Genomic DNA, 57,671 nt, shown 5'->3' with positions numbered 1-57,671 from the left:
CCAATATCGTTGCGACAATCCACCAAGCAAACGACAGTGTGAAAATGTAATTCGCATCAGCGGTAAGCTGGCCTGATGATTGCCATAAAGATTCGATGGGCCAATGAAGATGAAGCGCACCAAGAATAAGAGCGACTAAAGTCGTGTAGCCAAATCGTGCACGCTTTGCCGATAATCCCATGAACGCAGACCATTCCCATGCACCTAGAAGAACAATGAGACCTGCAATAAAACTAAATTGCGCAAGAGGTGTATAAAACACCAACAGTAAAGCCAGCGGTGCAAGCACTGCTGACGTCAAAATACGTTGTTTTAACAAATTCTATACCTTCAACTCGGTTTGCTTTGAAGCGAGTAATTCTTTTATTTGTTCGCCAGTACAGCCAAAGCGTCGTTCACGCGACACATAGCAGGCAATCGCTTCTGCAAAGGCAGCCTCATCAAAATCAGGCCACAATGTTTGAGTAAAATACAATTCGGCGTAAGCCGCTTGCCACAACAAAAAGTTGCTAATTCGCAAATCACCACCGGTACGAATAAGCAGATCCAGCTCAGGCTGTTCCGCCATCGATAGGCGAGAGGTAATTGCGTCTTCTGTGATATCAGATGGTTGCAGCTTACCGCTTGCAACATCACTTGCCAATTGTTGCGCAGCTTTCGTGATGTCCCAACGTCCACCGTAATTGGCCGCTATATTCAACTGTAACCCAGTATTATCTTGGGTCAATGTTTCACTGTCGACCACTTTCTGTTGCAAGTTTTCTGGAAATTTAGACAAATCACCGATGATAGTCAGCTTGACATTATTTTTATGGAGTTTCCTTACTTCCTTTGTCAACACGAACAAAAAAAGCTCCATTAATGTACTCACTTCATCTTCAGGACGGCGCCAGTTTTCACTACTAAATGCAAATAGAGTTAGTGACTTTACTCCTAATTTTGAACAAAACTGAACAGCACTACGGACAGCATCAACGCCTTTTTTGTGGCCAAAAACTCGAGGACGATGACGCGCTTGCGCCCAGCGTCCATTACCATCCATGATAATCGCGATGTGCTTAGGTAATGACTGTTGTGAAATTGTTTCCGCGTTCAGAGCCATACTATTTCGTGAGTAAAAAAAAACGCCGCCTAGTATACCCTAGGTGGCGTTTCTAACCTAATAAATTTAGGATGCAGAAAAATCTGCGAAGCGTATTTGCTTAGAATTCCATCAACTCTGCTTCTTTTGCAGCCAGTTGTGTATCCATCTCTTTGATGAACTTGTCCGTTAGCTTTTGAACGTCTTCTTCGCCTTGACGCGCTTCATCTTCAGAAATTGACTTATCTTTAAGCAATGACTTAATGTCGCCATTTGCGTCACGACGAATATTACGCACTGCCACACGGCCAGCTTCAACTTCACCACGTACAACTTTGATAAGGTCTTTACGACGCTCTTCCGTTAAGGGAGGAAGTGGAACACGGATAATTGCACCCGCTGACATTGGGTTCAAACCTAAGTCTGACGCCATGATCGCTTTTTCAACAGCTTGAGCTAAAGAGCGGTCAAATACGCTGATTGCCAACGTACGCGCGTCTTCAACAGAAACGTTTGCAACTTGGTTAAGCGGCGTGTCAGCACCGTAGTAAGACACTGAAATGCCATCTAATAACGCAGGGTGCGCACGGCCTGTGCGGATTTTAGAAAGTTGGCTTGCAAGCGCAGCCACACTTTTTTGCATACGCTCTTGGGCGTCTTTTTTAATATCGTTAATCACAATGCTATCCTAGTCTGTATTTTATTCAGAGGCTTGTGAAGAAATAAGCGTGCCTTCTTCTTCACCCATAATCACGCGTTTTAGCGCACCCGGTTGATTCATATTGAATACACTGATTGGCATATCGTGATCACGCGCAAGCGTAAACGCCGCCAAGTCCATCACTTTCAATTCTTGATCAATAACTTCATTATAGGTCAAATGACGGTAAAGTGTTGCTTCTGGGTTTTTCACCGGATCATCACTGTAAACACCATCAACCTTAGTCGCTTTGATTACTGTGTCAGCTTCAATTTCGATACCACGTAAACAAGCGGCTGAATCTGTTGTAAAGAACGGGTTACCTGTACCTGCAGCAAAAATAACAACTCGGCCAGATTTAAGAAGACTGATTGCTTCTGCCCAATTGTATGCATCACACACGCCATTAAGCGGAATTGCAGACATCAAGCGAGCATTCACGTATGCACGGTGCAGTGCATCACGCATCGCCAGACCGTTCATTACCGTTGCTAACATCCCCATGTGGTCACCCACTACGCGGTTCATACCAGCTTGTGCCAATGAACCACCGCGTAAGAAGTTACCACCGCCGATAACCAAACCCACTTCTACGTCGAGTTCTACTAGTTCTTTGATTTCTTGAGCCATGCGATCCAAAATTTTCGGATCGATACCAAAGCCTTCGTCTCCCATTAAAGCTTCACCACTTAATTTGAGAAGAACGCGTCTAAAAACAGGTTTTCGATTGATAGTCATAAAATCCGGGCCAATTAAAAGTGAGGTAAAAAATAACCGCGCTTATGTTCACACACAAGCGCGGCTATTTTAAAGAATTTTCGCGTTTGACGCAAAGTAAAGTGTGGTGGTCCCACCTGCAAAACAATGCGTCAAGCTAAGCGATTATTCGCCTTTTGCAGCAGCTACTTGTGCAGCAACTTCAGCAGCGAAGTCATCTACTTTCTTCTCGATGCCTTCACCTACTTCTAGGCGAACGAATGCGCTAACTGTAGCGCCGCTTTCTTTAAGGAATTCACCAACTGATTTCTTAGGCTCCATGATGAAAGCTTGACCAGTAAGAGAAACTTCACCAGTGAATTTCTTCATACGGCCTTCAACCATCTTCTCAGCGATTTCAGCAGGCTTGCCTTCGTTCATAGCGATGTCGATTTGAACTTCACGCTCTTTAGCAACAACTTCAGCTGGAACGTCTTCTGGGTTCACGTACTCTGGACGTGACGCAGCAACGTGCATTGCAACTTGCTTAAGCACTTCTTCGTTAGCAGAACCAGCAACAACTACACCGATACGGTCGCCGTGACGGTATGCAGAAAGTGTTTCGCCTTGGATGTACTGTACGCGACGAACGTTGATGTTTTCGCCGATTTTAGCAACTAGAGCAACACGCTTCTCTTCGAATTGTGCTTGTAGCTCTTCAACTGTTGTAGGAGACGCGATTGCAGCATCTGCAACTTCGTTAGCGAACGCTAGGAAGTTTGCATCTTTAGCAACGAAGTCTGTTTGACAGTTAACTTCAACTAGTGCAGCAACACCAGCAGCTTGCTTGATAAGGATTGTACCTTCAGCAGCAATGTTACCAGCTTTCTTTGCAGCTTTAGCAGCACCGCTCTTACGCATATTTTCAATCGCAAGCTCGATATCACCGTTAGTTTCAGTTAGCGCTTTTTTACAATCCATCATGCCAGCGCCAGTACGGTCGCGTAGCTCTTTAACTAGGGCAGCAGTTACAGCCATTTGAATATCCTCAAATCTGAATTCGGTTTTCTGTAAGCGGTTATCCGCTTTTTAAAGAATATCAAGTCTTCACCTATTTTAGATGAAGACTTGATGACAGCTTATTACTCAGCTTCTACGAAGTCGTCTTTCTCAGCTTGAACAACGATGTTGCGCTCACGACCTTCAGTAACTGCTTGAGCTACTGCGCCAGTGTATAGCTGGATAGCACGGATAGCGTCGTCGTTACCAGGAACAACAAAGTCAACGCCATCTGGGTTTGAGTTAGTATCAACGATAGATACTACTGGAATACCTAGGTTGTTAGCTTCGCGGATAGCGATGTGCTCGTGGTCTGCGTCGATAACGAAGATAGCGTCTGGAAGACCGCCCATATCTTTGATACCGCCAAGGCTTTTCTCAAGCTTTTCCATTTCACGAGTAAGCATTAACGCTTCTTTCTTAGTTAACTTCTCGAAAGTACCGTCTTGGCTTTGGATCTCAAGATCTTTTAGACGTTTGATTGATTGACGAACTGTTTTCCAGTTAGTCAACATACCACCTAACCAACGGTGGTTAACGTAGAATTGATCACAACCTTGAGCTGCTTCTTTCACTGCTTCGCTTGCTGCACGCTTAGTACCAACGAAAAGAATTTTACCTTTGTTTGATGCAACGTTCGTAAGGAACTTAAGTGCATCGTTGAACATTGGAACTGTTTTCTCTAGGTTGATGATGTGAACGCGGTTACGAGCACCGAAGATGAACGGCTTCATCTTAGGGTTCCAGTAACGAGCTTGGTGACCAAAGTGAACACCAGCTTGAAGCATATCGCGCATTGAAACGTTTGCCATTTGTATTTTCCTCAATTAAGGGTTAGGCCTCCACATATCCCATAGCACCAACACGTTACTTTTCAGTAATCATGCACCCAAGTGTATGTGTCGATATGTGTGTGTGTTAATATTTAAGTTAAGTGTCTTGCAAACAAAAAACACAAAGTCGATTTCGACCGAGAATTTATTTGTAAAAAGACGGCGCGCTTTATACCATATAAATCGCGTCGACTCAATGATACGTATAAAATTTATACCACGAAAACTGTAAACAAAAATGGGAGCTTGAATGAGCGCAGTGATTAAAACCCCTGATGAAATTGAAAAAATGCGCGTTGCGGGACGTCTTGCAGCAGAAGTGTTGGAAATGATCGAGCCGTATGTCAAAGCTGGGGTAACAACTGACGAGCTGAACACGATTTGTCATGACTATATTGTCGATGTACAAAAAGCGATCCCTGCTCCTCTTAATTACCATGGTTTTCCAAAATCAATTTGTACATCGGTAAACCACGTTATTTGTCATGGGATTCCTAATGACAAACCGCTGAAAGACGGCGACATCATTAATATTGATATCACCGTTATTAAAGATGGTTACCATGGTGATACGTCAAAAATGTTCTATGTTGGCTCGCCTACAATTCAAGGCAAACGTTTGACGGAAGTGACGCAAGAAAGCCTTTATCTTGCCATTCGTATGGTTAAACCAGGCGTTCGCTTAGGTGATATCGGCGCCGCGATTCAAAAGTACGCAGAAGGGTTTAGCTACTCTATCGTTCGTGAATACTGTGGTCATGGCATTGGTGCGCAATTTCATGAAGAACCTCAGGTTATGCACTATGGCAAAGCGGGCACGGGGGATGTGCTAAAAGCGGGTATGTGCTTAACGATTGAGCCTATGGTCAATGCGGGTAAACGTCATTGTAAACTATTGAAAGACGACTGGACTGTTGTCACGAAAGACCGTAGTCTATCAGCTCAATGGGAGCATACATTATTGGTCACTGACAATGGCGTGGAAATCCTTACTCACCGTAAAGATGACACCATTGAGAGGATCATCGAACACTAGGAATTTATCCGTTGGCCTTGCCGAATAAATTAAAACAGCTGCTCGATTCTGCCGAGCAGCTTCAAGAATACAAAGATTGTTCAGCTTACTTCTACAAATGGTTGCATAACGAGTTTACCAAGCAGCCAGTCAGAAACCTTATCAATGCTCGCGCCGAGTTTGTCGACCGTCTACTCATAAAATTGTTCAATCAATGTGGACTTGCTTTGCAAGCGGATATGGCATTAATTGCAATCGGCGGCTATGGCCGTGGCGAATTGCACCCCTACTCCGATATCGACTTTTTATTATTGGTCAACGATAAACCAAGCGACACGGTTATCCAGCAGTTGGAGCAGTTCGTGACGTTCCTTTGGGACCTCAATCTCGATATCGGCCACAGTGTTCGTACTCATCAAGAAGTGCTTGAACAAAAACAGCATGATGTCCACTTTACCACCAGCCTGCTTGAGAGCCGCCTAATTTGTGGTAACCACATCGCGTACGAACGGTTGAAACGCCATATTCAAGACAGTCCTCTTTGGCGTTCGGATGATTTCTTTATTGCGAAAGTCAATGAGCAAAACCTTCGACATAAGAAGTGCCACGGTACTGCCTACAACCTCGAACCAAACATCAAAGAAAATCCAGGTGGACTTCGCGATATTCAAACCATTCTTTGGGTTGCGAAAAAGCACTTCCAAGCTGAAACGCTTGAAGAGTTAATAGACCACGGTTATTTAACTCACGAAGAGTCGCAGGAATTACTCGAGTGTCTAGAAAACTTGTGGAACATCCGTTTCGCACTTCACCTCGCGGCTGGACGCTCAGAAAACCGATTATTGTTTGACCATCAACCTCATGCCGCAGAACTTCTTGGTTTCGGTGCTGAAGGCAAAGCGTCCGTTGAACGCATGATGAAGCGCCTATTTAGGATCATGAGTCGCATTCGCGAAATGAATGAAATGCTGCTTGCCTATTTTGAAGAAAGCATCGTTCCTGAAGAACATCAGCATGTTCCTGTCCCGCTTGATCGTAACTTTGAGAAAGTTGGCAACAAAATTAGGGTAAAAGACCCATCGGTGTTTTTCCGTCGTGAACAACTTTTCGTGTTGTTTGAGCACATTGCCGAAAACCCTAGCATTACCCAAATTGAACCCAACACTATTCGAACCATGCGCCAAGTGCGTCGCCGCTTACTTGGTGATCTACAGGATTATGCAGCGTGCCGCGATGCCTTACTGCGGTTGATTAAACACCCCAATGGAATGGGGCGTGCGTTCACACTCATGCACAAACATGGCATTATTGCGGCATATTTACCGCAGTGGCGCAATATTTTCGGTCAAATGCAATTCGACCTTTTCCATGCCTACACAGTAGACGAACACACCCATAAGCTCATCAACAATATTTACCAATATTTTGATAGAGCACAGCAAACTCTTTTTCCACTGTGTTCCGAAATTGTGACGCGTATGGACAAACCAGAACTCCTTTATCTTGCCGCTATTTTCCACGATATTGCGAAAGGAAGAGGAGGTGATCACTCCGAACTCGGTGCGGTTGATGCGCTTGCCTTTTGTAAAATGCACGGCTTCACCTCTTCAGATTCAAAACTAGTAGCATGGCTGGTTGAAAACCACTTATTGATGTCGGTTACAGCACAACGAAAAGACATCAATGATCCCGATGTTATCGCTGAATTTGCCTCAAAAATTAAGAACGAGCGTCAACTTGATTACTTGTACTGCTTGACGGTGGCAGACATACGCGCAACCAACGATAACCTGTGGAACGACTGGAAAAATACGCTGTTGAGAGAGCTGTATCTCCATACGCAGCGCGCCCTGCGACTTGGCCTTGAAAACCCGATGGACATGCGTGACCAAATCCGTGATAAAAAGCAGCAAGCAAAGCAGCGCTTGGTCTTAAAAGGCTTCCGAGATGATTTAGTCGATTTAATTTGGACACGCTTTAAAGCGAATTACTTTACCGCGTTCAGTGAAGAGCAAATTTCTTGGCATACTCGACACCTATTGGAATCTAAAGATTTAAGTCAACCTAGCGTGACAGTGTCTTCGAAGCCTCTCCATGGTGGTACGCAAGTATTTGTTTATAGTCCTTACGAATCGAGCTTGTTCGTAAAATTAGTCAGCGTCATTGGTTCCAAAAAGGCTCAAATTCAGCATGCTCAAGTGATGACGACTAAAGATGGCTATGTGGTCTACAATTTCGTTATTTTGGAAACCAACGGCGATGCGATTTCCAGTAGTCGAGTCTCAATCCATTCACAAAGGGATTGAACAAATGCTGGCCGACCCGAAAAAGAAAGTTCGGATTAAGAAAAATCGTTCACAGCGTTTCAAAGACTTTAATATTAAACCGCAAGTCATCGTGCGCCCTCATGCACGTGAAGACCGGAACCTAATTGAAATTCAAGCAATCGATATTCAAGGTTTATTGACGAAAATCGCAGAAGTATTTGAAGATTTAGAATTACACATTCACGCCGCTCGAATTACGACGGTTGGCGAACGAGCGGAAGACTTTTTCGTCGTATCAAATAAAGCTTACTTGTCACTTTCTGATGAAGAGCAAGTGAAAGTTCATCGTGCATTACTTAAAAAATTAAATGCCGAATCGGAATAAGAGGAAACTATGTCTGATTTAAAAACCATCATTGAAACAGCTTGGGATAACCGAGACAGTATTAGCCCAAGCACTGTTGCACCAGATGTTGCATCTGCAATTAACCAAGCACTTTCACTTTTGGACTCAGGCGCTGCACGCGTGGCTGAAAAGATTAGCGGTGAGTGGGTTGTACATCAGTGGCTGAAAAAAGCAGTATTGCTGTCATTCCGTATTCGAGACAACCAACCCATGCACGACGGTGTTAATCAGTATTTCGATAAAGTCCCACTGAAGTTCTCTGATTACACTCCGGAACAGTTTAAACAAGAAGGTATGCGCGTTGTACCTAACGCTGTAGCACGCCAAGGAAGTTATGTGGGGAAAAACGTCGTATTGATGCCCTCCTATGTCAATATTGGCGCTTATGTTGATGATGGTACAATGGTCGATACATGGGCCACAGTGGAACCATGCGCACAAATTGGTAAGAATGTTCACCTATCAGGTGGCGTTGGCATAGGCGGCGTTCTAGAGTCCCTTCAAGCGAATCCTACCATTATCGAAGACAATTGTTTCATCGGTGCTCGTTCTGAGATCGTCGAAGGCGTCATCGTTGAAGAAGGTGCGGTTATTTCAATGGGTGTGTATATTTCACAAAGTACCCGTATTTATGATCGTGAGACGGGTGAAATTCACTATGGCAGAGTGCCAGCAGGTGCAGTCGTTGTGCCAGGTTCACTTCCGAGCAAAGATGGTTCTCACAGCCTATATGCAGCCATCATCGTGAAAAAAGTAGACAAGCAAACTCGCGAAAAAGTGGGTATTAACGCCCTACTTCGTTCGGTTGAATAAAAAAAGCGCCTAGTGCGCTTTTTTTAACGTTAAATGTATGAGTATCAACTTTTAAATTTCTGAACGAATTAAATCGCTTCTTCGTCTTCTTCGCCTGTACGGATACGAATAACCCGTTCAACTTCCGTGACAAAGATTTTACCGTCGCCAATCTTTCCGGTTTGCGCCGTTTTAAGTATCACTTCGATAGCACGGTCTACGTCTTCATCAGCAAGCACAATGTCGAGCTTCACTTTAGGTAAGAAATCCACCATGTATTCCGCGCCACGATAGAGCTCAGTATGGCCTTTTTGGCGTCCAAACCCTTTCACTTCGCACACAGTCATACCCGTAATGCCAATGTCAGAGAGCGCTTCTCGAACATCATCTAGCTTAAAGGGCTTAATAATTGCTTCGATCTTTTTCATCTTTTGAGCTTTATTTTCTATTAGTTGCGTCGATTTTAGACAATCTCGAGAGTGTTCGCAAACAAACTCATTGAACCTAATACAAAAATCGCGTCATAATGAATTATATTCAGCTTCTAGGAAGTAAGTATGAAAAAGTCGGCCAGTGGTTTTACGCTTATGGAAGTGATTATTGCTATCGCAATTTTGGCGATTATTGCAAGTTTTGCTCTCATCAGTAATAAAACCTTGTTAGAGACAAACAGAGCAGAAAGTTTTTTGCTCGAGCTGAAACGCAATTTTATGTTTGCACGCGCGAAATCAACCGCTTCAGATGAAATTATCGTACTGTGTGCAGCGCCACCGGCAAACATCAGCGCACGGTCATCCTTTACTTGTCAGGGAAATTGGCAGGCTAATCAGGTTGTTGTATTCGTAGACTACGATGAAGATTATAACTTTGATAGCGGTACAGATGTGCTTTTAAGAACGATGGAGTTAATTCCAACGCACGATAACTTGAAAATGAGCGTCACGCGTTTCAAATACGATTCAAGTGGCCGTTTGGCGGATGGGCAAGCAACCACAATTGTTTATTGCCCCAATACCGACAATGAAAATAACCAACAATTAACCGTCTCGCAAGGCGGTACAGCTTTGTTTAATGGCGATACAACATCGAGTTGCGGTTAGCAAAATAATTTCGACGTTACATAGCTGGTGTCATTTTGCTTGTTCACAACAATCACCAGCTTGATCTTTTCTCAAGCTTCTTGCAAACCACCTATTCTCGACTAGATTTTCTTCCACCATTTTAGCTTCTTATCGTTCGGCTACTCGCGGCTTTAAGAATAAACAGCTTAGTATCTTAGTAATTTCAGAAACGGTAAGTCCACGCCAAAAAAGTAACTTATACGATTTTTCAGCTGCCTGACGCTACAACAGCGCACTGTGAAGTTCAGAAAATACACCTCTATCAAAACAAGGATTGTTTATGATGCATTTTTCCAAACAAGGCGGTTTCACGCTCCTTGAAACCATCGTGAGCATGGCTATTTTGGTTATATTAACCTGTATCGGCCTGCCTAATATCCATGATTTACTGCTTAAGTATCGCATGCAAAACGATATGTTGATCTACAAACACTATGTACATTTAACGCGTCATCATGCTATCACTCACACCGCCCTCGTAACATTTTGCCCACTTGTTGAAAAACGCTGTAAACTAACCGATTGGGGTCAGAGTCCCACTATATTTGTCGATAGCAATGGTAATAGCGAACTTGATCAAGATGAAAAAGTCATACACATCGGTGAATCTCTACATGAGTACGTAGAATTTGAATATCCTAGAAAAGCCATTACTTTCAGACCTGATGGCACGCCTAGGGGGCTTCACAACGGAACATTTACGTATTGCATAAAATTATTGAATGGGGAAAAAGTAGGACAATCACTGTCACTAAACCATTCCGGAAGAACAAAGCTTCGAGATGAATTAAAATGTGAAGAGTGATTTACAGACTAGCAAGTCAAAGATAGCTGTAAATTAGGCTACCTTTGACCTGCGTCGCCATAATGAGTCGATTAACGCTCCCAACAGGTGTTAGCACCACCTGATCCTGTTGCACCTTTCACCCCTATTTCATTGATAGTTAGCGTCGAACAAATTGAATCTCCACGCACAGGTCCCGCTATGGGCGTTGCTGTGATAGTAAATTCATTACCCACCACGTTGACTGCAAGAGAATAAAAACCGTTTTCCGTCGTTGTTTTCAAGCCTAAATTCGCTAGGTCTGTCGCATAGACGCGGTTATCAACAAAGTATTGTTCTTGCTTGTTTGCGGCATCAAGTAAGCTCGTCATGGCTTCTGAACGAGCCGAACGGATAACATAATGTTGATACGAGGGCACCGCAACAGAGGCGAGGATCCCAACAATAGCAATCGTAATCATGAGGCTCCATTAAGGAGAATCCGTAGCTACTTTTATTATTTCTTCTCATCATGTTCTTCTTTCTTATAGATATACATTTGGATTGTTCTTAAGCCAAAGCCAATTGGCGCATTATCATTTGTTAACTTAGCTTTACCATCAATAAAGACAGGTTCAGGCCCTAAGACTTCCACAGGTGCCCAAGGAGTGCCGCCTTGTGAGCTCGCTTTTTGACTGCCATCATCAGTCGTCACTTTCTTTATTGCAGGTCCTACCATGCGAACTGTCGCCGTGCATGCTTCGCTACCCGAATTTTTTTCACAGCTAAAAAATAATTTGGGTGTATCTGGCACATCATAGCTCGTTTCATATTTCAGCTGCTCGTATACCTGTGTTCCATAGTGCATATGAAACGCATAAAGCTGCCCTTTACCACCTGAAAGTGAACACTGGTTAGTATTAAGGTCTGCAGGTGTAAAGCTTGTGAAATACGCAATCCCCCCAGCAACCGACAGCTGCGGCTAGTGATTTTTCACCAACACCCAGACTGTATTTCCAGCCTTTGAACGAGGCTAGAGTCACTTCAATGTTGACAAAGCCATTGTAATCATCGACTTGTCCTTTGAATGGATCGCTCGTTATATCCATCAGATCATTTATCGTGACGGCTGCAGGAATATTTGACGTAAAGGACTGTGTAACTGTGTTTTCATCTCGAATCGCAAAAAGCATGTCATTTGCAGAGGTCTCATTTGGATGAGAGCGGTTACCGGATCCCAGTAATATTGCCTCATACGGCGTATCTCTACGTGTTTTGAACACTTTCCCATCAATGACTTTGTTTGTCACTTTACTAAATACAGTTCGTGCAACCATTGGGCGATAGAAGAATTTTCGGTCGCCCGCAGAATTGGACCCTGCAAGATCCGCTAGTTGAAAATGCGTCCAAGGTGTTTTCGAATCCGTTGGATTTTCTCCTGGTAAATCAACCCGCCAGACCCCACCACCGAGATCCGAAGCATATATTCTATCCGTAAAACCGTCGTAATCAGAATCAAGTAGTGCAACATCCGCAGCCATACTGTGTTTACCTTTAAAGCCGGTTGATGGTGTTAATGCCCAAACAAGTTTACCTGTTAACGCCTCTACGATGTATATCCCACGACCTTTAGTATCATTTGACTTAGTTACATTATCTTTGTTTGTATCAAAGCCAGCGGCAAAGATTGCCACAGGGGTTTTCCCCAATTTTTTGATGTAAGTAAACTTTGCAGAAGACCATGTTTGTGCAAGCTCTTGGAAATCACCTGCACCACCTTTGATGGTCCATTTGAGAAAAGGTTGATCAGGTTTTGTAATGTCAATCGCGTAATAGCTCGTGCCACCCCGACGCATACCAGCGATAACAACAACCGAATCGCCTGAATCCACAACACCATTTTGGTTTTTATCATCAAAATGAACCGAAAGAGGACCGTCCATACCGTAATACTTCTTACTTGCCTCTTTATCCATTGTCGGTTTAAGAATAGGTAAAAGCTCGCCTGGTATAAACGCCCATGATTCAGAAGCCGTTTCGTCGTTATCTTTAAACATGTGCACAAAACCTGCGTTTGTGCCAACGATCACTCGGATATCATTATTTCCGTAATCCATCGTTACGGGCTTGGAATGCAATGGGTCACCAAAAATGTCTTCTCGTCTGTCGGTATAACTCTTATCACCGTCTTCATCATTAACATCAATACCTCTAGCCCACGAAATAATGTTGGCTACATCCCCAGCATTCGCATTGAACGCAGTACCTAACTTTGATGTTGTTCCGTAAGTATTTAATGCCGTCGTGTAATCGAAACTTTTGAGACTAGAGCCATTGTAATTCGAGTAGACAGTGCGAGATGTCTGTTTAGCGAGCACTTCAGCAACCCCACCTTGGCGCACTTGGTTACCATCTTGAGACTGCGGCGTAGACCAAAAAGTGGTGGTCTTTTGGTCAATAAGTCCTGCGTCGTTAAGTGCCTGTTGACCGCTCAAATCAACAATTTGCGCATTTTGAACTTTCAGCTTTTTAAGGTTTCCACCCCATCTCGCATGCGTTTCAGGATAAAACATCGTGAAATAGAGAGAATCTCGACTTTGAGTTTGATCCGAGCTACTCACAGCAACTGCCGGTGAGCTAAAACTGTCGTTAACTTTCCGAATGTTGTTGATTTGCTTTTCTAGCGCTTCAACTAATTCCGACGCTGTATTGGCGTGAAGATACTGTCCGCCGCCATCTTTTGCAGTTTGCTCAAGCAGCGTTTTGCCTCCCGATGACATACCAGTACCGAAGCCGATGGTGTAAACACGTGAAAAATCTTTGGTTGTCGACGTTGCAGGATAAAGATCGACAATTTGGTCTGAAGAACCATATAAAATTTTTGCTAACGAATTGAGATAACTACCAGATGTTGAGCTTGGATACGAGCCAAAATAATCGTGATATTTATAGTAAATATTGTAGTTTTGCTCCGAATCATTAGTCGGATCACCATCGGTCATTAGAATCATATTGACCGAATTATCGCAACGAGTCAGTGTCGTATTTGAAAAAGGGGAAATATACCGACTACTACTTTCGACGTTCTTATCTCTATCACTGTGGCTTGACGCATAGTAGGTATTTTGGCCAGTCATATAAAGATACGCTTCCCACAACGTTTCCGATATGGGTGTCGAGCCATCGGCAGGTAAGTTGGCAATTTGATTAACTAAACTCGATTGCGACGCCCCCAGTCCATTCAGAATATAACCCCCCTTATCGCTATATAAACGCATTAAACCAAAATCAATGTCGCTATTTTCTTGAACAAGTTTAGTTATAGCGCTTTGCGCAACAGACAAGCGGCTTGGACCACAAGTTGTTGAATAATAATAGCGACCTCTTGAGTTGTATTTATAGCAGGTGGTACTAGTTTTAGTACTATCAAAACAATAAACGCCATAGTAATAGCGGTTTCTTCTGTCATAGAGATAACACGCCTCACCATCATTTACATCCCACGCCATACTCCCTGATGTATCGAACAAGATCATTACTCGCGGACGTTCTTTTGTGCTCGAGTTGTGCGTCACGTATAGCTCAATGTCTTCTGCAAAAGAAGGGCTGGACACAATTGAAAGCAACATCAATAAAACAACAAGCTTACGAAACATATTAATTTACCTCCGACGTACTCAACATTTCTTGAGCAATCCCCGACACAACCGTAACCCGATGCCTGCTCTTCGAGCCATATTCGACCGAAGTTTCTAATTGTGTCATGTTACAAACCACTCCTTCGGTATAGCCATAACTCCGAGGGCAACGTAACGCTAGAGGGCCATTGTTCAAATTGGTTAAAACGTTGTTTGTTTTTCCTTCGGTAAACTCTATTTTCCCGCCAGGCATTTGTGGCTGAGTACGCATGAAAACACTCAAGTTACCTTTCATGTCTTGTTGTTCAGAAATGATTTCTTGCACCGCACCATACAGTTGATTTTCGGCCATTTCACGTTCTTGAGCCGCATTGGTTATTTTTAAATCGATACTACTGCTACTCATGAGCGATACTGCCACGGTGGTCACGGCTACAATCATGACCATCGCCATAACTAACACGATACCTTTTTGACGTCTCATTACATGCGCCATAAATTTGCCCCCATATTACTCAGCTTTATAGTGGTACTAAAGACCGTCCGGCGGTATTTATCTGTGAACGTATGAACACGTTTGTTCGGATCGTGGCCGAGTGTATACGTTTGGTTTTTAAGGGATAAGTCTGCATCAGGTTCCAAACTCCGAACTAAGATAAATAATTGAACCGTTAAAATAGCATCTTCATTTTCCCAATCAGACGCGGTCATTGCGCTTGTCGCTTTATATTGGTTTACACGACCATCCGCGGTGGTATCAAGACCGAATAACAAACGGATGTCTTCGACCCCTTCCATAATCGCTTCATCTGTGATGCCGCCATTCACCGTTAATCTTTTGCGGCGCAGCACCGGCACCGAGAGTGACCTGCCACTTAGAATTAAGGTCTCGTTGGCGATGTAATAAACATGATGGCTATAAGGCCAAAGCGTGGCGTTCACATTTAGAATCGCGGCTTGTAAATTAGCCCCTGTCATAAACTGCGATTGCTCTAATTCCGCAACAAAATAATATTTATTTATCAGTGCGCTACCCTGATTCGCAAGCGGACTCCCCTCTAGAAATTTGAGTTGAATGGCTTCTGTGCCCTGCTTCCCATTGGTTATACAGCTAAGTGCAGTAGTGCCTGTTATTACGTCCGCGTATATTGGACGAAAATTTGTCGGTTCTGTGTCGGGAAAACTTCCGTTATTCAACCCACCAAAACAATCGCCAGCAGGATTACCTGGGGATGAATTATTTTGATTGGTAAACCCATCTTCATAAAATGTGCCCCAGAAACCAATTTGTTCGATGTCTCGCTGCATTATCGTCATTGCAAGACGCCCAGTTTCTTGCAGCTCACCTATCGTCATGGTGTCTCGAGTGGTGGATTTCATACTGAGGTAAGTGAACATCACCCCCCCTAAAATTAATCCCCCAATGAACAAAGAGATCATCAATTCGATCAGTGTGAAGCCCCGTACTTTATTCATGTTTTACACTCGCACTAATAAGAAGCTTGTCATTTGGACCACTCTTCGTTTATTGGAAGCAGTGCCACAACTAATTGCATTTGTGGCATCTGTTCCTTCTAATTTTTGTCTGCCTTCCCAACTGACTACTACTTCAATATTGTAACGGTTGCCTTTACCTCCCGCCGCCTTTGTTGGCGTGATACACACGGTGGTGTTTTCGAGTGCCCCTGTATTCTCTCGAGCGCGGATCGCGAGTTTCCACTGCTCAATATCTAGGTTTGCTATTTGCTGTGATGTGCAAGAATTTGAAAAGCAACTATTTGACTGAGAAAGTGCCGTCTGACTAGTAAAGGTGACTTTATAGAGGTTTGATAACGTGCTGAAATCATTGACTCGAATACGCTGCATAATGTCGTTTGCTAATGCTACCGCCGCCGCGCGTTGCATCGAATCAAAACTGGCTTGTTTGGCTTTAGCTTGAAGCGCTACGGCACCGAGTAAACCAAAACTCAGCACAAAAAATGCAATCAACACTTCAATTAAGGTAAATCCGCGATTTGATCTCATAATTAAACTCAAACTTTTCGACACGGTAACCATAATCTAGCTAAATCTAAACACCAACAAGTATCGGATGGAAGGTTCTTCCTTCGGATAAACGGTCGTTGTCGAACGAATTTGCATTCCGTTTTGCTCTTTGTCTATTTGCTATTAAAAATTTGAACGACGTACGATTTACAATGACAAGCGTCTAACGCGCTAGAATGGTCTTTAACTCTTGATACGCCCTGCGACTTATCACTAAAGGTTCGGCAATGCCTTTCACGCACGCGAAATGAGATTGCTCGACTGTCTTAATCCCAGTTAAAAATGCTCGATTCACTATTGTGTTGCGATGAATCTGAATAAATACATCACTGTATTTTGCAACAAATTGCTTTAATGGTATGTCAACGTAATACACACCTTCCTGATGAACGAGCTTGGTTAATTTATCTTCCGAGAAGGCAGCTATGATACCGTTGATAGTGACCCAACTTGTCACATTGCCAAGTTGGACGGTTATTTTATCTGGGTGCTGAGACCGACCCGCAGGGAACTGTCCAACAAGTTGCTCAAGTTTTTTTGGGTCAATTGGTTTTAGCAAATAACCTTTAGCGAAGACCTCAAACGCATCCAATGCGTGTTCTGGGTAGGCAGTCACAAAAACAAGATTCAGCGTTGGCAGCGACGCACTTAGTTTTTTTGCCAGTTCAAGACCACTTTCTTCTGGCATATTGATATCCAAAAACACGGTCGAGGGAGAAGTACTTTGGATGACTTCAAACGCCTGTTTAGCATTTTGAGCTTCACCTACACATTGCCAATTAAACTCACTCAGCAATCGTTTCAGCCTTTCACGCGCCAACATTTCATCATCAACGACGACGTACTTCATTGTCGAGAATCCCTCGGTATAGTGAGACTCAACTCTAAATATGCTATCACTTTCGTGGATCTGTAAACTTGCTTTCATGTTGTAAAACAACGCAAGCCTTGCGCGAAGATTATCAAGCGCGATGCCACTGCCTTTTTGGCTTGTCGGTTGTTTCGCACTCGGATTACTCACCGAGATTGTTACTAGCGTATTGCTAGATGTCACCACCACATCGACAAAGCCACCTGCGCACGAGGTTTGAATACCATGCTTAATCGCATTTTCGATGAGTGGTTGCAGAATGAGGCAAGGAACAACGACGGAATTAGTTTTAGTATCGATGTCCCAATTTACCTGCAAGCGTTCACCAATCCGCCATTTTTCAATATTCACAAACGCATGAGCCACTTCAATTTCTTCTTCTAAAGTGGTGTGACTTCGTTCCATTAGCGCATTTCGTGACAACTTAGCTAAGTCGAGTAACATATTTTCAGCCGCTTGTGCGTTGATATGAGTCAATTCGGCGGCTGCATTTAAACTATTGAACAGAAAATGGGGATGCATTCTGGCTTGTAATGCCTGTAATTTAGCTTCAGCAAGCAATTCAACTTTATGAATGTTTTCAGCGTAAAACGACAACACAAACAGCATCAACACGACAACAAGCATACTCACAAACACGGCGCTCAGAACAAATGTTGACGAATCTTGTGTCACTAAACTTGGCTCGAACGTGACTAGCCCCAAACTGAACGAAACCGTTGTGAAGATGACACTTATCGTGATTGCTACACATTGCAGTATGGATCTCAAAACGCATAACGAAGCGTTGACTAAAATACAAAAGTGTCAGCGAAATAAGCAAAACACATTGGGAAAATAACGTTACGGTCCCAAGGGCTATCCATGGTTCTGCTTCGTTTAAAGGTGAAAATGCGAGTATAAAATTGAGGAGTTGGATGAGGACTATTGCGCCTAACACACCTCGAGAGCTGAACAAAGCGGGCAAGAGGTGTAGCTCAAGTTGAGTGACTGAGCGCATTTCTCTTGCCCTACAATACTAACGAAGTTCCACTGGCACGGCGAACACGATGTTCTCTTTCTCGCCAGGGTTTTCAAATACTGTTTGACCACCGAATTCTTTCAAACGGGTGATAACATTTTGTACCAACACTTCTGGTGCGGATGCGCCGGCGGTAACACCAACTTTCTGTACACCATCAAACCACTGACGGTCTAAGCAGCTGGCATCGTCAATTAGGTGCGCTTTTGTGCCCATTTTTTCAGCCAGTTCGCGTAAACGGTTTGAGTTTGAGCTGTTTTTAGCACCTACAACTAGTATTAGTTCTACTTTTTCAGCTAAATCACGTACAGCGTCTTGACGATTTTGTGTTGCATAACAAATATCGTCTTTACGCGGTCCATGGATATTTGGATATTTAGCACGCAATGCATCTATCACTTCTGAAGTATCATCGACCGATAACGTGGTTTGACTACAGTAAAACAAGTTATCTGCGTCTTTTACTTCAAGTTTCGCAACGTCGTCTGGCGTTTCAACGAGGTATATTCCCCCTTTCGGGTTGTCATATTGCCCCATTGTGCCTTCAACCTCAGGATGACCATGGTGCCCGATAAGCACGCATTCCGTCCCTTTACGGCTGGCTCGTGTCACTTCCATATGGACTTTTGTGACAAGCGGACAGGTCGCATCGAACACTTTCAACTCACGACGTTTTGCTTCACTTCGTACTGCCTGAGACACGCCGTGCGCACTGAAGATAACGATACTATCATCTGGTACTTGGTGTAACTCTTCGACGAAAACCGCTCCACGATTGCGAAGGCCTTCAACAACGTATTTGTTATGAACCACTTCATGTCTTACGTAGATTGGTTTTTCAAACAAATCTAATGCACGTTCTACGATGCTGATTGCACGATCGACGCCAGCGCAAAAACCACGAGGGTTGGCCAACAAAATATCCATTAATTTTTGACCTCTAAAATGTCGACTTCAAAAGTCACGACTTGGCCTGCAAGCGGGTGGTTAAAGTCAACCGTTACAGAGTCACCAGCAACATCACGAACAATACCCGGTAAATCAGTGCCATCAGGCTGAGTAAAAGCAATGATAGCTCCGACTTTTGGTTCAACTTCAACGCTAAATTTACTGCGGTCAACGTAGTAAATATTGTCTGGATTTGGCATGCCAAACGCGTCTTGAGGCTGAAGTTCGAATGACTTATTGTCACCTTGTTTTAAACCGAGTAAACACTTTTCAAAGTTTGCGGTTAAGCTGCCGTCCCCCATGACCAACTTAGCAGGCTTATCATGGACTTTGGTAGAATCCGCGGCCGAACCGTCCGATAGTTTAACTGAGAAATGAAATACAACTTCCGAGTTTGCGCCGATCACTTGCTCACTCATGCATTAGTCTCCTGCTTATCGTTGTTGCTTCGAAAAGCATCAAGAATTAACAATCCTGCACCACAAACTATGGCGATGTCAGCAATATTGAATGCTGGGTAGTGCCATTGTTGATAATAAAAGTGGATGAAATCGACAACATAGCCATGAATTAAACGGTCTAATAAATTGCCAATCGCGCCACCTAATACCATGGCATACGCGACTGCACAACTGCCATTGGTCTGCACGTAACTTTTTAAGCCAATAAGTTAGCAACACACTCACCGTCACGGCGATAATGCTTAAGAACCAACGTTGCCAGCCACCAGCTTCACTCAAAAAGCTAAAGGCCGCTCCATAGTTATGCATATAGGTAAAATTAAATACTGGAAGAATCTCGATTGATTCGCCCAATTGCATCGAGTTCATTACGACGTATTTAGTCAGCATGTCTGCTGCAAGTAGCAGCAGACTAAACCATAACCAAATTAAGCCGCTTTTTTTCAATGGTGTATCGCTCACCAGCTACTCCTAAGCGAATTGGCGGACTTCGCCATCTCCATCTACGTTGCTAACACAACGTCCACAGATTGTTTCATGACCTGCATGTGCACCAACATCATCACAGTAGTGCCAGCAACGCTCACATTTCTGCGCATCCGTTGCAGCAACCGCAATAAACAGACCATCGATTTCAGAGTCCACGGCATGGTCTGGCTTATTTTGTACCACTTCGACAGAAGCTTTCGATGTTAGTAGCACAAAGCGCAACTCGTCGCCCAGCGAAGCAAGCTGCTCAGCAAGCTCACCGCCTGTGTACAAGGTGACTTCCGCTTGAAGTGCAGAACCGATACGCTCTTCTTTACGCTCATTCTCAAGGACACGGTTTACTTCATCACGAACGTGTAACACTGTTTGCCAGAAGTCGTTATTGAGTGAACCTTCAGATACCGAGTTTATTACGTCATACCAAGTTTCTGTGAAGACGAACGCACTGCGCTTGCCCGGTAACAATTCCCAAATTTCCTGAGCGGTGAAGCTCATGATTGGTGCCATCCAACGTGTCATTGCTTCTGCGATATGGAACAACGCAGTTTGGCAAGAACGACGAGCGTGGCTGTCACTCTTCGCGGTATATTGCCTGTCTTTGATAACATCTAGGTAGAATGGTCCAGTTCACCAGTACAGAAGTTCATTAGTTTTTGAGTGACTTCCAAAGTCTTGTAACTGTCGTAAGACTTTATCAACTCTGCTTGAAGATCTGCTGCACGAGCTAGGATCCAACGATCCAACTCAACCAGTTCGTCTACTGCAACCATGTCCGTTTCAGGATTAAAGCCATTTAGGTTCGCTAATAAATAGCGACCCGTGTTACGAATACGACGGTAGCGATCTGCAGAGCGTTTGAAAATCTCATCCGACACGGTCATTTCAGCAGTGTAATCCGTTGAAGCAACCCATAAACGCAGAATATCTGCGCCCATTTTGTTCATCACGTCTTGTGGAGAGATCACGTTTCCTAATGATTTAGACATTTTACGGCCATTTTCATCAACCGTGAAACCGTGCGTTAACACCTGTTTGTATGGCGCATGACCATTGATTGCAACAGACGTCATCATTGAAGACATAAACCAACCGCGGTGTTGATCAGAACCTTCTAAGTAAAGATCTGCAGGACCCGTTAAGTCTTCACGCGCGTCAACGACACACGCATGCGTCACGCCCGAGTCGAACCACACATCCAACGTGTCTAATACTTTTACATACGTTTGTGCATCATCACCGATCAACGTTTCAGCGTCTAAATCGTACCAAGCTTGAATACCCGCTTGTTCTACGCGCTTCGCAACATCTTCAATGAGTACCTCTGTATTTGGATGCAATGCACCAGTGTCTTTATGAACGAACAAAGCAATTGGCACACCCCAAGTACGTTGGCGTGAAATACACCAGTCTGGACGGCCTTCAACCATGTTCGCAATACGGCTCTCGCCCCACTCTGGCAGCCATTGTGTTTTCTTGATTTCGGCAAGCGACTGCTGACGAAGACCAGCCTGATCCATGCTGACAAACCATTGTGGCGTTGCACGGAAAATAATAGGCGTTTTATGTCTCCAACAGTGTGGGTAACTGTGGTTAAGGGCTTTATGACGTAACAAAGCACCTTTCTCTTTCAGTAATTCAATTACGTTATCGTTTGCTTTGAAAACGTGCTGGCCTGCAAAAATCGGCGTATCAGGGAGATACACACCATTTGCACCAACTGGATTTGCTACTTCAAGACCGTAGCCTAAGCCGGCTGCAAAGTCTTCCTGACCGTGGCCTGGTGCTGTGTGAACAATACCTGTACCCGAATCAGTTGTAACGTGATCACCTAGGATCACTGGCACGTCAAATTCATAAAATGGATGCGCTACACGTAAATTCTCAAGCGCTGCACCTTTTACGTAACCAAGAACGTGGTAATGCGCAAAACCAAAACGGTCCATCGCGTCTTTAACTAGCTCAGAACCAAGTACCAGACGTTGCTCTTGTCCTTCGTCTTCGACTTGAACCAATGCGTATTCAAGATTCGCGTTTACGGCAACTGCGCGGTTTGCAGGAAGTGTCCACGGTGTTGTTGTCCAGATAACGGTACTTACAAGACCTTTGCCGTTGTGACCATCTTTGGTATCAAACGCGGCAACAACGGCTGCTTCATCAATAAAGCTAAAACGTACGTCAATCGCTGGTGATTGCTTGTCTTGATATTCCACTTCCGCTTCTGCAAGGGCCGAACCACAATCTGTACACCAATGAACAGGTTTTGCACCTTTGTGTAGATGACCATTTTTAATAATGCGGCCAAGTACACGAATTGCATTAGCTTCAAAATCAAAGTTCATTGTTAAATACGGATTGTCCCAATCACCAAAAACGCCTAGGCGTTTAAAGTCGGCTTTTTGACCTTCCACTTGTTTCGCTGCGTACTTACGGCATTCTTCACGGAATTCAGCAGCAGTCACTTTTACGCCTGGCTTACCGATTTTTTTCTCAACTTGTAGCTCGATTGGTAGGCCGTGACAGTCCCAGCCAGGAACGTATGGCGCATCGAAATCGGATAATGTCTTCGATTTAACGATAATGTCTTTAAGGATTTTGTTTACTGAGTGCCCAAGGTGAATATCACCATTTGCGTATGGCGGGCCGTCATGAAGAATAAACGGCGTTTTACCTTTCTTTGCGTTACGGATTTGACCGTATAAATCTTGTTCGTACCAAGCTTTAAGCATTTTTGGTTCGCGTTGCGCCAAATTGCCACGCATCGGAAACTCTGTTTCCGGCAAATTTAAAGTATGTTTGTAGTCGCTCATTTATCCTACTTTCCGTATCGGCTACTGATTAATTAACACTAAACCATTGCTGTGCATCTGCCACATCTTGATGAATCTGTGTGACGAGGTGCGCTAAGGTTTCAAACTTTTTTCTCGTTGCGAAGCTTATGAAGAAGCTCCACATGAATAAACTGACCGTAGATCTCTTGTTCGAAGTCAAAAAGATGGACTTCTAACAACGCTTTTGTGCCATTCAATGTTGGCTTAGTGCCAACATTGGCAACCCCTTTAAACTGTTTGCCGTTTAAAGATACCTGAACGGCAAATACGCCGTGCACGGGACTCACTTCACGTTTCAGTGCAACATTGGCGGTTCGAAAACCAAGTTCACGGCCTTTCTTCCAGCCATGTATAACACGTCCTGCAATCGCATATGGGTGACCAAGCATGCCATTGGCAAGACCGATTTCCCCTTTTGCAAGCGCTTCGCGTATTAGGGTGCTACTAACGCGAGAATTTAAATTCTTGAAACTAGCTGTGCTTTTCACGGCCATGCCACTTTGTTCACCAAGCGATTGCAGCATATCGAAATCACCTACACGCTTATGCCCAAAACGGAAATCATCACCTACCGTTAATGCTTTGACACCCAACTTATTTACAAGAATATCGTCAACAAATTGCTCTGCCGCCATATTGGCGAAGCGGTGATTAAAACTCACACAGATGACGCGCTCTACGCCTAACTCTGCAAGCAATCTCAATTTGTCTCTTAAACGCGTCAACCGCGCGGGCGCTTTGTCTTTTGCAAAAAACTCTTGCGGTTGAGGTTCAAAAAGCATCACGGTGCTTGGTAACCCCAACCTTTCTGCATCTTGCATTAGACCTTTGATCACTGCTGCATGGCCCAAATGCACACCATCAAAGTTTCCAATCGTCAGTACACAACCATAGTGGCAAGGACGAATATTGTGGATACCTCGAATTAACTGCATTTTTAACCTGCTTGGCCGCTCAAAAATTTCACTAAAGTGCCCGATTATACCCAAGTTATGCCCATTTGCACACACACTACAGGGTAGAATTTGACACGTCTTTGATGGTTTTAAGTCGAATGCCTAATATAAAGAGAATACTGAAGTAAACAATGCCAGCCACCATTAACACACCACACAGTAAACCAATCTGCTCAGCCAAAGCCCAAGTTTGCCATGAAAAAGCCTGTGACACTTGCATGACCACGAACGCCATCACAACACTGGCGACCACGCATTTTGCCGTGAACCACACGCTAAAATGAGACAACGTGTAGACGTTTTGTTTTTTCAAATGACGATACAATAACCAAGCATTGCACGTTGCTGATAGCGATGTTGCTAAAGCTAAACCCAGATAACCAATGAATGGGGCGAGCATTAAATTAAACACCATATTCAACACCAACATCTTGATGCCGATTTTTACCGGGGTCTTGGTGTCCTGACGTGAATAAAAGCCAGGCGCCAATACTTTGATAAGCATGAAACTGACCAAACCTGCCGAATAGGCCATCACGCCGAGCGATACCGCTCGAACGTTGTCGACATCAGAGGCACTAAACGCACCATGATCGAAAAGCACGGTAATAATGAGAGGGCTAATAACCGACAACCCTAACATCGCCGGAAAGCCGAGCAATAAAACAAAGCGAACCCCCCAGTCCAACGTGTGTTGGAAATCCTCAAGTTTCGCATTTGCATGCAATTTTGATAGCGTCGGTAAAATAACGGTCGCAATACCGATACCAAATAATCCAAGTGGAAACTCAATCAACCTATCGGAATAATACAACCAAGCAATAGAGCCTTTTTCCAAAAGTGACGCAATGACAGTATCTAATAACAAGTTGATTTGACTAATAGATACACCAAATAGCGCAGGGATCATCAGCTTACGGACTTTTGTGATTTCAGGTGAGCGCCATGCAAAGGTTGGCATTTTTAGCATACCCAGCTTCGCCAAAAACGGTAATTGGAACAAAAATTGAACCACTCCGCCAATAAACACCCCTAATGCAAGCGCGTAGGCACTCACTTCAAACTTATCGTGCAAATAAATTGCACACAATATGATTGAGATATTTAAAAGCACGGGCGTAAATGCAGCAGCGGCGAAGCGATTGTAAACATTCAGTACCGCACCACTGAGTGCGACTAAACTGATGAAAAAAAGATAAGGAAACGTGAGTTTCAATAGACTCGAGGCTAATTCAAACCGATAAGCATCTTCCCCGCCTTGCCACCAATCAATAAACCACCCAGTTCCAAATAGTGCAGCAACTATGGGGGAACCAATAACACCGAGCAACGTAACCAACATTAAAATTGTGCCCAATGTTCCCGCAGCTTGAGCAACGAAGAGACGAACTTTGTCATCACCATGTTGTTCTTTTATTTCCGCCAGTACGGGTACAAATGCTTGTGCAAATGCGCCCTCAGCAAACAAACGGCGCAAAAAATTAGGAATTCGGTTAGCAAATAGAAAGACGTCCGCCGCCGCCCCCGCACCTAAAATATTCGCAACCACGGAGTCGCGCACTAGCCCCATCACGCGCGATATCATTGTCATCGCGCTCACAATCATCCCAGAACGAAATAAGCCTTTGGCCACAACTACTCTTCCCAAAACACCTTAACCGACGCATTATGCCACAGCTTTACAACGTCAGAGATTAAAAACCACAACATTATTAGAATTTAGACTATGCGGCATACTTCAGCTTTGTTACAATGCGCGCCAATAACTGCTTAAACGGCCAGGTGATGGTGAAATCAAGCAGTTCAAGTGCCTGAGTGACCCACACTTCATTGCCAAATTGGTCAACGAGCAAGTGTACTACAGGCCAATTAATGAAGTAGTAAAAGGCGCGTGAAAGTGAAATTAACGTTGACTTTCATGGTGAAAACAGGCATAGTCCTCGGCCTTTAAATTAAGCTTATTTTAAGATTGTTAGGAGCATACCTTGGCTAACATCAAGTCTGCAAAAAAACGCGCTGTAACTAGCGAAAAAAGCCGCAAGCACAACGCAAGCCGTCGTTCAATGATGCGTACTTTCACTAAGAAAGTAATCGCTGCTATCCAAGCTGGCGATAAAGAAGCTGCAACTCAAGCACTAGCTGTAGCTACGCCAATCCTTGACCGTTACGCGTCAAAAGGTCTTATTCACAAAAACAAAGCTGCTCGTCACAAGAGCCGTCTAGTTGCTAAAATCAAAGCACTATAATTTGTTTTTGCAAGACTAAAAAAACCGGCTTTTGCCGGTTTTTTGCTTTTTAAAGCCCTACTCTTTTACCGATACGAAATCACATCAATACATTACGCTAATTCAAGGTCTGGATAGAATTTCTTTAGCATTGCCGCTATTTTCTTAGGTGAAAATGGTTTTACGACAAACCCCTTCGCACCGCGCTCAATTGCATCTTTTACATTTTCTACGGTTGAATGAGCTGACACCATCACGACATTCACATCTGGAATTATTTCACTCAGACGCGCAATCAGATCTTTACCATCACCATCAGGTAACTCAATATCAAGAAACACTATATCAAAATGCCTTTCTTCGCATGCCTTTACACATTGAGTCGCCGTAGACGCCTCTCTAACATTATCAATCCCCAAATGGGTGAGCGTTTGGTGTAAAAAACTGCGCACTGTCCCTACATCATCAACAATTAAAATTGAGATTTGTGATTCCATATTCCTTTCCCATAGGCTGACATAGCAAAATACGCTATATTAATAGCATAGAACTATTATAGAGTCCTGCAACAAAAGGCGACAAGCTTCTCATGGCAAATCAACAACAAAAAAAACAAGCACTGCTTGGTGCAACGTCGGCAAAAAAGCAAATAAAGCGTCCAGCGAACAAAAAGCCGTCACCTCAGCAATTACAGCGCCAACAACAGCTTTTACGCCAACAGCAATTGGCACAACAAGCTACTCAGGCTGAACAACCGAAGAAATTTAATACGAAACGCTGGGGAACCGCTGCCGTCTTGCTCATTATCGCTATCTTGTTTCCAAAGCCACAACTTATTACGTACGAAAAGTTGGGAATGGTTGCCGAAAGTGTCTACTGGCCTGGCTTGCCCGGCTTAAACCCTGTGTTATTCGACTCAAACTTACACCCAAGGCCAGCGCTTGATCGCAACACTCTGTATTTATGTGTTGAAGAAAATAATCCTGACAGTTGTCAGCGTTATCAAATTGTAGCAAAAAAAGGCTTTTTCGCCGCGATGATAAAATTAATTTCGAATTAAAATAACTAATCCGAAATAGAGAAAAATACTCGTTTGAAAGGTGGTTAAAGGATCACCATAATGGCCACCTTCCTGACCACCATGATTAAACGAGAAAATGCTCAACGAACTTCACTGGCTTGTAAATGTAATTCTATTAGTACTTGGCTTAGGTGCCTTTTTCATCACCCAAGTACGCTTGCTGCGCATTGCTGCGACCGCAGCATGTAGTATGCTATTTTTGTCTTTTGCTTTTGACTTAATGAATACCAGTGTTGTGTCTAACTTGAGCCTTATCTTAATAAATACGTTTTATTTATTTAAAGTGTTCACTTATAGCCCACTTAGTCTTGGCAAACACGCATAAAGATTGCATCCTGTCGGTTGTTCGCTAAAATCAACGCATCTGAGCTTTTATCTGGAGCGATTGTATGGCGATGACCGATTCAGAACTTTTTTAGCTTCGATGGGCGATGTCGTTCCCTTAGCAAAGGACAACAACGTCGCCTTAAAACAAGCAAAGCACGACCCAACCCTATCACAATTGCTAAGACGTGAAGCAGCGGAAAAAGAATTAGAGTTCGATCCTAATTATTTGTCTACTGAATACGTTGACTTTCTCGATCCTCATGACGTTTTGGCCTTCAAAAAATCAGGGGTTCAAGATGGCGTTTATAAAAATTTGCGATTGGCAAAGTATCAAATTGATGCGACGCTGGACTTACATGGCAAACCCTTCCGAGAAGCACGACAAACCCTTTTCGAGTTTATCCGCGATTGCCACCAGCGTAATATTCGCGTTATCCTTGTAAGGCATGGGAAAGGGATCAACAGTAAACCATTTCCAGCTGTGTTAAAAAGCTACGCGAATAAATGGCTTCAGGAAATGCCTGAAGTGCTCGCGTTTCACAGTGCGATGGCCTGCCATGGTGGAACTGGCTCTGCGTATGTTTTACTGAAAAAAAGTGATGAGAAAAAAGCAGAAAACAGAGAGCTTCACGCAAAACGATGATCTCAATGAAAAGGATATCAGGGGCAAGAGCTTACGCCTACCTCTATAAATTTACTTAATAGTATTAAATTGAAAAGCCACAATTAATTGTGGCTTTTTTGATGATTCAACTTAACGTGTGAGGTACTTGCTGGAAGTTCACTTGCCTGTGCTTGGGTAAACCAAGCCGAGACACCGAGGACTAAAACAGACAGCAGAACAAAACCGAACTTAACCCCACCTTGGTTGTTTCTCATCGCTTGCACCTTTATTTTATTTTTATTATCACGCTTACGTTACTTAATGGTTACAAAATCATCAATATGTTTTTTTATACAGTAATTGACCTAATTAAGTGTGAGTTTAAGCGCAATCTCAATAAAACCGATTGTTTTCTAATAGGCAACGATATTTCCGAATCAATTTCGCTGACTAGTAACCTTTTCTTTTATCGACTAAATGCTGAATTTCTTTATTCGATGCCACGTTCAATACATTCTCAGCGATTTGGTGGATAGCCGTATTGAGGCAAGTCAAAGCAGCGGCATGTGGTGTGATCGTTATTTTCTCATGCGACCAGAATGGATGTGCTGCCACAAGAGGTTCAACGGTAAACACATCCAATGTTGCAGCTCGGAGTTCCCCCGCATCCAATGCGTCCACTAAATCCTGTTCGACAAGATGTTTACCACGCGCGACATTAATCAGCACAGCATGTTCTGGCATTTTGCTAAAAAAGTCTCGGTTTAATATGCCCGTTGTCTCTTCCGTTAATGGCAATAAACATACGACGTAATCGGCTGCCTCAACGAGTGACCACAGTCCTTCCTGGCCATGAACACAATGCACTTTATTATGCTGTTTCTCACTTGCAGACCACGCACTCACCTCAAAGCCATTTTGTAACAACCTATCAGCAGCGGCTTGCCCTAACTGCCCAAACCCAAGAATACCAACCTTGTTGTGGGGGAATGCGCGGTTTGGTTTCCATATTTGCTCTTTTTGCTGACGAATGTACTGGGAAAGGCGCAATTTATGCGCGAGCACATGAGTTAAAACATATTCAGCCATATCAGTCGCGAGACTGGTATCAACGATGCGAGCAACCTGCACACCCTCAGGCAAAGAGTCAAAATCGATGCTGTCTACACCAGCACCGTAAGACTGGACAAGTTTCAGGTTTGGTAATTGAGACCAAAGACTTGAAGGCGCATTCCAAGCCAAGACTACTTCTATTTTTTCAAAGGAAGTAATGTCAGGCCATATTTGAATATCGGTGTCAGGCAAGAGTTGTTGAAGTTTATCAATCAGCTTGGAATTATCGCGATTTGGTACACAAACTAACAATGACATAGTCGTTTCCTAAGAAATTAAGCGCCAGCACCGCTACAATCGACAAAAAAATGCCACATTTTTGCAACATGCTTGTCATGTGTTCTTTTTAGGCTTGCAGCATTCTCTCTACGATGTTTGAGGTCCGTATGCTTAGCGTCGATAAGGTTATCGAAACCAATTTACCACAACTTGAAAACTCTCCCAAAATAAAAGGACTCGTTAAAAAAGGCCTCGGATATCTACTTCACGAGCAAGAATTTGTCGCATTTGCGGATACTTACCCTCATCTTCAAGGGCTGGAGTTCGTTGAACAGGTTTTGGAAGAGTTAAATTTCGATGCTCGATTCAAGCCCAAACAAGTCGAGCATATTCCAAGTGAAGGAAAAGTCGTTATCATTGCTAACCACCCTATCGGTTCGCTTGATGCGCTCGCGCTAGTCAGTATGATAGCTAAAGTTAGACCCGATATTAAAGTGGTCGCCAATCGAATGCTGATGTCTTTAACCCCGATGCATTCATTACTGCTTCCAGTTGATAACTTATCTGGCTCAAGTAAAAAGCAAGAACTCGCAAACATTCACAACCATCTAAAAAATGATGGTGCCTTGTTGATATTCCCAGCGGGTGAAGTATCTCGCTTAAGTCCAACTGGTGTTAAAGATTGCAAATGGAATTCTGGCTTTTTACGTATGGCTAAAAAAGCCAATTGCCCGATTTTACCCATCTTAGTTAAAGCCAAAAACAGTCCGTTGTTTTACGGCACATCCATGATATACAAACCGCTTGCCAGTCTGTTGCTCGTTAAAGAGATGTTCAAGCAACGCCAAAAATCGCTAGAATTTGAAATTGGCGCATGTATTCCTCCAGAGTCTTATCAAGTAGGCGGCGTAGATGACAAAGAGATTGTGAATCTCATCCGCAAACAGTTGTACCGTTTAGGTTCGAAAAAAAGTCTGCCGCTAAAAACACAATCGCCAATCGCACAGCCTGAATGTCGCAAAGAGCTTAAAAAAGCAATTGAAGCGTGTGAGCGTATTGGCGAGACACAAGATGGCATGCACATTTATTTATACAATTATCAAGGTAGTTCTACTATTTTCCGCGAATTGGGCCGCCTACGCGAAGTCGCATTTCGAGCTGTTGGTGAAGGCAGTGGAAAACGCCGAGATACTGATAAGTATGATATGCACTACATCCATCTTTTGTTATGGGATGCGAACCAACTCGAACTTGTTGGCGCCTATCGCTTCGCCAGCAGCGCGAAAGTGCTCGAACTCTATGGTAAAGAAGGGTTATACACCGACACACTCTTTCAATACTCAGACAATATGGCACCCTACTTTAAAGAAGGACTAGAACTCGGTCGTAGTTTCGTCCAGCCTAAGTATTGGGGCAGAAAAAGCTTAGACTATCTTTGGTATGGCATTGGTGCATTTATAAAACGCTACCCTGAACATCGCTATCTGTTTGGTGCGGTAAGTTTGTCTAATGCGCTTCCCGAAGACGCCAAAGCACTGCTTGTACACTATTACCAACACTATTATGGCAATCAAAATGCCTTAGCTAAGCCAAATCATGAATTCAAACTCACGCCATTACAGTTAGAATATTGCAAGCAAGTTTTTGCTGGCGATGACATGAAAGAAGATTTCGCAGAACTGAAATATATCTTAGGTAATATGGGTGCTCAGGTTCCGACTCTTTTCAAGCAATACACTGAATTGTGTGAACCCAACGGCGTGAGTTTTTTGAGTTTTAGTATCGATCCAGAGTTTAATAACTGTATTGATGGCCTTGTACTTGTTGATTTACAAGGTATTAAAGCGAACAAAGCGAAACGGTACCTTGGGGATGTGAAGAGTTAACCAAACGATTCCACTTGCAATTACAAACGCCATTTGCGATAAGCAAATGGCGTTTTTTTATCGATAAACATTATGAAGTCCGTTCTACAGTATTTACTTATCATTCTGGTTTTCATCGGACTTTCGTGGTGGCAAAGCAAAGACATGTTGACCACCAACGACTCTCCAGCACCTTATTTCAATTTATCGACGCTTCAAAACCCTGCTTCTCGAATCACGCTAAAAGCACTGCGAGGTAAACAAACTGTCGTCTATTTCTTTGCACCTTGGTGCCGCATTTGTCGTTATAGCATGCCAAATTTAGAAAAGCTTTATGTACAAGGCGAGGTTAACGCCATTGCAATCGCTCTGAATTACGACAGCCAAGACGAAGTCAATGCATTTGCCAAATCATTATCATTGACCATGCCAATACTACTCGGCACCGAAACAACGGCCGATGATTATCGAGTGACCGCGTTTCCTTCTTACTATGTTATTAACGAACGCCTAAAAATCACTGCAAAAAGCGTCGGTTACAGCAGTGAGGTCGGCCTACGTATCCGAAGTCGAGTTCAATAATGTGAGAATTTGTAATGAATTCGCACACTTAAACACATCTTTATCAAATATTTAAACGTGTTTCCTTGAATAAAATAAGGTTATTCAGCATTGGTTCAAGGAAAAATCATGAAAACGTCTTTCTCTCCCATTACACAAGCCATTGTACTTGCCTGTACATGCTTCACTTCAATTGTTGCAGCCGAAGAAGATGGTCAAACACGCGCGTCTCAAAAAAGCATGGAACGCGTTGAAGTCATTTACAAACGCAGTAGCATAACGAGTGAAATCACCGAAGATGCCCAAAAACTGATGGATATGCCAGGTGCTATGGGTGATCCATTAAGCGCAGCCTTTGCACTTCCCGGTGTAGTCGGCGCGGGCGGTGCGATGGGAGCGCCTGCTGTGCGAGGTTCCTCACCAGATGACAATATTTTCGAAGTGGACTTTATGCCTGCTGGCTATATTTTCCACGACTTTGGTAGTTCAATTTTTAACAAAAATTTGGTGCAGGATTTCCAACTTTATTCTGCGGGCTATGGCGCATCTTATGGGAACGTAACGGGTGCCGTGTTTGACGTTTCACTCCGCAACCCTAAATATCAACCAATCACCACCACCGTCGACTTAAGCATGTTAAATGCGGGGGCATTTATCGAAGGTCAAGCCACTGAAAACAGTGCTTTCTATTTCTCTTATCGTAAAAGTATGCTGCCGATATTCTTCAAAGAAGGCGAAGAACTTGAAGATGATGATGGTGAAAAAACCGGTGTCATCGTGAATGAAGCGCCTGATGATTATGATTATCAAGGCAAATGGGTGTGGGACATGAATGACCATAATGTCTTGTCTTTTAGCGTCACAGGAGCGGAAGACTCTGCCGCCGCGGGCTTTAACGAACGGGCAGATCTTGCTCAGAAAACGCCTGAGTTTCAGGGAGATGCTCGATTCATTCGTAAGTTCAATAGCCAGTCTGTACTGTGGGAATATTTCAGCAAAAAGTTATACGTAAAAACCGGTTTAGGCACGCTTTCTAGTGATGAAAAACTGGCCTATGGTAAACGAGCCACCCTAACTGATGGTTATTTCGAACAAGCCAAATTCAGGAAAAACACCCTTAAAACTCGCGTCAACTATCGATTTACTAACGAACATCGCTTAGTTGCTGATGCTGCTTATGAAGATAACCAAACAACGTTTAATTACGACACGTTTTTATACGTCTGTACGGAACAAGACCCAGATTGTGATATCAATAAGCGCGAACGCATTAATGGCACTCAAGAGGCCTCACACGACATCATACGTGGTAGCCTCGCACACGTGTGGAACCCAAATGACAAATGGCAAACGGATGTCGGCGTTCAGTTTACTCGCTATCAGTACTCAAAGGAAAACTTCGTTGCCCCTAGGGTCGCCGTAGATTACTTTTTATCTCCAACACAAACGATTAGTGTAAAAGCGGGTGCCTACAATCGTGAGCAAGACATCAACTATTTACTGCCAGAAGTTGGTAACCCGGCACTTAAATCACAACAAGCACAGCACTTAACGCTTGGCTACAAACAACAATTAGCAAACGAATGGTCTTGGTCTTTAGAAACCTACTACAAAACCATGAAAGACTTGCCGTATGCACTAGACACAAGTTCAACACCAAACTCAGCGCTTTACAGTAACGATGTAGAAGGAAAAGCCTACGGTGTTGACCTACTTATCAACAAAAACAAAACGGATAACTGGTACGGTTGGCTCGCAATAAGCGCGTCAAAGAGTGAACGTACGGAATTACCAACCAACACAACCCGAGATTACTTTGCAGATACACCTTTAGTGATCAACGCCGTTGTACAATATGACATAAATGAAATTTGGAATATTGGCTTTAACTTTACGGCGCGAAGTGGGCAAGCTTACACGCCTATTGTTGCCGTTCGAGAAAACCCTGACTTTCCTGGACATTTTCTTCCGGTATACGGTGAACCCTTTTCAAAACGCCACGATTTGTCACATCGTTTAGACATACGAGCTGAGCGAAAGACAGATTGGTTTGGTCTTGATGGTAAACTTGTTTTTGAGTTAATGAATGCCTATGGACAAGAAAATATCGCTTACATCGATTTAGACTACGACAAAGTCCATTCGACCAGTGACCTCATCATCAAAGAAGAGGAAGATGATTTCGCGATGCGACCGTCCATTGGTTACAGCTTCAAATTTTAGTATGAGCAACCCTCAAGGGAGACTCGTTCTCCCTTTTTTACACGATTAGTTACCTTAACAGGTATGATTGAACCAAGCTCCCCATACCTTTATCATGTTGTCGTTTACGTCATTTAGAATACGGTAATTGGCAATCATGGCATTAACGCACTTCAGCAAACGACTTGTCCGTCTAAAAGATTATCAATGGCTTTTGCTGTGTTGGAGTCTGCTGCTTTGTATCATTTGTACAAACTGCACCATTTACAGTGTTTTTATCGCTAAAGAGCGCGCTGATTTCGCCGCATCGTTATTTTGGGCACTTCGAGAATATGGGATCTGGCTTGTTTTAACCCCGTTATTTTGTCGAACGATACAACCAGTATCGTTATTCAACGTATCTAAGGGTGTACTGTTAGGATTTGTCTACATACCCATTGCCCTAATATTCAATGTATTACTTACACTCGGCAGCGAACAAAGCGTCTCTTGGCAAGAGTTCCTTTTCTTTAATTGGCACAAACACACAATTGCCTACATCGCGATTTACTTATTGTGGCGTTTTCATGCTAAAGCGAATAAAGCACTTCCTTGTCCTCATCAAGCCACAAACAGTGAAACCACTCAAGAAAACCAAGCCAGTGTTTCACCGCCAACGCATGAACCTGATGAAGCAAGAACAACCATTACACTCGATGGTCGCCTTATTGAGATAGATAATATTCACTACGCTCAGGCCTCAGGCAACTACGTAGACCTATTTACCAATGATGGGAATGTATTAGTACGAGCAACCATGAAAGAACTACAGACTCTGTTGCCTTCACACCAGTTCTTTAGAAGTCATCGCTCGTATTTAGTGAACCTAACTCATTGCGAAACCGTGCTCAATGAACGAGCTGGACACGGGCTCATTCGACTTCGTAATGGACAATCTGTTCCAGTCAGTAAATCACAGCGCGCACAAGCACATCAATACGTCACCACTTATCCCTAAATCATGGGACGAACGGTGATGCATACGCCATTTGTCCCAAAGTGCGAGTAAACACCCCATTTTCATCAGCTAAACACCGATTCACGGTTATCGTCATATTCCGCTAACTAAAACTAGGAATACTGAGATGAATTCACATACCGTATCGGCATCAGCCCGTTTCTATCATTGGGTGATTGCCCTTATCATGGTAGGACTACTTGGGGTCGGAATCACGATGGCGCAGTTTGAAATTTGGCCGCTTTACCCAATTCACAAAGCTCTTGGCGTACTTGCGTTATTCGTCATTATACCGCGTGTTGTCATGCGCCTAAAACAAGGTATGCCGCTGCCTGTAGAACAAACGCCTAATTGGCAGCATAAGGTGGCTAAATACGCTCATTGGCTACTGCTAGCCAGCACCCTAACAAGAGACTATGGCGTCAATAGTTAAATTTAGACTTTTGGCGCTTCCCAAATTACCCCGTCTCTTAGCATCGAATTTAAGATAACAATCATCTTCCTAACACAGGCAATGAGTGCTACTTTCTTCGGTTTTCCGGCGGCCACTAGTTTTTGATATTGGCCTTTAAAAACCGGGTTAGATTGTATTGCCGACATCATGGCCATGTATAAAACGGTCCTCACTTGATGACGCCCACCTTGTATTTTTCGCATCCCTTTAAAGCGACCACTTTCTCGGTTTATTGGTGCAACCCCCACTAATGCGGATGCTTGTTTATTGGTCATATAACCGAGTCTCAGGTAGGTTACTAATGATGGATGCAGCAGCTATTTTACCGATCCCTTTCATACTTTGAAGTAGATGATTTTTTGCTTGATATTCAGGGCATGACTCGATTAATTTGACGATTTTACTTTCTATTTTAGCTATCTGATTTTTAAATGCAGTCAGGATAGGTTTAATCGTTGTAGCGAGTTCTTTTGGCAAGATTTGGAGTCGATTTTTCTCCATAGTTTGCATAACGAGCAATTGATTTCTACGCGCGACTAAATCACTCATAAGCTGCATATTCTCAGGCTTGAGCTGAGAGAGTGCAGGTTTAATAGCCTCGCCATAATGGGCTATCAGCTTAGCATCGAGTTTATCGGTTTTTGCACGTTGACCAATCGCCCCGGCAAAGCGTTTTACGTGGACAGGATTGGCAATTACAAAAGGTAAACCAGCTTTAGCGCATGCCATAATGAATGACATTTCAAGGCGACCTGTTGCTTCAATAATAATGCGCTCAGGCTGGTGCTTTTTAATCTTGCTAATAGCTTCTTTAATCCCTTTGTCATCGTTAGAAACGGTGAAGTAGATATCCAGCGGACGGATGTAAATATCAAGTTTAAATTTACCGGTATCAACGCCAATGTTAATGCTTTGATTTGGTTTCGTGTTCATATAAGCTAACTCTTGCTTGCATAATGCGAGACTCGAGGCCCAGTAGACTATTCGAGTGTGATGCTTGGAGTCTTTTACAGCGTTCTTTCTTGTTATCGGTCTCTCAATGGAGGAGCCATCACTCAATCGAACTACTGTAAAAGAAGGCTTTAGTTGCAGCTAAAGCTTGGGCCTCACCTTACCCTAAATCGGTATAAAAAGAGTAATTAAGATGGGTGTATTATCCATACAATGCCACTCAGCGGACTCCTGTTTTCAGGCTTCGGTGGTTATGGCGTAGATGTTTTCGGTGTGCCACTTATTCCGAGCCAACATACTGACAACGGTATTATCGCATACCATCAAGGGATATCTGACTTCGGTGCTCAAGTTCATACCATCAATGGATATTTTCTTTTAGCTCTTGTGGTTGGACATATCGCTGCTGCACTGAAACATCATTTTGTTGATAAAGATGCCACACTTCTGCGAATGTTAGGGCGTGTTTGATCTACATTTTGCGCTACCACTTATTTTTTCTCAAGCGCAGTCCCCACAGCGCTTGAGAAAAGCAATAAACTGAATTCACCGTGTACTCCCCTTGGGGTTAACCTCACAATTGCGATTCAACCAACATCCTGAGTCTGGTAAAATTTGGGATTACTATCCTATGTTATTTGGAATTACATCATGCCAAGAGCTTGTGCCTACCACATCCTCGTCAAAAGTGAAAAACTTTGCCTAGAATTAAAAGAGAAATTAGCGAAAGGTGCTGACTTCAATAAGCTCGCAAAGCAACATTCTACATGCCCGTCGAAAAGACGTGGTGGCGACTTAGGTGAATTTAACCAAGGTGACATGGTTAAACCATTTGATGATGTAGTGTTTAAAAAGCCATTGTTTGAAGTACATGGTCCCGTGAAAACCCAATTTGGCTATCACCTGATCAAAACGGTATATCGGAACTAATCGCTTTTTTGAATTAAAACTATCGTTTTAATTCGCTTTTGCTGACAAAGAATTACGCTACACTGTGTCCAGTGATTGAATACTAAATGGAGAGAACATGTTTACAGTAATTTTTGGCCGTGAAGGCTGCCCGTATTGCGTAAGAGCAAAAGATTTAGCTGAGCGTTTAAAGAATGAGCGTGATGACTTCAATTATCGATACGTAGACATCATCGCCGAAGGCGTGAGTAAAGCCGATTTAGAAAAGTCAGCTGGTAAACCTTGCCCTACCGTTCCTCAAATTTTTGTAGACCAAGACCATATCGGCGGTTTTACAGACTTTGAAGCTTACGCAAAGGCGAATTTAGGGCTTTACCAATAATTTTATCGGTTTTGAAAAAGTCAAACTGATTAAATTTTGACCAATAACAACCACATATAAAATAATCCTATTTTATACAAGCTTTTGTTGTTTCATTCCTGTACAATGCGCGCCTCTTTAAAATCGTTGAGGCGCATTAATGTCAGAACCAGTTACGTTTGAATCTTTGAATCTTTCTCCTGCAATTTTGAGAGCAGTTGAAGAGTTAGGATATAAGACGCCATCTGAAATCCAAGCTCAATGTATTCCGTTATTGCTAGAAAGAAAGGACGTGCTGGGACTAGCGCAGACGGGTACGGGGAAAACAGCAGCATTTGCATTGCCGTTGTTAAATAATATCGACGCATCCGTCAAGCAACCACAAATTTTAGTTTTAACGCCAACTCGCGAGTTGGCAATCCAAGTAGCAGAAGCGTTTGAAGCTTATGCGAAATACACCAAAGGTGTAGAAGTTTTGGCGTTGTATGGTGGCCAAAGCTACGGTATCCAATTAAGTGCTCTACGTCGTGGTGCACAAATTATCGTAGCAACACCAGGTCGTTTAATTGACCACATCAACCGTAAAACCATTGATTTGTCAGACTTGAAAGCATTGGTATTAGACGAAGCAGACGAAATGCTTCGTATGGGCTTTATTGAAGATGTTGAAAACATCATGGAAAAGACGCCTGAAGAAAAGCAAACATGCTTATTCTCGGCGACTATGCCAAAACAGATCCAATCGATCTGTTCAAAATACTTAGATAACGCGGAGCAAATTCGTATTTCTCCACGCAACTCAACAGTTTCAACTGTTGAACAAGTGTATTGGCACGCGGATGTACACAAGAACAAAGCGATCGTTCGTTTCTTAGAAGCGGAAGAATACGATGGCGCAATTGTGTTCGTACGTACTCGTAACGATACCGTTCAACTTGCTGAACTACTTGAGCACGAAGGATTCAATGCTGCACCACTTAATGGTGACATGAACCAACAAGCACGTGAGCGTACAATTGAGCGTTTGAAAAGCGGTTTAGTTGATATCGTGATTGCGACGGACGTTGCAGCACGTGGTCTTGACGTAGAGCGTCTAAGCCTTGTTATCAACTATGATATTCCGCAAGACTGTGAAGCTTATGTACACCGTATTGGTCGTACTGGCCGTGCGGGTCGTTCTGGTAAGGCAATTTTGTTCGTTAAGAACTCTGAGCGTTACCTTCTTAAGAACATCGTACGTCACACTAAATCTGAGATCGCAAAGGTTGAACTACCTGGCGCGAAATTGGTTGAAGAAAAGCGTAAGCACGTTCTTCAAACTAAACTTGCTGCGATGCTTGAACACAAAGACATCGAGTTTTTCAATACTGTAGCAACTGAACTTGCTGAGAAATTGGAAATCGATGTTGCAACACTAGCAGGCACGTTACTTGGTTTAGCACAGCAATCTTCTCCGTTAAAAGTAGAAGAAATTGCAATTAAGCGTGAACGTTCACGTGATGGTGCTAGAGATGGTGCTCGTGGTGAGCGTAATGAACGTGGTGACCGTCGTGGTCGTGAACGCGGCGAGCGCGACGAACGTGGTGAACGTGGTGAACGTGGTGAACGTGGCGAGCGTCGTGGACGCAACAGTCAATCGGACACGCCTATGGATACTTACCGTATTGAAGTAGGTCGTGATCACGGTGTTCAAGTTAAAAACATCGTTGGTGCAATCGCGAACGAAGCAGATATTTCTAGCAAGTTCATCGGCGACATCCGTTTGTTTGATGAGCACAGTACAGTGCAGTTGCCACAGGATATGCCAGCAGACGTATTAGCTCATTTCCAAAATGTAGTTATCTGCCAACGTCCTATGAAGTTAACAAAAAGCACGCACCCTGCGGATACAAACCGTGAAGGTGGTGAAAAGCGTAACTTCAGAGCGCCACGCTCAGAGCAACGTGGTCCACGCAGTGACCGTGGCGAGAGAAACGACCGAGGTGATCGTGGTCAACGTCAAGAACGTCGTCCACGTAAAGAACGTAAAGTCGTTAGCTTTAGCTAATCAAGATTAAAAACCCCAGCCTTGGCTGGGGTTTTTATTTTTCAACTACATTCAACCTAATTGTTGTATAGCCTACGCCAAGCGCAAGTACGATATCCATTACGCTCAAAATAGAAGTTGTTGCAGTTGTCATCGTAGTTGCTGTTACCAACATCTATGCGATAACCACTGATGTATTGATTGTGAAGCGAGACAAAGTACCCATTTTGCAGCAATGAAAAATGGACGTGTGGCCCACTTGATTGTCCACCTTGGCAAAGCGCTTGATTATAATTACTGGCGTAACGACCAAGCCAAACACCTTGATTGATCCTATCACCGCTTTGATATTGCAAACTGTCCATGTGATAGTACTGAGTTGCATAACCACTTTCATGCGTCACGCGAATATTGCAGCTTGAGAATCGAGTCACCGTCCCTGAATGAGAAGCTTGCACCCAAGGAGTATTGCTTCCCCAACCACCCGAACCATTGTTGAAATCAAGCGATGAGTAAGGGTAACCAGAACCCGTATTAGAATGCGCACCACCACTGTACCATCCGTTGCCATAAGGCCACGGCAACATCATCGAAAAACTAGCCGCTTGAGTTGTCATATCAGCCGCTTTTTTTGACACAGTCACTTTTTCGGTCAGTGAGTGACCAAGCAGTTCATAGTAACGATTGTACTCAGTCACTAAGTCAGCCAGAACGTTACTGTTGTTTTGGCGTTCTAAAAATGAAGCAATCGCGACATTGCCTGCCGAAGTTTTACGATTAATTGAATGGTTCGCGCTGGTCTGTTCAATTTCAAATGCTTTATATGCATACAAACGCTGTGTGATAAAGCCCGCAACATCCTCAAGCTGCTCGTTAAAGCCGACTTTATCTGAGAGCGTACCAAAAGGCTGAAGACGTTTTTCATCAGTTATTGCGCTCAAGGTATGGTTGCCGACTTCCATCAATGCCACCAACACAGCAGGGTTGATACTGTAGTGGCCGGCAAAGTTCAAGATCGCTTCGTGTTCTTCTTTCGAAAACGGGGTGTGCTTTTCTAAAAAGTCACTCCAATCAATTTTCGCCAAAGCGTCATTAAACACTAATTCGTCGGTATTGAGCATTATCGGGCTTGGCATCACTAAACGCTCAAGTTTATCTGCCGTAAACTGGAAGTGTTGCTCACGGTGATGTTGACCTTCCGCCAAAGCGGAACCTGCAGAAAAGATGCCGAGCAGTGCCAGCATAGAAGTTGCTTTCATCCTATTTCCTTACATGTTGTTTTATGAAACCCTAAATTAGGGTCAACTAAAAAACTACGCAAAGAAAAGCTTGATGTAAAATTTATGTAAAATTTAAGAAAATCAATTTGGCCAATTTTTGTACAGACTACTTTACACTAGCATGCAGCTGTGTGATTTAAGTCATCAGCGGCGTGATTTACGCCGCTCTCTGAATGGCGATTAACTACGGATACACATAACTAGATTGCAAACCAAGTGGTATCCCTAGCATCCAATAACCGAGCAACAATACGGTCCAACCTACTAAAAACGCAATACTGTACGGTAACATTAGCGCGATAAGCGTCCCTATCCCCGTGTCTTTCACGTATTTTTGGCAGTACACGACAACTAAAGGGAAATAAGGCATGAGCGGGGTAACAATGTTTGAACTAGAGTCCCCTATTCGATAGGCCGCTTGCGTTAAATCCGGTGAGATCCCAAGTTGCATTAACATCGGCACAAATATCGGTCCTAATAGCGCCCATTTAGCCGAACTAGACCCAACAAATAGATTCACAAACGCAGTCAGAAGAATAATGCCAACGATAGTGACGGTGCTTGGAAGCGAAAGCGACTTCAAAACTTGAGCTCCTTCAATTGCTAACAACGCCCCTAAATTGGATTTCGCAAAAGCCGCGATAAACAGCGCACAGAAAAACGCCATTACAATGTAATATGCCATACCTGACATTGACTTACTCATGGCTTGCACCATGTCTTTGGACGACTTGAACGTCCCCACTAAAAAACCGAAAACGATACCCGGCACCCAAAATAGTAAAAATATCAAAGGTACGATTGATTGCATGAGTGGTGCTTTAAAATCAGAGAGTTGCCCGTTAGGCGCTCGAAGAGGTGAATCCGGACTACTTGCTGCAAAATACAATAAAGCAAGCCCCAGCAACATCACCGCACTTGAAACATAAAAAGCGTTACGCTCTTTTTGCGTAATTTCGGCAAAAACAGGTAGGTTCTCTTTGTCGCCATCGATTTTAACTGCCTGTAAACGTGGTTCAATAATCTTATCGGTAATGTACCAACCTAAAAGCACAATAAATAAGCTTGACGCAGAAGTGAAGAACCAATTATTCAAAGGATTAATGGCTATTTCAGGATCTATAATTTGCGCAGCACTTTGCGTAAAACTTTGAAGTAGAGGGTCAATACCGGAAGGAATAAAATTCGCACTGAAGCCACCACTGACCCCAGCAAAAGCTGCAGCTATCCCAGCAAGTGGATGTCGCCCCATTGCAAAATAAATAACACCAGCAAGCGGTATAACGAGTACATAACCTGCATCCGTTGCCGTGTGGCTAACAATCGCAATAAGAACGACTGAAGGTGTCAACAACGCTTGTGGCGTACGCTTTAGCATAAGCTTTAGTCCAGCGTTGATAAACCCAGAATGTTCCGCAACACCCACCCCTAACATTGCAACTAACACAACCCCAAGCGGCGCAAAGCCAGTAAAGGTTTTAACCATGGATGCCAGAAAATCAGCCAACGCGGCGCCTGACAAGAGGTTATGAACAACAATGCTTTGACCCGTTCGCGGATCAATGGCGTCAAATTGAGTACCCGAAAACACCCACGACAACACCCATATAAGGATCATCGCAAACAAAAAAATCATCGCAGGATCAGGTAACTTATTGCCTACGTGTTCGATGCTATTAAGGCATCGTTGCACAAAACTAACCGGCTCGGGTCTTGAAGTTAATTGTTCGCTGTTATTAGCCATAAAAACGCCTCAAAATGGTACTGCGTTTACATTAGCTCAGGGATTCATAAAAAGGCAACGAAATTCCCCATATTAACAACACGTTGAGACGAATCCACAGAAACCAATACAGAGAAACTTGTCATACCTCAATATTTTGCTGCTTTGACTTCGCTAAAATGGACACAGTTCGAAAGGAGCACCATCATGATTAGCGTCGATGAAAAAATTTTAAAAGACATAAAAGAAGGATTTAATATCCCTCCTAAGCCGGAGTTACTGACCGCGTTACAACACGAACTAGCGCAAGCTGCCCCAGAGCTGAATCAAGTAGCAAAATTGATAGCAAACGATGTCGCAACGTCGGCCGCCGTACTCAAAGTGATCAACTCGCCCTGCTATGGCCTTGCAAGAACCATCACGGATATCCGCCAAGCCGTTATGTTTTTGGGGAACCGACAGCATCACACAATTAGTAACAGGCTTTTTACTACAACAAGCATTCGAGCAGAAAAAATGCTGTATCAAACTCGAACGATTCTGGGATACAGCCAGCGAAATTGCGGCGGTTGCAACCATCATTGGTCAAAAGATTAAATCAAAAGTGCCTGTTGAGAATTTACATCTTTTGGGAACTCTTCCACGATGCAGGGATCCCTGCGATGGCAATGAACTACAACGACTACGTTAAAGTGCTTGGCGCAGCGAATCGAGATTACGACATGACGCTGGTTGAACATGAAGAACAACACTATCGTACCAACCACGCCGTCGTCGGTTTCTATTTAGGTAGTCAGTGGAATTTACCCAAATCCATGTGCAATCTTATTTTACGACACCATGACAGAACCATGTTTGACGAGCGTAATGATCCTGAAATCCTAATGAGCCTGGCGGCACTTAAAATGGCCGAAAATATCGTCCATACGCATAAGCGCTTTGTTGCCTCTCCAGACTGGCCCTATATGAAAGCCACGGTGTTAGCAGTACTTGAACTGGATGACGATGATTACCAAGACATCAAAGAGGATGCGGAAGACTACTTACTACACCATTAGAACGTTAGCTTTTTAACCACCTACATCATAGGCGTGATTTCATTATTGATAAACTCATTGGTATTTAGTGTCATTTGAGGTACTTTGCTACTTTTAATTTTTAATAAACCCAATGAGTTATATTATAATCACCCTTCTTATCTGTTTGTTAGGCAGCGTTACGTTTTTGCCTGTGACACAGGCGTTTATTAAGCGGTATCATACCGGTGTTAATTTTTTCCTGACCCTAGCTGCTACATTAGTAGGTGTTTTGCTCGCGATTGCCGCTAGTAATTATGAACAGGAGCAACAGGAAAAAGAAAACCTCATAAAACAATTGGACGCAACAAAAGCACAAATAGAACTCGTCCAAACGTTTAGTGAAAAGCTGCTAGAAAATGCCAAGAACCTACCAAGCACGGAACTTACAACTTACTGGGTGAACAACCCTCTTCCTTATCCTGAATTTTTGACGACGTTCGTCGCACAATCGCACACGGTTAAGCATCTATCAAAAAACACTCTAAATGAGGTCAATGAATTTGCCATAAATGCTAAAAAGGTCATGTTGTTCAGACAAGAAATGTACATCGACTTACTCCAAGATCTTAGGAAAGACATCGACCAAGAAATAAAATACCAACGCGGAGAAATCAGCGAAGCACAGCTCTAGTTTTTAACTGCCCAGCGATTTAGAAAAATCGAGAAATTGACGGTTCTCTATGAATTTGCCAATTTCTCAACTGCGGCTTTGATTATTTCAACTACACTGTGTAGAGACATAATATTTAAAGAGTCATTCTGTGCGCTGTAGTCTTGTGTTTTTCTTTGTACTGGCTTGTTCAGCGACAGCGGATGTTAAACAAAGACTAGATATCTACACGGAAGAATTTCCACCTTATCAAACTCTTATTTCCCCCGGTAAAGTGGGCGGCGTTGCCACAGCTATGGTTAAAGAAATCTTAGAAGAAGCGCAGCTCCCCTACCAAATTCATCTACTGCCTTGGTTTAGAAGTACCACAAACGTGGCAAAATACGAGAATAGCCTGATTTATTCCCTCGCCCGTACGCAGGAGCGCGAGCCTAGTTTTCATTGGATTGCACCGCTGTGTTCAATCGATGTCGCTTTCTATCGGTTAACAGACCGCGACGACATCGTGATTAAAACGCTAGAAGATGCCAAGAAATACGTTGTCGCCGTTGCCGCGGGTCAGCCTTCTGAATCCTATTTACTGGCAAAAGGATTTACACTGGATAAAAATTTAGTGGTGCTAGCGAGTCACGAGCAAGGTGCTGGCATGCTTGAAAAAGGACGTATTGACCTGCTCTTTGGCGCAGAACAGTTCTTTGAAGGGGTGGTCACCATGTTGCAATTAGAGGGCCATTGGCAATCCATCTTAAAGGTTGATGAACTCAGTCGCAGGACGTATTTGGCAGCCAATATAAATTCAGACCCAACGTTAATTGCCAAGCTGGAATCGGCCTACGAAAGACTTAGCGCCAATTTAAATCAGCAGGAACGCTGTCGTCGCGCCCTGCCACCATCGTTGCTGTATTCTAGGACTGAATGAACTGCTGTTGCAACTCGTGAATTTCATCACGTAATTTAGCTGCTTGCTCAAACTCCAAGTCTCGTGCATGCTTAAGCATCTTGGCTTCCAAATCTTTAATTTGATCTGCAATCGATTTCGCACTTGAGACGGCTTTTGCCACTTTACCTTTAGTTTTCGTGACCTTTTCGCCTGATACTGAGTGTCCAGTGTCCATAACGTCCGTGATTTTCTTCACAAGTGCGGTCGGCGTTATCCCATGCTTTTCGTTGTAAGCTTGCTGAATAGCACGGCGTCGCTCCGTTTCTTCAATTGCCTTTTGCATAGATTTAGTAATGACATCGCCATACAAAATCGCTCTGCCATTCAAATGACGCGCTGCACGGCCAATCGTCTGAATGAGCGATCTTGCGGAACGTAAAAAACCTTCTTTGTCAGCGTCTAAGATTGCAACCAGAGACACTTCTGGCATGTCTAAACCTTCTCGAAGTAAGTTAATACCCACTAACACATCAAACACACCAGCTCGCAAATCACGAATGATCTCCATCCGTTCAACCGTATCAATGTCAGAATGCAGATAACGAACTTTAACATCATGGTCATTTAAATAATCGGTCAGATCTTCAGCCATGCGTTTGGTGAGCGTCGTAACCAACACTCGTTCTTGAACGGCTACGCGCTTATAAATCTCTGAGAGTAAATCATCGACTTGAGTGGTGACTGGACGTACTTCAATCTGTGGGTCTAGAAGACCTGTTGGACGGATCACTTGCTCTGCAATCTCTCCAGAAGAACGCTCTAATTCAAAATCACCCGGCGTCGCTGAAACATAAATGGTTTGCGGCGCAATCGCTTCAAATTCTTCAAATTTCAAAGGGCGGTTATCTAGTGCAGACGGCAGTCGAAAACCATATTCCACGAGGTTTTCTTTTCGGCTTCTATCACCTCGATACATCGCGCCAATTTGCGATACCGTTACGTGCGACTCGTCGATGATCATGAGCGCATCATCGGGTAAATAATCCAAAAGCGTCGGTGGTGGCTCGCCCGATGATCTGCCAGACAAGTAACGGCTGTAGTTTTCGATACCTGAGCAGTACCCCAGTTCTACCATCATTTCGATATCATATTGCGTACGCTGTGCTATACGTTGTTCTTCTATCAGCTTATTAGCGTCTAGTAATTGAGACTCGTCGCTCTTTCAATTCAGCTTTAATTTGGTCAATCGCATCGAGAATTTTTTCGCGTGGCGTAACATAGTGTGTTTTAGGATAAATCGTTGCGCGCACTACGTGTTTTTCGACACTGCCCGTCAGTGGGTCAAAATGGCTGATCCGTTCGATTTCATCATCGAATAATTCGACTCGCACGGCGTAAGAATCCGATTCAGCGGGGAAAATATCGATTACCTCGCCACGCACGCGATAAGTACCTCGACTAAAATCTAAATCGTTGCGCGTATATTGAAGTTCGGCTAGACGCCTTAAAATAGCACGTTGGTCAACGGTTTCGCCCACTTTTAACAAGAGCATCATCTTCATGTACGAATCAGGATCGCCAAGACCATATATTGCAGACACGGACGCAACAATAATTGCATCGCGTCGTTCTAACAACGCTTTGGTCGCCGATAAACGCATTTGTTCTATGTGTTCGTTGATTGACGCGTCTTTCTCAATAAACGTATCACTCGCGACAACATAAGCCTCTGGCTGATAATAATCGTAGTAAGAAACAAAATATTCCACCGCATTATTCGGAAAGAATTCCTTCATTTCACCATACAACTGTGCCGCTAACGTTTTGTTGTGTGCCATGATGATAGTCGGTCGGTTTGTATTCGCGATGATGTTTGCCATCGTAAACGTTTTACCGGTTCCCGTTGCGCCAAGTAAAGTTTGGTGTGCAAGTCCTGAATCAATGCCATCACAAAGCTGAGCAATCGCAGTAGGCTGATCACCACTTGGCGAAAACGGCGAAACGAGATCAAACTTATCTATCACGAGTTACACTCCTTCAAATCTGCAGATTGAATGGAGGCCAAGGTTTTGTTGAACCAGCCAAACGCGATAGCCGCTGTAAATAAGTTACCAATGGCTGCGCCGATAAACAAACCGTGAAGACCGCCAAAATGACTTCCGATAAACGCAAATGGGACGTAAAACACGAACAACCTAACCACACTTAACATCAAAGCATTCATCGGTTTATGAAGCGCGTTAAACGAAGAGTTCGTCAAAATAATCACCCCTTGCAAGCCGTAACTGAGCGGCAATGTCGTGATAAACAACACAATAACGCGCTGTACTTCCGCTTCCGTCGCAAACGTGTGGCTTATCAACCCACTACAAACCACGAGCAACACATAAATCAGAAGCTGCCAACCCAACACAAACTTTATCGACGTCGTGTATGCACCGAGCACTCTGTCATATTGTTTAGCACCAAAGTTTTGACTAACAAAAGGGGGTAACGTCATTGAAAGCGCTAAAATAACGAGACTTGCTATAGATTCTATACGACTGCCTACACCGTAAGCTGCCACGGCCGCAGGACCAAATCCCGCAATGACCGCCGTCATCACTGCCATCGCTACTGGCGTTAACATATTCGCCCCCGCCGCTGGGACTCCAATTTTTAAAATCTTTTTCACCGCAACAATGACCGAGCGATCTTGACGGCATAAGCTTACTAATTTCTTTTTACGGATAAGCAAATGTAAAATGATCACAACGGCAACCGTCCATGACAACACACTCGCCACAGCTGCGCCTCGCACGCCCATCGCTTCGATTGGACCGAATCCGAAAATCAGAATTGGATCTAATACCGCATTAATAATGCCCGCCCCACCCATTACAATACTTGGCGTCTTAGTATCACCGTTCGCCCGTAACACTGAGTTGCCAATCATAGGTGTGATTAAAAAGACACTCCCTAAAAACCACACTTCCATGTATTCATGGATATACGGCATGACATTTTCATGGGCACCAAGCAAAGAAAATAGAAAATCGATAAGTAGAAAACCAATGGCTGAAAGCGCAATGACCAAAATCGCGGACAACACCAACGCGACGAATGCATCGAATCGCGCTTCTTCAATATCCGCACTACCGAGCGCTTTTGCAATGACTGCTGAAGTACCGATCCCAAGACCAATCGCCAAACTGATTACAGTGAAAGTCACAGGAAACGTAAAACTGATTGCTGCTAGCGGTTCTGTACCGAGCATACTGATGAAGAATGTATCAACAAGATTAAACATCATCAGAGTAATCATTCCAAAGATCATCGGAATGGTCATATCTTTAAGCGTTTTAGCGATGTCACCGTGTAAGATTTTGCTGTAGTTGGCGTTTTTTGTCATGAGTCTGTCGCGCATTTATAAGGCAAAGTGCATTCTAAAGGATCATCTTTGGGTAGGCTACGATCTATCGGTAAATAACAGAGAAACAGATATGTTCACCATTAGCAACAATCCCAAAATAATGCAAAAGTTCGAATTAGTATTAAAACTGACATTTCACAGGCATTATTTGAGTAAACCGATACATTTAGATTTATGTCAAAAAATTTACAAAAAATGGTATTCGACGACTTATTTTTGCACAATAGCAGTGCAAAAATAAAGCAACAAAGAGATTGACCTCTCGAAGATTAACTAAGAATGAACGAGTAATCTAAGTTATTGTTTTTACATACGTAAAAAAAAGCGTAAAAAATACTTGCATCGCTTCTATCGCAAGCCAGACGTGGGCTAAAACCGCTTTTAAAAAAACAATAAACAAGGTTATCCACAGAAATAGTGGATAACTCTTTACAAGTCAGAAAACTTAAGGGTTTGAGAAAGATCCCTTGATCCTCAAATGCTCAAATTGCGATCAATAAGAAACAATAGCGGCACTCTAAAGTTCGTAAAATTGCATCATTAATGTGCATATTTTTCCTAGTATGTCGTTTCAATTAAAAGTTTATGTCGGATTAGCTTAATTTAATACTTTGTTTTTATTAACTTAATTTTTCATTATGACATAGCTAATGCATTTTCAAGGCAAAAATAGCCTAGCTTCACCAGCTTAAATCGAAAAACACTGTCTATATTTTGCTCAGCTATTTTCTTGCGAAATTCCTAAAACTAGACTTAGTACACTCGCATTCATATAAAACATACTTTTTTGTGACACTGATTAAAAATTGTTTCCCAATGACACAAAAAAGATAGAAAACTTTATCCAAGAACCGTTTTTGATCGTTAACTTGTCATAAATAAACGAAAAGATCCCTCCTCTTACCTCTCTGTTTGCATTAATAAGAATCAAATCGAACACAAAAACAGCGAATAAACATTTTTTTTGGGGTCTGATTACTTTTATGGTTGACACACCTAAGTGCTGTCATTAATATCTCGCTCCGTTGAAAGACATCACGCTTCCCCCTTAGCTCAGTTGGTTAGAGCGACGGACTGTTAATCCGCAGGTCCCCCGTTCGAGTCGGGGAGGGGGAGCCAAATTTCAACACAATTAAAACGATTCCCCCTTAGCTCAGTTGGTTAGAGCGACGGACTGTTAATCCGCAGGTCCCCCGTTCGAGTCGGGGAGGGGGAGCCACCGTTTTAATGTTTTTAGTAGTTCCCCCTTAGCTCAGTTGGTTAGAGCGACGGACTGTTAATCCGCAGGTCCCCCGTTCGAGTCGGGGAGGGGGAGCCAACTACTACTCTTCTCTAAAGCATTTCGATTCCCCCTTAGCTCAGTTGGTTAGAGCGACGGACTGTTAATCCGCAGGTCCCCCGTTCGAGTCGGGGAGGGGGAGCCAATCCAAAGTTTTTGTTAGACTTTCTCAATAAATTCAACTACCCTACTCTAGTTTTAATGGGATTCAAGCAACCGTTCAACGTTGCATAAAACTCTCTCGGTTCGAGTTAACAAGACAGGCATTATGGCAGGCTTTAAAAAACTAATTACCTTGCAACTTCTTTCGTGGCTTCTGTTTTCATTAATCGGCACATTTTTTGTTGCAAGAGGCTTTGACCAAGCCGTCAGTGAAGCACAAGTTAGCACTCAAACAATGGTTACCCGCTATATAGAAAACAAAACATTAGCGGATGTTTCGCCGGAACACATTGAGCTTGCACTTAACAATGGAAAAGTTTTTTCAACGTTTATCGTTCGTGATTACGAAGGCAAAACCGTACTGCAAATCGCAACGCCGAACACCCTGCCCTTTGGTGTAAGCCTAATCGAAAGTATTTTCAACTCAATTCGCCCTCAATTTGCGGTTAATAAAGCAAAAGACATTAAAATTGAGTTTGTAATTAACGCATCAAGCCAAGCAGACTTGCTACAGCAAGCGCTTTTGCTCATGTTTTTAATTTCAGCGCTTGTTGCCTTTATCCCTGTGGTATATATGCAAGCGATTTACAAGCGCTTGAATCGTCGAGTCAGTATGACCGTCGCCGATGCTGTTGAAGTTTACATCACTCAAAACCAGCAACAGTCTCTTGTCAGCTCTGATTTCAGTACCGATGATTTAGAGGAACTGGGTTCCGATTTAGCGCCTTCCTTTAACCGCCTTGCACAGTTTCTAAAAACAAAGCAAGAAGACATCCAAAATGCGGCATTAAGTATTAAACAAGAAGCTTATAAAGATGTCGTTACCGGCCTCGGTAATCGCAATATGTTTGTTGAGTACTATGAGCAACAAATCGAATCAAGCCCGAAAAAAAGCTTCGGAGCGCTTGCAATGGTACGTTGTAGCGAATTGCAGATTATTAACCAAACCCGCGGTTATCAAAAAGGCGACGACTACATTAAATCTGTTTCTGAAATCATTCGCCACGTCAGCGGCACGTATTCGCAGAGCCAAGTTTTCCGTGTAAACAGTTCAGATTTCGCCGTAGTGTTACCAAATGTGCCATCAAAAGAAGCTGAGCAATTCGGTGATACACTACAAGCACGATTTACACAATTCCAGCAAAACCAAGAATTAAGCTCAGTGGCGAATACCGGTATCGTCACTTATGAGTCCGGCAAGCCGCTTGGTGAGCTTTTGTCTGTTGTTGATAACGCACTGAGCATGGCACAAAGTAAACAAGCGAATGCGTGGCATTTACAGCGTGAATCAGATCTGGTGAATAACGTGAGTGCGGGCTTTGGTAATCAAAACTGGCGTCGTGTTATCCGAGAAGTCATTGACAGCAAACGCGTTAAGCTGATGATGCAAAACATCATGCCCGTTGGTAAAAACGTTAAGGCGTACGCTGAAATTCAATCTCGTTTCACTACTGAAGATGGCCAAATGTTGCCAACCGCTTCTTTCCTCGCCATGGCTGAAAAGCTAGATATGGCGGTTGAGATAGACAAGCTCATTGTTGAAACCTCTATTGAGATTATCAAAACTCGTAATTTTAACGAGAAGTTCTTTGGCATAAACGTCACAGCATCGAGTGCGCACAGCGACCAATTTGTGATTTGGCTAGAGCGTCGACTATTGAAAGAAGTGAACTTGTCTTCAAAACTCATTTTTGAAGTAAGTGAATTTGGATTACAACAGAATATTAAAGCGAGTCGTCGTTTTATCGATATGGTACACCGAGTTGGTGCACGCATTACGGTAGAACGTTTTGGTGTTGGGTTAACCTCATTCAAATTCTTCCGAGATTTAAAGCCTGATTTCATTAAAATGGATGCAAGTTATACTCGCGGTTTGGAAGAAGATAAAAACAACCAATATTTTATGCGTTTGATGGTTGATCTTGCTCACCGTATTGGGGTCAGTGTCTTTGCCGAAGGCGTTGAAAGCCAAGAAGAAAAACACATTGTTGAAACCTTATGTCTCGATGGCGTCCAAGGCTACTACATTGAAAAACCAAAAGAAATTTAAGAAAAGGAGCTAAGGCTCCTTTTTTATTTTTGCACCGTCTAAAAAGCACTAACCTAGCGGTTCAGTCGTCCTCTTTCCCCTACTTTCCCGCCTAGTATTCGATTTGTGCAAATTTGGGAACTCAAAACTACGGTTAAATGAGAATTAGTGTTGGGATCTCGTCTTCATTTATTGTTAAAATTAACTGAAACCGCGATAATACCTCGATTTTAAAATGGCTTGGGACGACAATGAGTGATTATCTACTCCTGTTAGTTGGTACCGTACTGGTAAACAACTTTGTACTTGTACAATTTCTTGGATTGTGTCCGTTTATGGGCGTATCCAGTAAATTGGATACCGCAATTGGTATGTCTCTCGCAACGACTTTCGTTCTGACGCTTGCCTCTGTGTGTAGCTACCTAGTAAACCGCTATATTTTACAACCACTTGAGCTTGAGTTTTTACAAACCATGAGCTTTATCCTTGTTATTGCTGTGGTTGTGCAATTTACCGAGATGGTTGTACGTAAGACCAGCCCGACCCTTTACCGTCTACTTGGGATTTTTTTACCACTGATCACAACAAACTGTGCCGTGCTGGGTGTTGCTCTTCTGAATATCAAGAAAGACCATACATTTATCGAATCTGCATTGTATGGCTTTGGGGCTGCTGTTGGTTTTTCCCTCGTGTTGGTTCTGTTTGCCGCACTACGTGAGCGCTTAACAGTAGCCGACGTACCGGTCCCCTTTAAGGGCGCGTCTATTGCCATGATAACTGCAGGCATTATGTCACTTGCTTTCATGGGCTTCTCTGGATTGGTGAAATTCTAATATGACATTGATGTATGCGTTGATTGCACTTGGTCTTTTAGCCCTATTCTTCGGGCTACTTCTTGGCTACGCGGCAATAAAATACAAGGTTGAAAGCAGTCCGATTGTTGATCAGATTGATGCTATTTTGCCACAAACTCAATGTGGTCAATGTGGTTACCCAGGTTGTCGTCCATACGCCGAGGCCATCTCGAATGGAGATGACGTCAATAAATGCCCTCCTGGCGGCGAAGCAACCGTTAAAAAACTCGCCGATCTTATGGGCGTCGAAGCGAAACCACTTGCCGGTGGCGAGGCCTCAGAACCCATTAAAAAAGTTGCCTACATTCGTGAAGATGAGTGCATTGGCTGCACTAAATGTATCCAAGCATGTCCTGTTGACGCGATTGTCGGCGCCACACGTCAAATGCACACAATTTTGGCGGACGAATGCACTGGATGTGATCTGTGCGTTGATCCATGCCCTGTAGACTGTATCGATATGATCCCGGTTGCAGAAACCAAACAAAATTGGAAATGGCAACTAAATGCCATTCCTGTCACTCAGATAGACTAAGAGGTTTAAGTGGATTCATTACTTGAACAAATTGAACGTGGTACGCTTTGGCAATTTCCTGGCGGTATTCACCCACCTGAGCAAAAGTCTATTTCGAATACAACCGCGATTGCACGTTTGCCTTTACCAGAGAAATTGGTCATTCCTATCAAGCAGCATATCGGTGCAAATGGCGTATTGCTTGTAAAAAAAGGCGAAGCTGTTTTAAAAGGCCAAGCACTCACTGCAATTCAAGCGAATTGGTCCTTGCCAGTGCACGCGCCTACATCAGGTACTATCGAAGACATAACAACGGCCCCCAGTGCGCATCCATCGGCACTGCCTGAGACTCAGTATTATTTTAAAGCCCGATGGTAAAGATGAATGGACCACGCTTCAAACAAACGGCAACTACCAACAAATCGATAAAAAGACGCTAGTTGACATCATTCATAACGCAGGTATTGCAGGTATGGGCGGCGCGGGTTTCCCAACCTACGTCAAAGCCGATACTCACGCAAAAATAGACTATTTAATTGTGAATGGCGTCGAGTGTGAACCCTACATCACGGCGGATGATCGCTTAATGCGAGAGCATGCCGCTGAAATCGTTAGCGGTATCGAAATCATGCAGTTTGTACTGTCGCCTGAGCGTGTGATTGTTGGCATTGAAGATAACAAGCCTGAAGCCTTACTCGCGATGCAACAAGCCGCAGCTGCACAATGACGCTATTTTAGTGCGTAGTATTCCGACGAAATACCCATCAGGCGGCGAAAAGCAATTAATCAAAGTCTTAACCTCTAAGGAAGTTCCAAGTCAGGGAATTCCTGCAGATATTGGGGTCATTGTTCAAAACGTCGGTACACTCTATGCGGTACATGATGCTGTTATCAATGGAAAACCTCTTTTAGAACGAGTAGTAACGATTACAGGTAATACGATTACTCAAAAAGGTAATGTTTGGGCCTTGCTCGGCACTGAAATAAAACACCTTTTGGACACTCAAGGATTCACACCCGTTTCAGATCAACGTGTGATCATGGGCGGCCCGATGATGGGTTTTACGCTCCCAACTGTTCGCATTCCGGTTGTTAAAACAACCAATTGTATTCTTGCACCCGATTCTCAAGAACTCGCTGAATCAGGTGATGAAAAGGCCTGTATTCGCTGTAGCGCCTGTGCCGATGCCTGTCCACAAACGTTACTTCCTCAACAACTTCAATGGTTTGCGAAAGGCAAAGAATACGACAAGTTAGAACAATACAATCTCTTTGATTGTATTGAATGTGGTGCATGTTCATACGTGTGCCCAAGTGAGATCCCGCTAGTCCAATATTATCGTGTAGCAAAAGCTGAAATACGTGAACAAAAGATTGAACAGGTAAAATCGGAACGAGCTAAAGTCCGCTTCGAATTGCGAAAAGAGCGTTTAGAGCGTGAAATGGAAGAACGCCAAAATCGCCATAAACGTGCTGCCGAAAGTAATATTAAATCAGCGGAAGAGAAGCAGAAAGTAGCTGATGCCCTTTCTCGTGTAAAATCAGCTCCTAAGGATAAAGACGCGGTTGCTGCAGCCATAGCCCGCGCCAAAGCTAAAAAAGCCGTGGAAGGTGGAGAGCTACTACCCGACAATAGCGACGTTGCTCTAGAGCGAGAGCGCCGAAAAGAACAGGCGCGTAAATACAAAGAAGAAAAGTCAGCGCAAACAGAAAATGCCCCTACCGAATCAGGAAGCGATTCGAAGAAGGACGCGGTAGCTGCGGCCATTGCGCGAGCAAAAGCAAAGAAAGCGGCTCAAGCACACAGCGACGCTGCTGATGCAGACATCCCGTCATTGGAAGGGTCAGCTGAAGATAAACGAAAAGCTTCCGTTGCTGCCGCGATTGCCAGAGCAAAAGCGAAGAAAGCCGCTCAAGCTGAAGCAGAAAATAGCTGCGAAGAGGCTAAGTCTGACGATGTAACTTCGACTGGTGAAGAACCGACAGCAGCGCCTACAGACGACAAACGTAAAGCCGCGGTCGCAGCTGCAATTGCTCGCGCGAAAGCGAAGAAAACCGCACAAGCTGAGGCGGATAACGGGCGTGAAGAAGTTGAGTCTGATAAGACGATTTCTGTAAGTGAAGAACCAGCAGAAACGCCTACAGACGACAAACGTAAAGCCGCGGCTGCAGCCGCAATTGCTCGCGCGAAAGCGAAGAAAGCCGCTCAAGCTGAGGCGGATAACGGGCGTGAAGAAGTTGAGTCTGACAAGACAATTTCTGCAAGTGAAGAACCAGCAGAAACGCCTACAGACGACAAACATAAAGCCGCGGTCGCAGCCGCAATTGCTCGCGCGAAAGCAAAGAAAGCCGCTCAAGCTGAGGCGGATAACGGGCGTGAAGAAGTTGAGTCTGATAAGACGATTTCTGCAAGTGAAGAACCAGCAGAAACGTCTGTAGACGATAAGCGTAAAGCCGCCGTTGCAGCAGCTATTGCTCGCGCAAAAGCCAAAAAGGCCGCTAAAGAAAATGAATCGAACGAAGAAGGAAATGAACCATCATGATGTTAACAATGGCTTCTTCTCCCCACAATCATAGCCATAAATCGCTCAGTCAATTGATGATGACTGTGATTGCAGCCTGTATTCCTGGTGTTCTCGCGCAAGTCTACTTCTTTGGGTTTGGCGTGCTTATCCAGCTTATCCTAGCATTAATTACCGTCTCCATTGCTGAAGCGGCCGTTTTAAAATTACGCAATAAACCTGTCGCCGCGACGTTAAAAGACGGCAGTGCTTGGTTGACGGGTGTCCTGCTCGCCATAAGTATTCCCCCGCTTTCACCTTGGTGGATCATCGTGATCGGCTGTCTTTTTGCCATTGTGATGGTGAAGCAACTGTACGGTGGTCTTGGTTTTAACCTTTTTAACCCTGCAATGGCTGCGTACGTACTATTGCTCATTTCGTTTCCGGTTCAAATGACCGCATGGTCTCCTGTCGAATCACTTCTTTCAAACCCATTGTCTTTGGCGAATGTAACAAACGCTATTTTTCTGGAACATTCATTAACAGGGGCTTCGCTTGAGAGCTTACGAATGACCATTGACGGAACGACGATGGCAACACCGCTAGATAGCATTAAACATGCTGTTGATGCAGGAAAAACCGTTTCAGAAGCGATGACATCTCCCGTTTTTGATACCTATGCAGGACTCGGCTGGCAATGGGTCAACATCGCTTTCTTGACCGGCGGTATCTTCCTATTGGTACGCAAAATCATTAACTGGCATATCCCTGTCGCAATCTTGTTATCACTCGGGATATCTAGCGCCATTGGTTATCTAATCGCGCCAGGACAAGAACCAGGTGCAGTATTTCATCTTTTAAGTGGTGCAACCATGTTAGGTGCATTCTTTATCGCCACGGACCCTGTTTCAGCCTGTACGACAAATAAAGGCCGATTAATCTATGGGGCTGGAATTGGATTGCTGACGTATTTAATCAGAAGTCATGGTGGTTATCCTGATGCAATTGCATTTTCTGTGCTCATCATGAACATGGCGGTACCGTTAATCGACCACTACACGCAACCTCGTGTTTATGGTCATGGAGGAAAAACATCATGATTTTTAATTCCATGTCCAAAAATGGTCTTATCTTAATGGCCTTTGCCCTCGCGACAACGGCTTCCGTTGCACTCGTTAATGAGTTAACTAAAGAGCGCATTGAAAAGCAAAGCCAACAACAATTGGTTGCGCTTCTTGCTGAAGTATTGCCTGCAGGCAGTTACGATAATGCGTTAACTGAAAACTGTGTTGTGGTGAATGATAGAAGCCTGTCGCCTAAAGAATCGATGACGATATATCGCGCAACGCTCAACGGTATGCCTTCCGCTCTAGTCATTCAACACAAAACGCTGAAAGGCTATAACGGCAATATCGAGATGATCACTGCAATCGATAAACACGGTAACGTTTCTGGAGTGCGA

Annotated in this window: 49 protein-coding genes, 4 tRNA genes and 8 pseudogenes (2 of these 61 only partly in view); 33 read left to right on the top strand and 28 right to left on the bottom strand. The window is 43.6% G+C overall.

The genetic code is table 11. The features are described from left to right. From J5O05_RS15465 to rpsB, 6 genes are all read right to left on the bottom strand, one after another. Window positions 1-319: the 5' portion of a phosphatidate cytidylyltransferase gene (locus J5O05_RS15465; RefSeq protein ID WP_208842823.1), read on the bottom strand. It extends 551 nt beyond the left edge of the window; 319 of the gene's 870 nt are visible here — the first part of the coding sequence; the start codon lies at window positions 317-319; the stop codon falls past the left edge of the window. A gap of 3 nt (window positions 320-322) precedes the next feature. Then, entirely contained in the window at window positions 323-1,102 is a 780-nt protein-coding gene (locus J5O05_RS15460; RefSeq protein WP_208842822.1) for an isoprenyl transferase, read from the bottom strand. Between the two features lie 100 nt (window positions 1,103-1,202). Further along, the gene (gene frr, locus J5O05_RS15455; protein ID WP_208842821.1) at window positions 1,203-1,760 is read right to left on the bottom strand and encodes a ribosome recycling factor; all 558 of its coding nucleotides are present in this window, start codon (window positions 1,758-1,760) and stop codon (window positions 1,203-1,205) included. Between the two features lie 21 nt (window positions 1,761-1,781). Beyond that, entirely contained in the window at window positions 1,782-2,519 is a 738-nt protein-coding gene (gene pyrH / locus J5O05_RS15450) for a UMP kinase (protein ID WP_208842820.1), read from the bottom strand. Window positions 2,520-2,663: 144 nt separating this feature from the next. After that, window positions 2,664-3,515, bottom strand: a complete 852-nt coding sequence (gene tsf, locus J5O05_RS15445; protein ID WP_208842819.1) for a translation elongation factor Ts — start codon at window positions 3,513-3,515, stop codon at window positions 2,664-2,666. Window positions 3,516-3,619: 104 nt separating this feature from the next. Then, a complete protein-coding gene (rpsB, locus tag J5O05_RS15440; protein ID WP_208842818.1) occupies window positions 3,620-4,348 on the bottom strand; it encodes a 30S ribosomal protein S2 in 729 nt (242 codons plus the stop codon). A gap of 271 nt (window positions 4,349-4,619) precedes the next feature. Here rpsB and map point away from each other — a divergent pair, with 271 nt between their 5' ends. The 3 genes and pseudogenes from map to dapD all read left to right on the top strand — a co-directional run bounded on the left by map (window position 4,620) and on the right by dapD (window position 8,870). Continuing rightward, complete coding sequence (gene map, locus J5O05_RS15435; protein ID WP_208842817.1) at window positions 4,620-5,405, top strand: type I methionyl aminopeptidase; 786 nt, start codon at window positions 4,620-4,622, stop codon at window positions 5,403-5,405. Window positions 5,406-5,416: 11 nt separating this feature from the next. Beyond that, a pseudogene (gene glnD, locus J5O05_RS15430) lies at window positions 5,417-8,036 on the top strand ([protein-PII] uridylyltransferase). 9 nt (window positions 8,037-8,045) lie between these two features. Next, window positions 8,046-8,870: a 2,3,4,5-tetrahydropyridine-2,6-dicarboxylate N-succinyltransferase gene (dapD, locus tag J5O05_RS15425; RefSeq protein WP_208842816.1), complete on the top strand. Its 825-nt coding sequence runs from the start codon at window positions 8,046-8,048 to the stop codon at window positions 8,868-8,870. Window positions 8,871-8,938: 68 nt separating this feature from the next. Here the strand turns inward: dapD and glnB are convergent, their stop codons facing one another. Next, the gene (glnB, locus tag J5O05_RS15420) at window positions 8,939-9,277 is read right to left on the bottom strand and encodes a nitrogen regulatory protein P-II (protein WP_208842815.1); all 339 of its coding nucleotides are present in this window, start codon (window positions 9,275-9,277) and stop codon (window positions 8,939-8,941) included. A gap of 129 nt (window positions 9,278-9,406) precedes the next feature. Between glnB and J5O05_RS15415 the strand changes: the two genes are divergently transcribed. Both J5O05_RS15415 and J5O05_RS15410 read left to right on the top strand, forming a co-directional pair. Continuing rightward, entirely contained in the window at window positions 9,407-9,949 is a 543-nt protein-coding gene (locus J5O05_RS15415; protein ID WP_208842814.1) for a prepilin-type N-terminal cleavage/methylation domain-containing protein, read from the top strand. A 301-nt stretch (window positions 9,950-10,250) separates the two neighbouring features. Continuing rightward, window positions 10,251-10,775, top strand: coding sequence for a GspH/FimT family pseudopilin (locus J5O05_RS15410; protein WP_208844545.1), 525 nt, complete (start codon window positions 10,251-10,253; stop codon window positions 10,773-10,775). Window positions 10,776-10,846: 71 nt separating this feature from the next. Here J5O05_RS15410 and J5O05_RS15405 read toward each other — a convergent pair whose 3' ends face one another. From J5O05_RS15405 to murJ, 13 genes and pseudogenes are all read right to left on the bottom strand, one after another. Then, a complete protein-coding gene (locus tag J5O05_RS15405; protein ID WP_425281504.1) occupies window positions 10,847-11,215 on the bottom strand; it encodes a type IV pilin protein in 369 nt (122 codons plus the stop codon). 35 nt (window positions 11,216-11,250) lie between these two features. Further along, a complete protein-coding gene (locus J5O05_RS23000) occupies window positions 11,251-11,601 on the bottom strand; it encodes a hypothetical protein (protein WP_341874696.1) in 351 nt (116 codons plus the stop codon). A 52-nt stretch (window positions 11,602-11,653) separates the two neighbouring features. Beyond that, complete coding sequence (locus J5O05_RS15400; protein ID WP_341874695.1) at window positions 11,654-14,389, bottom strand: pilus assembly protein; 2,736 nt, start codon at window positions 14,387-14,389, stop codon at window positions 11,654-11,656. Between the two features lies 1 nt (window position 14,390). Beyond that, window positions 14,391-14,855 carry a pilus assembly PilX family protein gene (locus tag J5O05_RS15395; protein ID WP_244369658.1) on the bottom strand — a complete coding sequence of 155 codons (465 nt, stop codon included), beginning with the start codon at window positions 14,853-14,855 and terminating at the stop codon, window positions 14,391-14,393. Then, window positions 14,855-15,847, bottom strand: a complete 993-nt coding sequence (locus J5O05_RS15390; protein ID WP_208842812.1) for a PilW family protein — start codon at window positions 15,845-15,847, stop codon at window positions 14,855-14,857. Before J5O05_RS15390 ends, J5O05_RS15395 begins: the two co-directional genes overlap by 1 nt. Window positions 15,848-15,850: 3 nt before the next feature. After that, window positions 15,851-16,396: a type IV pilus modification protein PilV gene (gene pilV, locus J5O05_RS15385; RefSeq protein ID WP_208842811.1), complete on the bottom strand. Its 546-nt coding sequence runs from the start codon at window positions 16,394-16,396 to the stop codon at window positions 15,851-15,853. Window positions 16,397-16,580: 184 nt separating this feature from the next. Further along, complete coding sequence (locus J5O05_RS15380) at window positions 16,581-17,963, bottom strand: response regulator (protein ID WP_208842810.1); 1,383 nt, start codon at window positions 17,961-17,963, stop codon at window positions 16,581-16,583. Window positions 17,964-18,306: 343 nt separating this feature from the next. Next, window positions 18,307-19,236 carry a 4-hydroxy-3-methylbut-2-enyl diphosphate reductase gene (gene ispH / locus J5O05_RS15375; protein WP_208842809.1) on the bottom strand — a complete coding sequence of 310 codons (930 nt, stop codon included), beginning with the start codon at window positions 19,234-19,236 and terminating at the stop codon, window positions 18,307-18,309. Next, complete coding sequence (gene fkpB, locus J5O05_RS15370; RefSeq protein WP_208842808.1) at window positions 19,236-19,676, bottom strand: FKBP-type peptidyl-prolyl cis-trans isomerase; 441 nt, start codon at window positions 19,674-19,676, stop codon at window positions 19,236-19,238. Before fkpB ends, ispH begins: the two co-directional genes overlap by 1 nt. Then, window positions 19,673-20,165, bottom strand: a pseudogene (gene lspA / locus J5O05_RS15365) (signal peptidase II). The gene fkpB and the pseudogene lspA overlap by 4 nt, the downstream one beginning before the upstream one ends. 24 nt (window positions 20,166-20,189) lie before the next feature. Further along, window positions 20,190-23,014, bottom strand: a pseudogene (gene ileS, locus J5O05_RS15360) (isoleucine--tRNA ligase). 28 nt (window positions 23,015-23,042) lie between these two features. After that, a pseudogene (gene ribF / locus J5O05_RS15355) lies at window positions 23,043-23,970 on the bottom strand (bifunctional riboflavin kinase/FAD synthetase). Window positions 23,971-24,046: 76 nt separating this feature from the next. Next, window positions 24,047-25,624 (bottom strand): murein biosynthesis integral membrane protein MurJ, encoded by a 1,578-nt coding sequence (murJ, locus tag J5O05_RS15350; RefSeq protein WP_280117663.1) that lies wholly within the window; start codon window positions 25,622-25,624, stop codon window positions 24,047-24,049. Window positions 25,625-25,976: 352 nt separating this feature from the next. Between murJ and rpsT the strand changes: the two genes are divergently transcribed. Beyond that, entirely contained in the window at window positions 25,977-26,237 is a 261-nt protein-coding gene (rpsT, locus tag J5O05_RS15345; RefSeq protein WP_208842806.1) for a 30S ribosomal protein S20, read from the top strand. Between the two features lie 92 nt (window positions 26,238-26,329). Here rpsT and J5O05_RS15340 read toward each other — a convergent pair whose 3' ends face one another. Next, window positions 26,330-26,713: a response regulator gene (locus J5O05_RS15340; protein ID WP_208842805.1), complete on the bottom strand. Its 384-nt coding sequence runs from the start codon at window positions 26,711-26,713 to the stop codon at window positions 26,330-26,332. Window positions 26,714-26,805: 92 nt separating this feature from the next. Here J5O05_RS15340 and J5O05_RS15335 point away from each other — a divergent pair, with 92 nt between their 5' ends. The 3 genes from J5O05_RS15335 (at window position 26,806) to smrA (ending at window position 28,267) form a co-directional block, all read left to right on the top strand. Then, window positions 26,806-27,276 (top strand): hypothetical protein, encoded by a 471-nt coding sequence (locus J5O05_RS15335; protein ID WP_208842804.1) that lies wholly within the window; start codon window positions 26,806-26,808, stop codon window positions 27,274-27,276. Window positions 27,277-27,373: 97 nt separating this feature from the next. Beyond that, window positions 27,374-27,622, top strand: coding sequence for a hypothetical protein (locus J5O05_RS21980; RefSeq protein WP_244369656.1), 249 nt, complete (start codon window positions 27,374-27,376; stop codon window positions 27,620-27,622). A 60-nt stretch (window positions 27,623-27,682) separates the two neighbouring features. Then, a complete protein-coding gene (smrA, locus tag J5O05_RS15330; RefSeq protein ID WP_244369654.1) occupies window positions 27,683-28,267 on the top strand; it encodes a DNA endonuclease SmrA in 585 nt (194 codons plus the stop codon). 83 nt (window positions 28,268-28,350) lie between these two features. Here the strand turns inward: smrA and J5O05_RS15325 are convergent, their stop codons facing one another. Then, a complete protein-coding gene (locus tag J5O05_RS15325) occupies window positions 28,351-28,503 on the bottom strand; it encodes a hypothetical protein (protein ID WP_208842803.1) in 153 nt (50 codons plus the stop codon). A 175-nt stretch (window positions 28,504-28,678) separates the two neighbouring features. Next, the gene (locus tag J5O05_RS15320; protein WP_208842802.1) at window positions 28,679-29,599 is read right to left on the bottom strand and encodes a 2-hydroxyacid dehydrogenase; all 921 of its coding nucleotides are present in this window, start codon (window positions 29,597-29,599) and stop codon (window positions 28,679-28,681) included. Between the two features lie 128 nt (window positions 29,600-29,727). Between J5O05_RS15320 and olsF the strand changes: the two genes are divergently transcribed. The 5 genes from olsF to J5O05_RS15295 all read left to right on the top strand — a co-directional run bounded on the left by olsF (window position 29,728) and on the right by J5O05_RS15295 (window position 35,618). Next, window positions 29,728-31,446 carry a bifunctional ornithine lipid synthase OlsF gene (gene olsF / locus J5O05_RS15315; protein WP_208842801.1) on the top strand — a complete coding sequence of 573 codons (1,719 nt, stop codon included), beginning with the start codon at window positions 29,728-29,730 and terminating at the stop codon, window positions 31,444-31,446. Between the two features lie 72 nt (window positions 31,447-31,518). Continuing rightward, complete coding sequence (locus J5O05_RS15310; protein WP_208842800.1) at window positions 31,519-32,007, top strand: TlpA family protein disulfide reductase; 489 nt, start codon at window positions 31,519-31,521, stop codon at window positions 32,005-32,007. A 108-nt stretch (window positions 32,008-32,115) separates the two neighbouring features. Then, window positions 32,116-34,209: a TonB-dependent receptor plug domain-containing protein gene (locus J5O05_RS15305; protein ID WP_208842799.1), complete on the top strand. Its 2,094-nt coding sequence runs from the start codon at window positions 32,116-32,118 to the stop codon at window positions 34,207-34,209. Window positions 34,210-34,345: 136 nt separating this feature from the next. Further along, entirely contained in the window at window positions 34,346-35,185 is an 840-nt protein-coding gene (locus tag J5O05_RS15300; RefSeq protein WP_208842798.1) for a LytR/AlgR family response regulator transcription factor, read from the top strand. 127 nt (window positions 35,186-35,312) lie between these two features. Continuing rightward, window positions 35,313-35,618 carry a cytochrome b gene (locus J5O05_RS15295; protein ID WP_208842797.1) on the top strand — a complete coding sequence of 102 codons (306 nt, stop codon included), beginning with the start codon at window positions 35,313-35,315 and terminating at the stop codon, window positions 35,616-35,618. 2 nt (window positions 35,619-35,620) lie between these two features. Here J5O05_RS15295 and J5O05_RS15290 read toward each other — a convergent pair. Then, window positions 35,621-36,572: pseudogene (locus tag J5O05_RS15290) on the bottom strand (IS110 family RNA-guided transposase). A gap of 231 nt (window positions 36,573-36,803) precedes the next feature. On the opposite strand from J5O05_RS15290, the gene J5O05_RS15285 reads away from it, so the two are divergent. The 4 genes from J5O05_RS15285 (at window position 36,804) to J5O05_RS15270 (ending at window position 39,907) form a co-directional block, all read left to right on the top strand. After that, window positions 36,804-37,061: a cytochrome b gene (locus J5O05_RS15285; protein ID WP_208842796.1), complete on the top strand. Its 258-nt coding sequence runs from the start codon at window positions 36,804-36,806 to the stop codon at window positions 37,059-37,061. Between the two features lie 180 nt (window positions 37,062-37,241). After that, window positions 37,242-37,520: a peptidylprolyl isomerase PpiC gene (ppiC, locus tag J5O05_RS15280; protein ID WP_280117662.1), complete on the top strand. Its 279-nt coding sequence runs from the start codon at window positions 37,242-37,244 to the stop codon at window positions 37,518-37,520. A gap of 97 nt (window positions 37,521-37,617) precedes the next feature. Then, on the top strand, window positions 37,618-37,881 hold the full coding sequence (locus J5O05_RS15275; protein ID WP_208842795.1) for a GrxA family glutaredoxin: 264 nt from the start codon (window positions 37,618-37,620) through the stop codon (window positions 37,879-37,881). Between the two features lie 139 nt (window positions 37,882-38,020). Beyond that, window positions 38,021-39,907 (top strand): DEAD/DEAH box helicase, encoded by a 1,887-nt coding sequence (locus tag J5O05_RS15270; RefSeq protein ID WP_208842794.1) that lies wholly within the window; start codon window positions 38,021-38,023, stop codon window positions 39,905-39,907. 56 nt (window positions 39,908-39,963) lie between these two features. Here the strand turns inward: J5O05_RS15270 and J5O05_RS15265 are convergent, their stop codons facing one another. Together J5O05_RS15265 and J5O05_RS15260 are read right to left on the bottom strand one after the other, a co-directional pair. After that, a complete protein-coding gene (locus tag J5O05_RS15265; RefSeq protein ID WP_208842793.1) occupies window positions 39,964-41,145 on the bottom strand; it encodes a M23 family metallopeptidase in 1,182 nt (393 codons plus the stop codon). 205 nt (window positions 41,146-41,350) lie between these two features. Further along, window positions 41,351-42,910: an AbgT family transporter gene (locus J5O05_RS15260; RefSeq protein ID WP_208842792.1), complete on the bottom strand. Its 1,560-nt coding sequence runs from the start codon at window positions 42,908-42,910 to the stop codon at window positions 41,351-41,353. 186 nt (window positions 42,911-43,096) lie between these two features. On the opposite strand from J5O05_RS15260, the gene J5O05_RS22905 reads away from it, so the two are divergent. The 5 genes from J5O05_RS22905 (at window position 43,097) to J5O05_RS15245 (ending at window position 45,497) form a co-directional block, all read left to right on the top strand. Next, window positions 43,097-43,486, top strand: a complete 390-nt coding sequence (locus J5O05_RS22905) for an HDOD domain-containing protein (protein WP_425281503.1) — start codon at window positions 43,097-43,099, stop codon at window positions 43,484-43,486. Then, the gene (locus J5O05_RS22900) at window positions 43,413-43,580 is read left to right on the top strand and encodes a hypothetical protein (protein WP_425281519.1); all 168 of its coding nucleotides are present in this window, start codon (window positions 43,413-43,415) and stop codon (window positions 43,578-43,580) included. The genes J5O05_RS22905 and J5O05_RS22900 overlap by 74 nt, the downstream gene beginning before the upstream one ends. Next, complete coding sequence (locus J5O05_RS22560; RefSeq protein WP_280117660.1) at window positions 43,501-43,947, top strand: HDOD domain-containing protein; 447 nt, start codon at window positions 43,501-43,503, stop codon at window positions 43,945-43,947. The genes J5O05_RS22900 and J5O05_RS22560 overlap by 80 nt, the downstream gene beginning before the upstream one ends. Before the next feature lie 112 nt (window positions 43,948-44,059). Further along, window positions 44,060-44,599, top strand: coding sequence for a hypothetical protein (locus tag J5O05_RS15250; protein ID WP_208842791.1), 540 nt, complete (start codon window positions 44,060-44,062; stop codon window positions 44,597-44,599). Window positions 44,600-44,729: 130 nt separating this feature from the next. Beyond that, entirely contained in the window at window positions 44,730-45,497 is a 768-nt protein-coding gene (locus J5O05_RS15245; RefSeq protein WP_208842790.1) for a substrate-binding periplasmic protein, read from the top strand. Here the strand turns inward: J5O05_RS15245 and uvrB are convergent. Together uvrB and J5O05_RS15235 are read right to left on the bottom strand one after the other, a co-directional pair. After that, a pseudogene (gene uvrB / locus J5O05_RS15240) lies at window positions 45,484-47,482 on the bottom strand (excinuclease ABC subunit UvrB). The gene J5O05_RS15245 and the pseudogene uvrB overlap by 14 nt on opposite strands. Beyond that, a complete protein-coding gene (locus J5O05_RS15235; RefSeq protein WP_208842789.1) occupies window positions 47,479-48,849 on the bottom strand; it encodes an MATE family efflux transporter in 1,371 nt (456 codons plus the stop codon). Before J5O05_RS15235 ends, uvrB begins: the two are co-directional and overlap by 4 nt. A gap of 1,063 nt (window positions 48,850-49,912) precedes the next feature. Between J5O05_RS15235 and J5O05_RS15230 the strand changes: the two genes are divergently transcribed. The 10 genes and pseudogenes from J5O05_RS15230 to rsxG form a co-directional block, all read left to right on the top strand. Then, window positions 49,913-49,989: transfer RNA gene (locus J5O05_RS15230), tRNA-Asn, on the top strand. A gap of 23 nt (window positions 49,990-50,012) precedes the next feature. Beyond that, window positions 50,013-50,089: transfer RNA gene (locus tag J5O05_RS15225), tRNA-Asn, on the top strand. Window positions 50,090-50,111: 22 nt separating this feature from the next. Continuing rightward, window positions 50,112-50,188 (top strand) — tRNA-Asn (locus tag J5O05_RS15220). A gap of 29 nt (window positions 50,189-50,217) precedes the next feature. Beyond that, window positions 50,218-50,294, top strand: a tRNA-Asn gene (locus J5O05_RS15215). A 123-nt stretch (window positions 50,295-50,417) separates the two neighbouring features. Beyond that, entirely contained in the window at window positions 50,418-52,361 is a 1,944-nt protein-coding gene (locus J5O05_RS15210; protein WP_208842788.1) for an EAL domain-containing protein, read from the top strand. Between the two features lie 230 nt (window positions 52,362-52,591). Next, entirely contained in the window at window positions 52,592-53,173 is a 582-nt protein-coding gene (gene rsxA, locus J5O05_RS15205) for an electron transport complex subunit RsxA (RefSeq protein ID WP_208842787.1), read from the top strand. 1 nt (window position 53,174) lies between these two features. Beyond that, the gene (rsxB, locus tag J5O05_RS15200; protein ID WP_208842786.1) at window positions 53,175-53,729 is read left to right on the top strand and encodes an electron transport complex subunit RsxB; all 555 of its coding nucleotides are present in this window, start codon (window positions 53,175-53,177) and stop codon (window positions 53,727-53,729) included. A gap of 9 nt (window positions 53,730-53,738) precedes the next feature. Next, window positions 53,739-56,251: pseudogene (gene rsxC, locus J5O05_RS15195) on the top strand (electron transport complex subunit RsxC). Continuing rightward, the gene (rsxD, locus tag J5O05_RS15190; protein WP_208842785.1) at window positions 56,248-57,309 is read left to right on the top strand and encodes an electron transport complex subunit RsxD; all 1,062 of its coding nucleotides are present in this window, start codon (window positions 56,248-56,250) and stop codon (window positions 57,307-57,309) included. Before rsxC ends, rsxD begins: the two are co-directional and overlap by 4 nt. Continuing rightward, window positions 57,306-57,671, top strand: a pseudogene (gene rsxG / locus J5O05_RS15185) (electron transport complex subunit RsxG) (it continues 277 nt past the right edge of the window). Before rsxD ends, rsxG begins: the two are co-directional and overlap by 4 nt.

The sequence above is a fragment of the Pseudoalteromonas xiamenensis genome, assembly GCF_017638925.1.
Taxonomy (GTDB): Bacteria; Pseudomonadota; Gammaproteobacteria; order Enterobacterales; family Alteromonadaceae; genus Pseudoalteromonas; species Pseudoalteromonas xiamenensis.
The sequence above is the reverse complement of the archived record's forward strand: the minus strand, read 5'-3'. Positions and strand labels throughout refer to the sequence as shown.

Bases quoted from the DNA above. Each gene is read 5' to 3' on its own strand.
- J5O05_RS15460 (WP_208842822.1), bottom strand. From the start codon at position 1,102: ATGGCTCTGAACGCGGAAACAATTTCACAACAGTCATTACCTAAGCAC.
- J5O05_RS15325 (WP_208842803.1), bottom strand. From the start codon at position 28,503: ATGAGAAACAACCAAGGTGGGGTTAAGTTCGGTTTTGTTCTGCTGTCT.
- dapD (WP_208842816.1), top strand. From the start codon at position 8,046: ATGTCTGATTTAAAAACCATCATTGAAACAGCTTGGGATAACCGAGAC.
- J5O05_RS15235 (WP_208842789.1), bottom strand. From the start codon at position 48,849: ATGACAAAAAACGCCAACTACAGCAAAATCTTACACGGTGACATCGCT.
- map (WP_208842817.1), top strand. From the start codon at position 4,620: ATGAGCGCAGTGATTAAAACCCCTGATGAAATTGAAAAAATGCGCGTT.
- J5O05_RS15410 (WP_208844545.1), top strand. From the start codon at position 10,251: ATGATGCATTTTTCCAAACAAGGCGGTTTCACGCTCCTTGAAACCATC.
- J5O05_RS15395 (WP_244369658.1), bottom strand. From the start codon at position 14,855: ATGAGACGTCAAAAAGGTATCGTGTTAGTTATGGCGATGGTCATGATT.
- olsF (WP_208842801.1), top strand. From the start codon at position 29,728: ATGCTTAGCGTCGATAAGGTTATCGAAACCAATTTACCACAACTTGAA.
- rsxA (WP_208842787.1), top strand. From the start codon at position 52,592: ATGAGTGATTATCTACTCCTGTTAGTTGGTACCGTACTGGTAAACAAC.
- J5O05_RS15340 (WP_208842805.1), bottom strand. From the start codon at position 26,713: ATGGAATCACAAATCTCAATTTTAATTGTTGATGATGTAGGGACAGTG.
- J5O05_RS15250 (WP_208842791.1), top strand. From the start codon at position 44,060: ATGAGTTATATTATAATCACCCTTCTTATCTGTTTGTTAGGCAGCGTT.
- J5O05_RS15265 (WP_208842793.1), bottom strand. From the start codon at position 41,145: ATGAAAGCAACTTCTATGCTGGCACTGCTCGGCATCTTTTCTGCAGGT.
- J5O05_RS15415 (WP_208842814.1), top strand. From the start codon at position 9,407: ATGAAAAAGTCGGCCAGTGGTTTTACGCTTATGGAAGTGATTATTGCT.
- pyrH (WP_208842820.1), bottom strand. From the start codon at position 2,519: ATGACTATCAATCGAAAACCTGTTTTTAGACGCGTTCTTCTCAAATTA.
- J5O05_RS21980 (WP_244369656.1), top strand. From the start codon at position 27,374: ATGCTCAACGAACTTCACTGGCTTGTAAATGTAATTCTATTAGTACTT.
- J5O05_RS15305 (WP_208842799.1), top strand. From the start codon at position 32,116: ATGAAAACGTCTTTCTCTCCCATTACACAAGCCATTGTACTTGCCTGT.
- J5O05_RS15300 (WP_208842798.1), top strand. From the start codon at position 34,346: ATGGCATTAACGCACTTCAGCAAACGACTTGTCCGTCTAAAAGATTAT.
- ppiC (WP_280117662.1), top strand. From the start codon at position 37,242: ATGCCAAGAGCTTGTGCCTACCACATCCTCGTCAAAAGTGAAAAACTT.
- J5O05_RS15285 (WP_208842796.1), top strand. From the start codon at position 36,804: ATGCCACTCAGCGGACTCCTGTTTTCAGGCTTCGGTGGTTATGGCGTA.
- rpsB (WP_208842818.1), bottom strand. From the start codon at position 4,348: ATGGCAAACGTTTCAATGCGCGATATGCTTCAAGCTGGTGTTCACTTT.
- J5O05_RS15295 (WP_208842797.1), top strand. From the start codon at position 35,313: ATGAATTCACATACCGTATCGGCATCAGCCCGTTTCTATCATTGGGTG.
- glnB (WP_208842815.1), bottom strand. From the start codon at position 9,277: ATGAAAAAGATCGAAGCAATTATTAAGCCCTTTAAGCTAGATGATGTT.
- J5O05_RS15270 (WP_208842794.1), top strand. From the start codon at position 38,021: ATGTCAGAACCAGTTACGTTTGAATCTTTGAATCTTTCTCCTGCAATT.
- J5O05_RS15320 (WP_208842802.1), bottom strand. From the start codon at position 29,599: ATGTCATTGTTAGTTTGTGTACCAAATCGCGATAATTCCAAGCTGATT.
- J5O05_RS15310 (WP_208842800.1), top strand. From the start codon at position 31,519: ATGAAGTCCGTTCTACAGTATTTACTTATCATTCTGGTTTTCATCGGA.
- pilV (WP_208842811.1), bottom strand. From the start codon at position 16,396: ATGAGATCAAATCGCGGATTTACCTTAATTGAAGTGTTGATTGCATTT.
- J5O05_RS15260 (WP_208842792.1), bottom strand. From the start codon at position 42,910: ATGGCTAATAACAGCGAACAATTAACTTCAAGACCCGAGCCGGTTAGT.
- J5O05_RS15335 (WP_208842804.1), top strand. From the start codon at position 26,806: ATGGCAAATCAACAACAAAAAAAACAAGCACTGCTTGGTGCAACGTCG.
- fkpB (WP_208842808.1), bottom strand. From the start codon at position 19,676: ATGAGTGAGCAAGTGATCGGCGCAAACTCGGAAGTTGTATTTCATTTC.
- tsf (WP_208842819.1), bottom strand. From the start codon at position 3,515: ATGGCTGTAACTGCTGCCCTAGTTAAAGAGCTACGCGACCGTACTGGC.
- rsxB (WP_208842786.1), top strand. From the start codon at position 53,175: ATGACATTGATGTATGCGTTGATTGCACTTGGTCTTTTAGCCCTATTC.
- rsxD (WP_208842785.1), top strand. From the start codon at position 56,248: ATGATGTTAACAATGGCTTCTTCTCCCCACAATCATAGCCATAAATCG.
- J5O05_RS15400 (WP_341874695.1), bottom strand. From the start codon at position 14,389: ATGTTTCGTAAGCTTGTTGTTTTATTGATGTTGCTTTCAATTGTGTCC.
- J5O05_RS15275 (WP_208842795.1), top strand. From the start codon at position 37,618: ATGTTTACAGTAATTTTTGGCCGTGAAGGCTGCCCGTATTGCGTAAGA.
- J5O05_RS23000 (WP_341874696.1), bottom strand. From the start codon at position 11,601: ATGCACTATGGAACACAGGTATACGAGCAGCTGAAATATGAAACGAGC.
- J5O05_RS22905 (WP_425281503.1), top strand. From the start codon at position 43,097: ATGATTAGCGTCGATGAAAAAATTTTAAAAGACATAAAAGAAGGATTT.
- ispH (WP_208842809.1), bottom strand. From the start codon at position 19,236: ATGGATATTTTGTTGGCCAACCCTCGTGGTTTTTGCGCTGGCGTCGAT.
- J5O05_RS15210 (WP_208842788.1), top strand. From the start codon at position 50,418: ATGGCAGGCTTTAAAAAACTAATTACCTTGCAACTTCTTTCGTGGCTT.
- J5O05_RS15390 (WP_208842812.1), bottom strand. From the start codon at position 15,847: ATGAATAAAGTACGGGGCTTCACACTGATCGAATTGATGATCTCTTTG.
- J5O05_RS15405 (WP_425281504.1), bottom strand. From the start codon at position 11,215: ATGATTACGATTGCTATTGTTGGGATCCTCGCCTCTGTTGCGGTGCCC.